Here is a 57,671-nt window from a genome sequence, read left to right as displayed (position 1 = left end):
TTGTTACTGGCCGCAAACATGGCAGCCTCCCAAACCTGGCCCTCTTGCAATTCACCATCACCCATAAGGGTATATACAGTAGATGAGTCATTGTTGATTTTTTTAGTCAAAGCTGCACCAATTGCCGCCGACAAACCCTGTCCCAAGGATCCTGATGCAATTCTGATTCCCGGCAATCCTTCCTCTGTCGCAGGATGACCTTGAAGGCGTGTATTCAGTTTTCTAAAAGTTGCCAATTCTTTGGTATCAAAATAACCACTTCTTGCGAGCACACTGTACCACACTGGAGAGATGTGACCATTAGACAAAAAGAAAAGATCTTCATTTTTGGCATCAGAATTGAAACTCTTGTCATGTTTCATGATGTGAAAGTACAGTGCGACCAAAAAGTCAGTGCACCCTAAAGAACCTCCCGGATGACCGGATTGAGCGCCATGGACCATGCGGACAATGTCACGTCGGACTTGGCTTGCGATTGATTTTAGTTTTTCTATATCTGGATATTGATCCATGGTAAAGACAATTTTTGTCGCGAAGATATAATAGAATGGAATGACATACTAGGCGATTTTAAAAGATATCTTTTAGATTATAAAGAACCGTGCTACCGTAGAAATAAAATGAGAACAAAATACACCCTAGATTAACTTTATATCGTTGATATAATCCATATTTACCAGTTCTACTGGGGACGAAAAATGAATTTATATATGAATTTGAAGGAATTGAAAAAAATATTGATTGTTGGTTTGTTAAATGTGTTCGCATTTTCATCACAGGCCATAGCCCAAAAAGATTCTGTTGCTATTTTGCAACCGGCGCAAAAGCATGTCATGGAAATTGGGCTAACCATGGATATACTTAGCCGGTACCATTATTTAAAAATTGGAATGAACGATTCATTGTCATCGGTCATATTTGATAATTTCCTAACCTCCCTGGACGACAATAAGACCTATTTCACAAAAAATGATGTTGATTATTTCTCGAAATATGAATTCCAGCTTGATGATGATCTTAAAGAGCGCAATGTTGATGTGGCCTTTCAGATTTTTAGAATGTTTCGAGAGCGGGCAAATACAAGGATAGGGTATATCCAAAAGTTGATTGATGAAGGATTTGACTTTACCCGAGAGGAGTCCTTAGATCTATCAGATGAGGAATTACCATGGGCCACCAGCGAAGCCCAAATCAATGAAAGGTGGCGAAAAATTATCAAAAGTCAGGCCCTGAGTTTGAAATTGTCAGGAAAAGACGATCCGGGAATCAAAGAAACCTTGACCAAAAGGTACAAACGATATCAAAAAGGCATCAATCAATATAATTCAGATGATGTCTTCCAGTTTTTCATGAATGCAGTGGCATCGTCCTATGACCCGCACACCAATTATTTTTCTCCTATTTCATCTGAGAACTTCAACATCAACATGAATCTGTCTTTGGAAGGGATAGGTGCACGTCTGACTCAAAGCATGGATTATACGGTGATAAATGAAGTGATTGCAGGTGGGCCAGCTTACAAGAGTAAACAATTGCATAAGGACGATAAAATCATTGGGGTTGCCCAGGGCGATGAGGATTACGTGGATGTGATTGGGTGGAGACTTCAAGATGTTGTTCAACTAATCAGAGGTCCGAAAGGAAGCACGGTAAGGCTTCAATACCTTAAAAATGGAGATGAGGGTATGGTGAATGAGGTTGTACTCATTCGCGAAAAAATAAACCTTGAAGATGAGTCTGCAAAGGCCGAAATGATACCCATATCAAAAGGTAATGAAGTGTATAACTTAGGAGTCATTACAATTCCCGGTTTCTACATGAATTTTGAAGATGCAAGAAATGGAGTACCTGATTATAGAAGTGTTTCGCGTGATGTAAAAAAACTTGTTGAAGAATTGCAGGAACAAAATGTTGATGGAATAATGATTGACTTAAGGTATAATGGTGGAGGAGCGCTTCCGGAGGCAATCAACTTAACGGGTCTCTTTATTGACCAGGGGCCTGTAGTTCAAGTAAAGCATAGTAATGGTGAGATTGACGTCCAAAAGAATAAAAATTCTGGGGTCGTATATGATGGACCTTTGGCTGTATTGGTCAATAGATTTTCCGCATCGGCCTCGGAGATTTTTAGTGCCGCTATTCAAGATTATAACCGTGGAATCATCATAGGAGAAACAACTTTCGGTAAAGGCACCGTGCAGCAAATGGCAGGCTTTAACAGGTATTACCCTAATTATCCTGAAAAGATGGGAAATTTGAAGTTTACACTTTCAAAATACTATAGGGTATCCGGTAGTAGCACTCAAAATATTGGCGTAACTCCGGACATAGAGTTTCCTTCGGCTTTTGATGCGGCAGAGTTCGGAGAGAGCTCAAGACCCAATTCATTGAAATGGGATCAGATTATTTCTTCGTATTACCAACCAACAAATACCATTTCACAGGAAATTATTGAGAACCTTGAATCTCTTTACAAGGAAGATCTCAAGACCGACGTGGATCTGAAAAATCTCGTAGATGATATTGAGAAAATGAGACAGAATCAGAAGCGTAATGAGCTGTCTCTGAATCTGGATGAAAGAAAGGCTGAGCAAGAAAAAAATGAGGAAGAAAATGATTTACAGAAGAAGCTTTCTGAATCAGCAGGTAAAATCTATCAGGAATACTCAACGTCTGAAGAAGATCAGAAAAAACTCCGGGAAGACCCGTATTTGAAAGAAGGACTGAGATTATTGGCCGAACTTGTAAAGTAGTTCTAATAATCCTGAAAGATGAGTACGACTTCAGTTTGGATTGGTGTGGCGGTTTTGATGAGTTTGCTGCTATTATATAACTTATTTTTCATCTTGTTTTATGAAAAGCTTCTTTTCCAGGGAGATGCACTTGAAGCGGATTATTCCTTTGATTTCAAATTTCAATTCGAAGAGTTAATGTTAAAACCCGAGTCAGAGGTGACCCTGCATGGACTGCTCTTGAAAAGTGACTCATCTAAGGGATTGATTCTTTATTTTCATGGTAACAGGGGTAATTTAAGCCGCTGGGGGTTGATTGCTGATGACCTGCGCCAATATGATTACGACGTACTCATAATGGATTATAGGGGATATGGGAAGAGCACCGGCCTGCGGAGTGAATCAAATCTCTATGAAGATGCTCAATTTGTTTACGACTACGCCGCTCAGGAGCTCTCTTACGATAACATTGTAATTCATGGACGGTCTTTGGGGACAGCAGTAGCTACACATTTAGCTACTCAAAGACCGGTTACCCATTTGATTCTAGAGACACCTATGACGCGAATTCGTGAGGTCATTCCAACGTTAGAACTTCTATTAGTATACAAACCTTGGCTTCAATATGAATTCAATTCAATCGATAGAATTGATGAAATTGAGTGCCCAATCACCATCTTGCACGGTACCGATGATTCTGTGGTTCCCTATAAAATGGGACGATCGCTATATAAGGATATCAAACACCCTAACAAAAAAATAATTAAGATAAATCGTGGTAAGCACAATAATTTGGATACTTTTGAGATTTATCAGCAAGCTATAGGACAAATTTTGAAGTAAATGATTTGATACCTCCTGGGTGTTTGCAGTGATGAGAAATTTTTTATTATTCCTATTTGGCTGTTTGTTTTTTTGCGCAACAATAAATGCACAAGATGTTACAGTTTATAATAGTCCGCATAATCTCGATAACACAATTTCCAAACTCTATTTTAGTATTGATAAAAATGGATTCGCCTATTTAAATACAACTGAGTACAAGACTAGTTCACGTGGGGTTGATGGTACTTATAAGGGCAGAATTCAGGTAATTAGCTTTGAAACAGAAGACGTAGCAAAATTGGCTGCTTGCGAGCCAACAGCCATGCTTGACATGCCATTCAAAATATTAGTATGGCAGGATGGTGATGACACTTTCATAGCTTTTACAAATGCAATTCATTTGAACCGCAGGTATATGATTAGGGGATGTGATGAATTAATCCACAACATCAATAAGTCTCTCATACGCATTGTCAACGATGCCGTTCGTACTAATTAAACCCTGAAGTAAAGCAGTTCATATCATTTTCGAAGCAATTCATTGCGCTCACAATTTTTTTTAGAAAAACAGGAGGAATTAACCTTAGGTAGTGCATTCTTAATGAAACACTCTAAATGAAACATAACTCATTACTGTTTAAAAATTTATTTTCAAGTTTATCAGATAGTAATGTTGACGATTTTGGGAATTATTCTACTACAATAATTAGACGTCCCAGGAATCAATAAGATAGCTGACAGGTAGAGAGTGTACTGTTCCGATTATTGCAACTTCATCAAACCGAGGAATCAGTATTGGCTGGAAGACAGACGGTCTTCCAGCCCACTCTCTCATCTTCTCCTGTTAATAGAATTCATTCCTATCAATCAAGTGTAATAGCAATTGCATATTTTGCTAGATCTTTATTTTTCTACCTTCTCCGAACTAAAAAGTGTTGATTTTTTGTTAACCAATAAATAAAACTAGGTTGATGTGAAACGACAAGAAATTAATAATCATGCCTTTTTGCGACTGTAATTAGATATGTCTAAAGAGCTTTTTTGCTGATTTAAAAATGAATTGTCAAGGGTGTGCATCAACAAATGAAACCGACATGTGTGGTACTCTACTCACTGAGATACGATCATGGAAGCTGGTTTCTAATAATCAACACAAAAATAAACAGATGAAAAGAAATACAATAGCATGGATTTTTCAGGTCTTGATGGGAGTACTTTATATAATAGCTAGCTCTGGAAAAATTACTTCTCAACCTGAAGTGATAGCAAGTTTTAATGATTGGGGCTATCCATATGGGTTTTACTTGATTATAGGAGGACTTGAGTTACTTGGTGGTGTTTTGCTGTTCTATCCCAAAACAGCAGGCTATGCATCTGTTATTTTGATTGCCGTCATGATTGGAGCTGCGCTTACCCATATTGTTCACAATGAAGGTTTTGTCGTATTGAAACCTGTGGCCTATATGATTGGTTTGATCGTAGTGTTTTACATTCGGTTCATTCAGGATATGCAAAACGATGATGCCGGACATTTTCCGCTTAATGATGCTGGTTGATTTTATGTAAACTGTTCTTGAAATTTCCCCAGATTCTCTGATTAATTTCATTTATTTGCCAAGTTAGAAAATAATCAATTTCAAGCGTGGCTGTTACCTATCAGGACATACTTACTAATCTTAAGAACAATCAATACGCTCCCTTCTATTTTTTGCAGGGCGAGGAGTCCTTTTTTATTGATGAGGTAGTTAAGCATATAGAAAATCATGCACTAGAGGAGAGCCTTCGCAGTTTCAATCAGGTAGTCATGTACGGTAAGGATGCCGATATTCCGACTGTACTAAATCATGCCAAGGGCTTTCCTATGATGGCGGAGCGGAAGGTAGTGATTATTAAGGAGGCTCAGGAAATTGCGGGTTTTGGTAAAGAGGAAAATGAAAAAATGCTCCTTAATTACCTGGAGAACCCACAACCATCTACAGTTCTTGTATTTTGTTATAAATACAAGACGCTGGATAAGCGGAAGAAACTGGGTAAAAGTATTGATCAGAAGGCAGTCCTAATGACTGCTACCAAATTTTATGACAATCAAATTCCTGCGTGGGTAGAATCGTTTGTCCAATCGAGAAATAGAACGATTGATCAAAAGGCCTTACAACTGATCGTAGAAAACATTGGCAATAATCTGACACGGATCGCCAATGAGGTCGATAAAATGCTGATCAATATTGGTGATGAATCCAAAATTACGGCTGAACTTGTTTATAAGAATATCGGAATAAGTAAGGAATACAACGTATTTGAATTACAGAAGGCCCTTTCATTTAAAAATGTTCTGAAGGCAAACGAAATTATTGCCTATTTCAAATCAGATCCAAGATCCAATCCGATCATTCCGATTATCGCTAATCTGTTTTCATTTTTTAATAAATTATTGCTCGTCCACCACTCGAAAGATAAGTCGGACAAGCATTTGGCATCTTTATTGGGAGTTCATCCTTTTTTTGTAAAGGAATATATGATGGCCGCTAAAAATTACCCGCTGGGTAAAGTGGTTGCCAATGTGCGGCATATTAAAATTGCGGATATGAAATCAAAGGGTATCGATTACCCAAGTCAGTCGGAAGGTGAGATTCTGAAAGAACTAATATTTAACCTGATACACTGATTTTGAGGACAATATTTAATAGTATGTACAATTCTACGTTATAGTTTAACCTGTTCCCTAAAGAATAAAATTATCTACTTTGAATTCCCAAACACCTTTTAGTATTTCTATCAGCCTTATTCTGGCATTTGCAATGGCCCTGACTTCGGTTTTTCCGCTTCAAGCACAGCAAATTCTAGACATAAGAGTGCGTTATGACCAGGCTAAGGAGCTTTATGAACGGGAGGCCTATCAGGCGGCAAGGGCTGCATTTGCCATGACGCTTAAAGCACCCTATTTGGCTGAGTCCAAATACTTTCTGGCATCCAGTGCAATTCGAGCTGGTCATGAGGATGGTGAAAAACTAATGCACGATTTTGTTGAAAATTACCCCAAGCACTTGTATGCCCAGCGAGCCTATTTGGATATTGCTAGTTTTTACTTTAGCAAGGGAGACTACAAAAGTGCACTGAAAAACTATAGTAAATCAAAGGTTTATTTGACTCTCGAATTGCTTTTTCAGAAAGGGTACTGCGAATTTCATGAGAAAAAGTATGATGAGGCACTAATTACATTTGAAAAGTTAGAAGGCAGTTTTTCTTCCTATGAGAATGATGCAGCTTATTTCAAAGGTTTTGTTTTTCATCTTAGAGAAGATTACGAAAAGTCTTATTCATTTCTCTCAGAAGCTTTTGAATCTGAGGAATATGGAATTCCGGCGATGGAATTATACGTAAGTACACTTTATCGAAATGGTAAATACCAAGAATTGATTAAGCTGGTAGATAGTGAATTGACTCCGGTAGACAACGGTGCGGTACTTAATTTTCTTGCCGATTCGCAATATGAACTAGAAAAATATAATTCTGCTTCTAAAAATTATAAAGCGCTCTTTAAGTCTTTTGGAGCGCATAGAAATGTAAGAAACTACTTTCGTGCAGGGTATAGCTATCTCAAAATTGAGAACACAGATGACGCAACTGAATATTTGAAAAAATCTGCGGTTGCCGACGATAGTGTTGGGGCCTACGCGTCTTATTACTTGGGTATGATCTATTCGGAAAACAAAAACTTACCTTTTGCCATCACATCTTTTGAAAATACTGCCAAGTATCCCACCGTACTTAGAGAAGATGCTCTTTACCACCAGGCCAGATGCATGATGGAATTGCCAGATTATCAAGGAGCAATTGAAGTGTTGAACATTTACAAGTCAGAATACGAAACTGGAAGATTTGTCGAGCCGGTCAATGAAATGCTCGGAGCAGCGTACGCCCAAACGAATGACTATGATCTGTCCATTCAATATATCGAAGACCTCGATCGTCTTACTCCGCAGTTGAAGAGAACCTACCAAAGAGTATCCTTTTTGAAAGGTGTGACACTTTTTAATGATAAGAAATTTGAATTGGCCGCCGAGCTATTTCAAAAGTCATTGATCCACGATGAGGATGCGGAGATAGAGCAGCAGACTTATTATTGGATGGGTGAAACCTTGTCACTTCTGGGACAGTTGGATGAGGCCTTGTTCTATTACCAAAATGTGAATCATTCACCGAATTCTGAAGTCTATCAGAAAGCCATTTACGGCAGAGCCTATTGCTATTTTAATTTGAAGGATTATGAAAGTGCAGTTCAATCTTTTAAGCAGTTTGAATCTGAATATACAAATGATTTAAACCAAAATTATCTGGCAGATGCTTTATTAAGAATGGGGGATTGTCATTTTGCACTCAAGCAATATCAAGCAGGAATTGATTTTTACATGAAGGCTGAAAATAAGGGAAACAAGGACAAAGGCCACATCTATTATCAAATTGGTTTACTCAGCAGGTATATGGACAAAGATGTTCAGGCCAAACAGTATTTTAATAAATTGATCAAAGAAATACCAGAATCCTCCAAGGCAGATCATGCTTATTTCCAGATGGCTCAAATAGACTTTGAGAAGGGAAATGCGGGTCAAGCGATTAAAACCTATCATGCTTTTTTGATGAAATATCCAACTAGCAGTCTGGTACCTTTTGCCTTGTTGAATCAGGCTGTGGCTTATGATAACGAAGGCAGATTTGAGTTAAGCATTTCAAATTATAAGCAAATATTAGATCGTTTTCCGCGGCATCAAACTGCCAATAGTGCTTTGCTTGGACTGCAAGATAAAAATGCTAACGGACGATTTGATGAATTTGATCAATACCTGCTAAAGTATAAGCAAGCCAATCCGAATAGCGAAGCCCTGGAAAACATAGAATTTGAGACCGCAAGGACCAACTATTATAATCAGAAGTACGATCAAACAATTGACGGCCTCGAACACTTTATTAAGACTTATCCAAAAAGCTCGTTGATACCTGAGGCACGATATTTAATAGGAGAAGCCTATTTCAGAAGAGAGCAGTTTGATATGTCGCTGGCTAACTTCCAACAGTTGATAGGCCTTACAGATTTTGCTAAGTATCCTAAGGTACTCTATAGACTAGCTTCCATTCAAAGTGAATTAGGAAACTTACCTCAAAGCAATAATTACTACTATCAGCTCGGTAAAGCCTCCAGATCCTCCAGAAATGTGATCAACATGCACAGCGGACTTATGGAAAATCATTTTACCGCAACGGTGTACGATTCTGCTATTTATTATGGCAATAGGTTATTGGATAACCCTCGAGTAGATGTACTGGTTGGGGCTCAGGCCAATTTGATCATCGGCAAGTCTGAATACGCGCTGAACAATCACGAAAAGGCATTGCAGAACTTTCTGCCTTTGGTTGGTAATTCACCGGATGAGAATGGCGCTGAAGCCTACTATTATATCAGTAAAATCTATTACGATCAGGCTAAGTATGATCGGGCCTTGGAAAGTTTGTTTGTGCTTACCAACAATTTCAAAAATTATGAAAATTGGCTTGGGGAAGCTTATTTGCTGATGGCGGATATTTACATCGAAACGAACGAGTTGTTCCAGGCGAAGGCTACGCTCAATTCATTGATCGAGCACTCTTTTTTAAATGATGTAAAAGACAAGGCTGCATCCAAGCTGGAAGAGATCGAAGATGCAATGGACTCAAACGAATAAGGAGAAAAATGAAGCATAACACTAAAATTGTCTGGGTGATTGGCACCATTTTATTTCTTAGTCAGACGGCTTGGTCCCAAGTAGATGATCAACAGGATGGAGAGGTGCAGGATGCCGAAATTGTGATTGAAAAAGAACGTAAAATCAAACTCAACAACGAACGTAAGTTGTATGAGTTTATCAAATGGAAACCGGAGAGAACCAGTGTGATATCCCCACCAAGCGAGTTCAAATGGTATATCTATGATGTAGCGAATGAACCCGTTGATTTCGAGCCTGCGCAGGCTTCAGTATCAGAAAATCTGAGGACCTATCGACATTATGGTAAGGCTGGCTTAGGTAACTACGCTTCTCCATTGCTTGATGTCAGTCTGACGGGTGCCAGCGTTGTTGATCATATGATAGGCTTGAATGTGAAGCACAGGTCTTTTGGAACCGGCGAGGTGGATGGTGAAAATAGTGGGGCTGCTGTCACCGAATTAAACATTTTTGGCGGCCTGATTCGTGAGCAATTCAGATTAGAATCAGGCTTGAATTATAGATTAGAAAAAAACTACTATTATGGCTATCCGGAAGGAACTGTTGTAGGTAACAATGATATTAAGCATCGGGCTAATTTTTTAAATTTGAACCTTGGCATTGTTGATAATTTTGACGACGACGATTGGGCCTATCGAGCCGACTTTAACTTTAGGAATTACTCGGATAATTTCAATGCCAAGGAGAACACAATCAAAGGAGAATTTGATCTGGGCTATTCTGAAATATTGTATTTGAATACTGAGGTTGTACTGTCCAAATATCAGGATGTTGGGATTGATGAATCACGGTCGTATTTTAGATTGAACCCTTACTACAGGTTGCTCATTGAAGGCCTGATACTCGATTTGGGAATCTCCGTAAGTCTTCAAAATGATGATTTTCCGGACCTTGGATCAAGTCGGTTTTTTCCTTATGCAAAAGCAAGCTATCCTTTACTTGATGGATACACCGTGTTCGCTGAGCTAGATGGCGGGTATACGTTCAATTCGCTTTATGAATTTGCAGGAGAGGTTGGAGTGTTGAATCAATCGACAACTCTGGCAAATTCTGAGCAGCTGTTCGACTTTTCCGGAGGGATTTCGGGTAATCCGACAGAACGATTGAGTCTAACAGCAAAAGTGAGTTTTCAATCCGTTCGATATTTGCCGGTTATGGTAAATAATGTATTGGATCAGTCAAGAATCGATTTGATTTATGATGTTGAAAACTCTAAAATTTTCGCCTTTATAGGTAAGGCGTTGTACGAAATTAATGCTTCGCATGAGCTATCAATGGGCGTCAATTTGTTTAGCTACTCATCCAAAGGATATGATCAGATTTATCACCGTCCAACTTCTGAGATTCTGATTTCGGGGAGTCATGAGGTATTGCCGAGACTCCAGGCGAAATGGAATTTTACTTTTATGGGTGGCCTGGTTGCCAGAGGAATACAGGTCACCGATCCAGATGTCAATCTTGAGGCAATTTCGAAGCTGGATTTGGAGCTGCACTATCAACTAAAAGAACAATGGGGTATATTTTTATCCGGTGAAAATATGATGAACCAGAATTACTCGAGATACCTGTATTACCCACAACGCGGAATTCAGATAAGGGGAGGTGCCACATTCAGGTTTTGATTTTAAGTTATTCTCTTGACTTTTTCTCTTTTTTTGCGTTTATTGTCTTATCAGCTAAAAGGGAAAGTTATGAAAAAGGGCCTATTCATTATAGTGAATTGTCTGCTTAGTATCGCACTTTTTGCTCAGGAATTCACTGACAACGGAAAAAACAACTTGCAATCTCTTTGTCCAACTGAGTCTTGTATTTATATCACATTTACATCTACAATTTATTTTCCTTTTGAAGAGGATAAAGAATGGGAGATCAGGAATATGGAGGTCGCCACTAAAAACACGGGCCATTTTTTGGCTACAGGTGACCTATACATTCATGGAATAGATACAGCTGCGGTTATCTCGATTGATCTGGTATTTATCTCCGATGATGATCAGGAAATTTATAGACATAGTATTCCGGCATTTGAGTTTTATAATGAACCCGCTGCAGCAGAACCAATAGTGGTATCAGGTCAAATGGATAAGGGTCTGGCCGTGGCCATCAGCTATGTCGACATAGACATTACAAGTAGCAAAAGATTACCTTATTATGAGATTTCCTCAGATTGCTATCATGCCTGCAAAGAGCACAAGCTCAAAGAAGCGATGAAAGCATTCAAAAAGGCTAAGTGATCATATCCTGGCTTGATAAGTATATAGATCGAAGTATCGCCCCTCTTTGGCTATTAGCTCATCGTGTGTGCCCGACTCAGCAATCTGACCTTGCTCTATCACCAATATTTGATCCGCTTGCTTAATCGTACTCAATCTGTGCGCAATCACAAAAGTGGTTCTTCCGTGCATTAGAGATTTCAGACTTTCCTGAATGAAAGATTCACTTTCCGTATCCAGATTAGATGTGGCTTCATCAAGAATCAAAATTCTTGGGTTTGCAAGCACAGCTCTTGCTATTGCGATACGTTGTCTTTGGCCACCCGAGAGCTTCACACCTCGTTCTCCGATTACCGTATCTAGGCCGTCTTCAAAGCGATCGGTAAATTCCTGAACGTGAGCGGCTTTTACAGCAGACAAGAGTTGCTCTTTCGTGGCATCAGGTCTTGGGAAAAGTATGTTTTCACGAATGGTTCCTTCAAACAAAAAATCATCCTGAAGTACAACCCCCAACTGTTTTCTGTAGCTATCCAAAGTGATAGTTGAAAGATCAACATCATCGAGTAAAATTTTCCCGGATTGCGGGCTTATGAATGAAGCCACAAGTCCAGCTATGGTCGATTTGCCAGACCCTGAGGTACCAACAAGTGCGGTAACAGATCCGGGAACGGCTTCAAAGGACACGTTGTTAATGACATGCTTTTCTTCTTGGTAAGCAAAACTTACGGATTCAAACTTTACATCTCCCTTGATTCGTTGTATGTCATGAATACGCTTGGGATTTTCAGACTCTGTCGTCATAGACATGATTTCTTCCGTTCGGTCTAGGCCCGCAAAAGCCTCCGTCATTTGGCTTCCAATATTGCTCATTTGTACGATAGGAGCGATCATAAACCCTAAATAAAGTGTGAAGGATAGGAATTCACCAAAGGTTAGATCATCATTTATAATCATGTATCCACCGATACCCATAATGCCTGCAGTAGCCAGTCCTAATAAAAAAGTCGCCGAACTTGTAACAAGAGCTGTTGATGTCAGGCTCTTTTTTACATTTTCATATAAGCGCAATGCACCAGATTCAAATGTTTTTATTTCTTGTTCCTCTGCATTGAAGCCTTTGATGACACGGATACCATTGAGAGTTTCTGTCAATCTACCGGTCACTTCTGCGTTGATTTTCCCTCTGGTTCTGAAAATTGGACGGATATAGCTAAATGCTTTTAGTGAAATGATTCCAAAGATAGAGACTGGCACCAGTACATAGATGGTCATCATAGGGCTGATTCGGATCAGTAAAACAAGCGAAAGTACAGCGGCAAGTGTGCCTCCGAATAATTGAACCAATCCTGTGCCGACTAAATTTCGTACTCCTTCGACATCGCTCATTATTCGAGACACAAGAGCTCCGCTCTTATTGTCATCAAAAAAATTAATTGGTAGTTGAATGATTTGCTTTTGGACTTTAACTCTCAGCTGAGCGATCAGGTGCTGAGCTTCGACACTGAGGAGCCGGGTAAGTGCAAAACTTGTGGCAGCTTGTACAATGATAGCGCCAACCACAACCATGAGAAGCGTTTTTAACATGTCAAAATCTTTATTTGTTATTACATCATCGATCAGGAACTGACTGGCTCCCGGCAAAACCAGCCCTGCCAAACGACTAATTATGATCAATGCCAGCCCAAGTAGAAGAAGATTTTTTCTTGGTAGCACAATTGTTTTAAAAACATGGCCTAAGGAAGCTTTTGAATTACTCATAAGATAGGATAAAAATACTCGTGTCTAATACGGCAATTTGCTGAAATAGATTAGTTTATTTTTATAAGTCATCAATAAAAATGAGCTGAGTAGACTAATTCTGAAAAACTGAAATGACAAGACCAACGTCTTTATCCTAGATTCTCACAAAATGTCGTGTTCACCTTAGAGTCAAACGGCAGAATTTTTACCACCAAGAAGAGTGATTTACAGCTAATAAGATAGTCTCCTTATTCGTCGATGACTACTGCTATCCATTTTCGGTTGGGGCTAACGGCAAGTCTAGAGGCATCAGCAAGATTAAACCAGGTCATATCAGCAACCAAATTCCAGCTCTGATCAGAACTCGGATTGAATGAGTAAATCTTCTTTTTGTCACTTAGAAAGACGGTCCCATCTGAGGCCCAGACCATATCTTCTGCGCCTTTTATGCATTCTGTTATGTAATTGACCTTATCAGTGAATGGATCATAACTATTGATATACCAAATGTCCTCGGATTCCTTATGAATAAAACTGATTGTCTTCTGATCTGGAATTTTACTTAGAGATCTACCTGGATTCATCATAATAATCTTGAATTGAGAATTTTTTGTGTTCCATTCTTGCAACGAGGGTGGTGACCCGACTACATAAGAAAATACCGTTTTACGATCAAACCAGCAGTAATACCCAATTTTTTGTTCAGAGGGTATGATTTTTGGTTCACCTCCCTTGATAGGATATTTAGCTAATACCTGACTGCCGTCCTTGGCTAATATAATTGAAGAAATATATTTACCGTCGGGCGTTGGTTTAGGTGAAAACTCACTACCCGGTGTACTTGTCAATCTTACCTTTTCTTTAGTTGTGAAGTTTTGTTTTACAATATCAGTTTGATTATCATAAGCGGAAGCGTACACTATTTCTTCGTCGTTAATGAAGGTTGGTTGATTGTCGTATCCTTCATTGTTAGAAAGATTTACAGGATTAGTTAGGTTGTATCGACCATTATCCTGTTTTAATTCAAATAAGAATATTTCAGTTGGGGACTGAGCCACTCCCACTGAAAATTTGGTCAAAAGTACTATTGCAGTTAGTACGGAGGCAATAATTCTACTCATAGATTAAAAGTACAAATATTATTTTGTTTTCAAACGCTATTTGGACTTAACTGCTAAGATTGCACCTGCTATTACCGCAAAAGCGCTAAAGAAACCAGGTATGGTAAGCGTATCTGGCGAAATCCAGCTGACTTCTAAATAGGTTAATGCGGTCATTACAAAAATTGTAATGAGTGGGTTTAATGTAATAATTATACCCACCTTGTTAGCATCGGCATATTTAAAAGCCTCTCCCAAAAAGCTATACGCCAGCAGCGTATTCAGACCTAAAAACAACATTAAAAACCACATCCCTATAGTCATTTGGAAAATACTTTGGTAATCTACCATTGGAGCCAAAGCAAATGTTGAAAATATGAAAAGAATGAAATTTATTACTCTTACTGGGTAAGACCTGACGAGCACTTTTTGGCACACGGCATAGATTACCCAGCACAATGCTGCAATGAGTATGTAGAGAGAGCCATTATTGTAAACAGCTTTGGCGCTTTCTATTGTGCCATCTAGTTGATTGAGGTAAAAAAAATAAAAGCCAACGATGGCTATGCCAATGCCTACTAATTGACGCTTAGAAATTTTTTCTTTGAAGAATACGATTCCAATTACTCCTAACAGAAGGGGGGCGGATTGAATAATGATTTGTGCATTGTTAGGTGAAGTCAGTTGAATACCGCTGATATACCCGATGTAGTTCAGGCTAAGGCCGGCAGCAGCAACAAGAGCCAGCCATGGAAATTTTCTGAGTGTCTTTATTTCATTGTTGCCTTTGATGGTCATGAACACGAGAATTAGAAAGGTAGCAATAGAAAACCTGAACCAGGAAACCGTGATAGGATCTATTTCAGCCACAGCGACTTTTAAGGCAATAGCCAAAAATCCCCATAAAACTGCAGTGAGACAAGCGAATATGAGTCCCTTTTTTTGATTGGCCGTGTGTTCCGTCATAAATGAGGTTGAGAAAGTAAGATACGATTATATCATGATTTCCATTTCGATATCACATCTTTCATAAACAGATTGATCTCCGAAATGTTGGCCAGATTTAAACCCTAATGATTTATAAAGATTGATTGCCGGAGTCAATTTTTTATTTGATTCGAGAATGACTTTTTTCCCTTGAAGAGATTTGGCTTTTTCTAAAACGGCCAGCCCTAATTTTTTTCCTATTTGCAGACCCTGACACTTTTCTGTGACCGCCATTTTTGCGAGTTCGTAAACTTCATCATCAAGTTTTATCAGGGCACAGGTGCCTACGATCTCGTCCTTATACCTGGCTAACTTGATAGCACCTCCAGGTCCTAAAATGTATTTTTCAGGATTCTCTAGCGTTTTTTTGTCCTCAGGTTCAAGTTTGAAATATTTTTCTATCCATTCGACATTCAATCGAAGAAAGTCATTTGCATATTTCGACTCGTAGTCTATGATCTCGATTTGGGCCATGAGTCGAGCTTTTCGGTGCAATTGTACTCGCTCGAACATAGGAGTTTTCTCGAAGTCATCTTCACATTGCTCTATTGCACAGAGAATATTGTGTGTATGCTTGCCTATCATTTCATTTAGCGCATTCGATATATCAGACCAAACGGATTCAATCGAGGGAAGGAGAGACGTTCCTTTTTTTGAAAGTTTGAGATTTCTTTTTCTGGCATCCTCGCTATTGGTGGTGCTTTCAATTAAACCGTGTTTTTCTAATTCTTTTACCAATTGGCTCACTGATGGGTGCTTAAGGCCAACGGCTTCGGATATTTCTGTTACCGTCATCTGTTCAGTTTGAGAAATTGCATAGTAGACCGGAAACCATTTGGGTTCGAAGTCAATTTTGTTAGCGGCATAAATTTTTCTACCTGCCTTCATTATTTCTTCACTCAGCCTTTTGAGGCGGCTGCCCAGTGCAAGTTCTCCAAGCTGTTTTAGAGTATCCATAGATGAAAGTATTTTAAAACGTAGTTAACTACGTAAATATAAAAATTAATGTATTAATCTTTAGCCTGATGAGTCAAATTATAGGTTGAGTTCGAAGTAGTCAACATTTGTATGATAGTAGTAAGCTTCAGATACGTGTTTGAAACCACATTTGACAAGGACTCTTTTGGAAGCCTTATTTTGAAGATCGGTAACGGCAACCAGTTGGTTTAACTCAAGTTTTTCTTTGGCATATTTTATTATGGCCAGCGTGATTTCGGTCGCAAACCCTTGTCCCCAATATGTTTTGTCCAGGCGATATCCGACTTCTATATGAGATGAATTTTCAAGGTGTTTCAATCCTCCCCAGCCAATAAAAGAGTCATCTGATTTTTTGAAAACTGGCATCAGACCGAAGCCATTTTTTTTGTACTCTTCTAATTTAATACTTAACCAATTCTCAGATTCCTTAACCGTCCTGGGTTGGCCGTTTGTAATATATCTCATGATTTCGGGGTCGGCATCCAACTTTCTGATTTGATCAAGTGTTAGAAAATCCGGAGTGTGTAAGTAGGTCCTTGGGGTCGTAATTAATGGAGAAAGAGTCATCAACCAAATTGATTATTTTAGCAATTAAATTAAACAACATGAAAATGAAAAACGGTATTTTGAACTCAATGTTACTTGTTATGATCACTTCTATCGCGATTTCATGTACCGCACAAGTCGCAAGTAAACTAACGCCTGAAGAATTCCTAATGCGGATAGAAAATGAAAAGGACAACTTTGTCATTTTGGACGTTAGGACAAGTGAAGAGGTGGAGCAGGGAAAGATACCAGGGGCGATGCAAATGGACTTTTATGATGATAGTTTCACGAGTCAATTGGATCAGTTGGACAAAAACACTACATACTATGTTTACTGTGCTGTGGGAGGTAGAAGTGGTAAAACCTTGTCTAGAATGGTCGAACTTGGCTTTAAGGAAGTGTTTGATTTGGAAGGAGGCATGAAGGCATGGAGGGCTGCTGGATTCAAAGTGGATTGATAGAGCCTATTTGTAAAGTAAATACTGTTGCCTTTTTGCTTTAAAGAGAGCCAAGTCTTTCTGCCAACTGATTTTGATTTCATCTTCCTTAAGCCCATTCTCGATTTGTTGTCTCAGTTTTGATGTGCCGGACAGATTGGTGAAAAAAGCATTGAAATACTCTTTTTTGTCAGGAGCCAGTTTATAATACGCGATTAGAAATGAAAGATCCAAGCCAGTCGGGGACACAGAGTCTCTTAGGTCATAACCATAGCACAATTGATTTTCGTGCTTGGGATATTTTGACGCAAACGGAATGCTCTTTGGAGTAAACTGAAAAGTCCCAAATTCTTGACTGGGGTAACCTATGATTTGAAAGGGGAAATCAGTGCCTCTACCTACACTTATATTCGTGCCTTCGAATAAACACAGAGAGGGGTAAAGTGCAATGGATAAACGGTTGGGTAGATTAGGAGATGGTTTGATGGGTAAAAGATACGGTGTGTCATATGTCCAGTTCTTTAACTTCACAACTGATATTTGCAATTGCTCCGCCTGGTTTATCCAGCCTTCACCTTTAATCATGTGGGCTAATTCGCCGATTGTCATACCATAGACGATAGGAATAGGATGGATCCCCACAAAGGATGCATGTCCTTTTTCTAAAACTGGTCCATCCGTATAATGTGCATTTGGATTGGGACGATCCAAAATTAAAAACTCAATCCCATTTTCAGCACATGCTTCCATCATATAGTGCATAGAACTGATGTAAGTATAGAACCTTGTCCCAACGTCTTGAATGTCGTAGACGACAATGTCAATACCATCAAGTTGAGCAGCAGTTGGTTTTTTATTTTCCCCATAGAGGGAAACAATTGGTAAACCGGTCTTTTCATCTTTACCATCCAGTACTTTTTCACCGTTTGCCAGATCTCCTCTAAAACCATGTTCTGGCGCAAAGATTGTTTTGACAACTATCCCACCGGCTAGAAGCGTGTCTAGCAAATGGGTTTGGTTTACCACAGAAGTGTGATTCACCAATAAAGCAACTGATTTGTCAGCGAGTTGAGGTAAAAACAGATCCAATTGCTGAGCTCCGGTGATGACGTCATTACCTTTTGGTGACTGTGCATGGCATCCGAGCTGCAATAGACAGACGATAGTTAAGCCGATGCAATCAAAGTATTTGATTATCCCAAACAATTTTGTTTTGATTTAATTATTTTACAACCTTTTTGGAGTACTCAACGAATGTAATTGTAAAATTTGAATTTTCCTTATTTCATATCTAAACGAATCACATCAGAGGCTAACTCGTCCTTTTCCTCCATTATTTCTAAACTAGCAGTAATCAGTATCAGCGTAGGACTGGCGGCGATGATTTTGGCATTTTTTATTCTTGGCGGCTTCCAACAAACCATCAAGGAGAAAATTTACAATTTCAAAGGACATTTGGAGATCACCAAGTATAACATGGGTAATTCTCTGGACGAAAAATCCATTAGTTTCAATTCTGATTTTTATCAACAGAAGGAGCATTTCGAATTTATAGATCATGTACAGGCGTTTGCCTACAAAGCCGGACTCATCAAAACCAAAGATGAAGTAGAGGGCGTGATTTTTAAAGGGGTCGACATTCATTTCGATACCTTACGCTTTCGCGCTAATATGCTGACCGGTCGATTTATCCAACATCCCGAAACCGGATATTCCAATGAGGTAGTGCTTAGTACACATATTGCGAAAAAACTGAGATTGAATCTGGGTGACCAGTTCATGATCCATTTTGTTCAAAATCCTCCTCGATTCAGACGCTTAAAACTAGTAGGGCTTTATGAAACCGGACTTGAAGAGTTTGACAAAAGTGTAATTATTGGTGACATTCGAATGATTCAGCGACTTAATGAATGGGGTGCAGAGCAGGTAGGGGGCTTTGAAGTTTTTGTGAAAAACAAAAGGAAAATCGATGAAGCTGAGAATGTACTCTTCAATGCAATAGATGCAGATCTTTATGTCGACAAGGTTAGTGACAAGTACAATCAAATATTTGATTGGCTTGGACTGTTGAATCAAAATGTAACTGTTTTCCTGGGCTTAATTCTGATCGTGGCCTGTTTCAACATGATCTCGATCCTTTTAATTTTGATTCTTGAAAGGACCTATATGATAGGCGTGCTACAAGCTTTAGGAGCAAGTAAAAGACAAGTGAAACGAATCTTTCTTTTCAAGGGTATGCTGCTCGTTTCTAAGGGCCTGGTGTACGGAAATCTGATCGGTCTACTCATCGCATTCATCCAGGATCAGTTCAAGTTGGTGCCTCTGGATGCAGCTAATTACTATATGTACTATGTGCCCATTTCCTGGGATTATGAATCCCTTGTTGGCCTTAACGCTCTAACATTTTTAGTGGTCTCATTAGCTTTGGGTATCCCAATGACCGTAGTGTCTAGAATTAAACCCATTGCGGCTATTCGGTTTAACTAGATTTAATATCAATCTACTCGATCAATTCATCGAAACTTACTATCAGTTTGCGCGACGAATCTTGAAATTCGGACGTTGATTGTTTCCATATAATAGTAAAGAAAGACATTATGCAGCAACAAAATAAATCGATATTATCCGTGATGGGAAGCTCACGAAGTGATGGCCATACGAAGCTCGTGACCGAGTATTTCTCAAACATGAATGGAGGTGAGATTCTTGATTTGAACAGTCAAAATATTAGCTACTACGACTATGAACATCAAAATAGGGATGATGACTTTTTGAATCTGATTAGGAGTTTTGTAGCTAACAATGACGTGCTTGTTTTGGTCACTCCCATCTACTGGTATACCATGAGTGCTCAAATGAAGACTTTTTTGGACAGAATTTCTGATTTATTGACCATTGAAAAGGACTTAGGCCGTCAGCTGAGAGGTAAGTCTATGGCACTAATTAGTCAGACAGAGGGTGACCACGTTAATTCTTGGTTTGCTGAGCCCTTTAGTCTTACTGCAAAATATTTAGGAATGGAGTTTAAGGGACATGCGCATGTTTCAATAGAAGAAGGACAAATAACTGAAGCGTCCGGAAAAAGATTAGAAGATCTGTTTCATTCTATCGGATAATCAGCACATTTTTGGTGCATGAATTATCAGAAGATACTCGACGAGATAGCAGTTGAAATAACTACAATGCCTCATGAAGGCACGGTAGCTGACTACATTCCGGAATTAGCTAAGGTAGACCCGGATAAGTTTGGTATTCATCTTTCTACGGTCAGGAATGAAGATTTCGCCATTGGGGATTCTGAAGACAAATTTTCAGTTCAGAGTATTTCCAAAGTTTTTAGTTTGGCCATGGCCTTTTCTATTCTTGGAGATAAACTTTGGAAAAGAGTTGGTGTAGAACCTTCGGGTAATCCGTTCAATTCGATAGTACAGCTTGAATATGAAGATGGAATTCCAAGAAATCCCTTCGTCAATGCCGGGGCTTTGGTAATTGTGGATGTATTGCTCTCTGAACTTGAAAACCCGGAAGAGGACTTGTTTGCATTTGTGAAATCACTCACGGCATCTCGGCAAATTGGCTACAACGCTGTGGTGGCTCAATCAGAAAAAGAAACTGGTTTTCTTAACGCTGCATTTGTGAACATGATGAAAGCCAAAGGGAATATCATCAATCAGACAGATGACATTTTAGACTTTTATTACAAGCAATGTTCAATAGAATTAAACTGCAGAGAGCTTGCAAGCGCTTTTTTACATTTTGGCGAAAACGCACTTTCTTATAGCCATGCCGGTTTTAGTCTAACCAAAAGCCAGGTCAAGAGACTTAATGCCTTAATGCTATCCTGTGGATTTTATGATGAATCAGGCCAATTTGCCTTTAAGGTAGGATTGGCAGGTAAGAGTGGAGTAGGGGGAGGAATAGTAGCAGTTTATCCTGAAGAATTTGCTGTGGCGGTTTGGAGCCCAAAATTAAATAAAAAGGGTAATTCAGTGCGTGGTTTTCATAGTCTCGAATTATTGACGACCAAAACTGAGTCGTCAATATTCTGACCATCTCTTTCTATAGCTAATGAGAAAAAACCTAGTGGAGGTTTATATCTTTCCTGCTCTCAGACCAAAATTAAATACAGTGCAACTGGAATGGCTTTCATCAATACAGTGAGCACGATAATTGATTTTCTGATTACTTTCATGATCTTGTTTTTAATTTTCTTGTACAAATATCAATCATTAGTTGCATAATAGTAATCCGTAGATATACCTAAATAATTTATTAGGTAATTCTCCTAAATTGCATAATTCTAATAATTCATTGTTATTTATCGTTTAGAATTGAATTTATCTAATATTGTCAACTTTGTAATCGACGTTATTTATTGAATAATTACGTGACAACAATTGTATTATTTTGCGTTTAGGTACATTTCTAATATGCAATTGTACTATGTGAGTAGTTAAGTATTTATTCTATAAAAGTACAAGTACGCTGCACTGACACAGGACACTTTTCGACCTTTGATTGTATTAGTTCGTATCGTGCAAACTGCTGACGGTCGTAGGAGGTGTTTTTTTTCTTGATTTGTTCGTAAAAAACGAATAACCTGATTAAAACCTTGATGCGAATTTTATGTTTACTCTTTTCTTTTGTACCTCTATTAGCAATTGCCCAAACTGTAAGCCTAAGCCATCCGCTATCAATCTATGATTAGCAATCTCCAACAGCGGAGACATAATTGCTACAGCAGGAAAGGACTCTTCTGTGAATATTTGTTGAATAAAAAGTAATCTCATGCGCAAATTATTATTAATTCTATTCACTTTCCTTAGCCTTGGAGGTGTTTGCCAACCTCGGAATTATCCTTGTCAATATGCCGATGCCGGTATATTATCCTCGTTGGTGGGCACCTGGAAGGTTGTAACCAAAGATCGGATCTCTCCTGGTAATTATGAAACCAATGCTGGTATTTCGGTTATTTCCAAGGGCATTCAGGGTTGTAGTATCAAGGAATCTTATCAGGGCATTTTCAAAGAAAAGAATTATGCGGTCGAAGCTATTCTACTCATGACTGATTCAATGAAGTTACAACGTGTTTACTTTGACTCTGAACATGCAAATGCAATGGTTTTCGATGGAGGGATTAATGCCGAAGGAATGGAGCTATTCTGGGTGCGTGACAAGGAAAGAAAGAAGATGCAGGTCAAATTTGAAATGATCGCTCCGGGAACAGACTCTTTTGAATGGAAGACGCATCTGACTACCGATTTTGGCGAAACCTGGCAGCTGACCCACCATTGGCAATACACCAGAGTTGCACCTTTTGAGGCGAACAATATTGAACATCGGTTGATCAAATCGGCTCTGGACAATTACCATGATGGGTTAACTACTGGAAATACAGAAAGGGTGAAAGAGGCACTGGCGGATCAGTTTATCATGTATAACGGCAATTATTCAGGAGATGCAGTCAATTGGCAAGCACACATGTTTTTAGCGGGAAAGGATCTGGAATTATGGCCTGAGATGTTCATAAAAGAAGCTGGGCCATATCAAAACGATTTTGGCATAATTTCTATCCACATCCGTGGTAAGGCAGCCGTGGTTGTCACCAGCGACACTGGAAAAAATAAGTTCAGACAATGGAACAAAGAGCAAACCACCTGGCTACTTGGTAAAAAAGAAGATCAATGGGAAATAATAGGCTACTACTTAAGGGATATCAGCAACCCTTAGAAGGCCACTCTGGCTAGAATCCAATTTTTTTCGCGATATCCCTAGGAATAGCATCTTTATGTACCGTAATACTGATTGTTTTAAGTCTCATATACGATTCACTCATATTGATATAACCGTCGTTTGAAATACGCGCTGAGTTACCTCCCCAGCTGTTTTTCACTTTATAGTATTTGTTACCCGATTGATCTTTGAGCTGTCCAATGATGTGCATCAGATGATCGTCCGTGGTGGTGAAATTTTCGAACTCATCCTGTCGATAATTTTGAGTCACAGCTAATTCCGGATAAATGGCCTTCAAAGCCGCTTCGTTATTTGTCGGATCTGCCGGGATAACTGCCAGTGCATGTTTTGCAGAAAATGTGGGTTCACTTACATCGCAATCAAACTCAACGGTATATCCATTGGACAGAGAATTATCCAATGTCTCAATCAATTCATCGAGTGGAAGATTGTAAAAACTGCCGTTACTAAAATTGTCCGGAATGTTCAGAATGAACGAAGAATAAAAGTCAGCATGACTGAAAGAGGTCAGGGAAACATAGTCATCAGGGTTGATTTTGGTCATTTTCAGAAAGGACTGAGGAGTATAGGTTGTGCCTTCATACACGAATTTTTCTGGCCTTACGCCTAAGTATACATCTAAAACGGCATTTATGGCAGGCTTCCAGTTTTTACTCAGTTTTTTTCCAGGTTTAGAGATATAAGTATCCAGCATGGACTCAAGTACGGCAGCTAACTCGGCATGATTATGATAATCAACGTTTGGCTCCAAACCTCTATAAACGTTCAATGGAACCAATCCATTGGTGCGAATTGAGTTGATCATATCGTGTGCTAATCCACCTTCACTGAACTGGGATTTGCCTTGACGCATGACATAGTTTTCAGCTTTAACCGAATAGGTGTGTCTTACAGAGTACATCTCAGAAAGGTCGATGGCCTTTCCTGTCTTTCTGATTATTTCAGATTCAATAAACGATGAGGCTGAAAAGCTCCAGCATGTTCCCGTCCTTCCCTGGCTAATTACTGGCGTGGCATCAAGGTCTATGACTGTGGTAAATTCATAGGGATCCTGTGCAACAAGCGTAGAGGAAATAACTAGTAGAAAAAAAGCTATTGAGCGGCGCATACTGATTTGGTTTAATGTTTTACGCTGATTGAAAATCGAAGATATATAATCTTGTAAAAAAGAATGGACGATAGGCCTCTAAGTTTGATGAACGGCAAATTACATCTTAGTTTTAGGATATTTTAGCCAAGGAAATCGAACTTTCCCATGTCATGATAACAGGCAGGTTGAAGTCAGAAGCTGTCATCTCCTCAATACCGTAAATCTTATAAATAATGTTGTCTAGCTCTAAAGGAGTGGAGTTGAGATAATTTATATAGAAACCGAACTCGTTTTGATTAGTTTGGAAAGCGAATGGCTAAGAGCGAACAAGTTTATTTATTACTATCTGTACAGACCCCGGCATGCCTTTATTAATTGTAGTTTTTGGAATAGCGTTGCTATTCATTTTAATAGCGTTTTTTAAGCTAAACGCCTTTATTTCATTTGTCATTGTATGCCTGTTTGTAGGCCTTTTTCAGAACATGCCTTTAGAGGCCGTGGTACAGTCTATTCAGCTAGGGATAGGTAATACGCTTGGTTTTTTGGTTATGATTTTGGGGTTCGGCGCGATGTTGGGTAAGCTGGTGGCCGATAGCGGTGCAGCACAACGCATCACATCCAAACTCGTTTCCGCATTTGGAATTAAATACATCCAATGGGCCGTTGTCCTGGCCGGATTTATTGTGGGGATTCCGATGTTCTATTCAGTTGGTTTCGTCATTCTGATTCCATTGGTTTTTACGGTCGCCGCTTCCACAGGATTACCACTTATCTATGTGGGTTTACCTATGCTGGCTTCATTATCTGTCACGCATGGATTTCTTCCACCTCATCCGGCTCCTACAGCTATAGCCACCATATTCAATGCAGACATTGGCAAAACATTACTCTATGGTATTTTTATTGCAATACCGGCGATCGTAGTCGCCGGGCCACTATTTTCAAGGACGATCAAAAAAATTGAAGCCACTCCGCTTAAGGAGTTTTACAACCCCGTAGTTCTGAAAGAGGATGAAATGCCGGGGATGACTACTAGCGTACTAAGTGCTTTGCTTCCGGTTATTTTAATTGTGCTGGCAACCGTGCTCAACTACGCACTTCCAGACAATTTCCCTTTCAAGAACGTGATTGCCTTCGCAGGCAATCCGGTGATCGCCTTGCTAATCGCAGTATTGGTAGCAATATATACTTTGGGACTGGCCCGAGGTAAGAAGATGAAAGAAATTATGGATTCTTTGGCCAACTCAATTTCAAGTATCACCATGGTACTACTTATTATTGGAGGCGCTGGTGCGCTAAAGCAGATTTTGGTAGATAGTGGGGTAAGCGAATATATTGCTGAATTATTGAAGGATTCCAGTATTTCACCTTTGATATTGGCGTGGTCTATCACTACGATAATAAGAGTTTGTGTGGGATCGGCTACCGTAGCCGGACTTACTGCGGCGGGCATTGTCCTGCCTTTGGTCTCCAACTCATCCGCAAGTCCGGAATTGATGGTTCTTGCGATTGGTTCAGGCAGCCTCATGCTTTCCCATGTCAATGACGGTGGCTTCTGGATGTTCAAAGAGTACTTCAACCTATCGGTCAAAGAAACACTTTCCACCTGGACGGTGATGGAAACCACAGTGGGCGTCATGGGACTCCTTGGAGTTTTGATTTTAAATACATTTATATAAAGAAGCAATGCAAAGTTTACCATCAGAAAAAATAAAAGAACTGGGATTGGAATTTCCACCGGCACCCAAACCTGCCGGTGTATATAGACCGCTGTTGGTGGTCGATAACTTTTTGTACGTCTCTGGTCATGGGCCAGTCAACAATGACGGCTCTCTGATGCAAGGTCGGGCAGGGGATAATATAAGCTTGGAAGAAGCCAAAGTGGCAGCAAGACAAGTAGGCCTGACTGTACTATCGACTATCCAAACTCATTTTGGAGATTTGAACAAAATTAAAAGAGTAGTAAAAGTACTTGGTATGGTCAATTGTACACCGGATTTTATACAACAACCCTTTGTTATCAATGGCTTTAGTGAGTTGATGGCGGATGTCTTCGGGCCAGAGCACGGCATCGGAGTAAGAAGTGCTGTAGGCATGATGTTGCCTGACGGAATTCCAGTAGAGGTGGAGGCCATCTTTGAACTACACTAGTGTTTACAGGATATGAATAGTATCGACGAATGGTATAAAGTAAAAAACAGCGAAGACGTCATTTCACCGTCTCTACTAGTCTATCCGGACCGGGTTAAGAAAAATATTGAATTGATGGTGTCAATGGCTGGAGGAACAGCTGACTTGCGCCCTCACATTAAGACGCACAAAATAGCTGAAATTGTTGAGCTCCAAATGGGCTATGGTATCGATAAATTCAAATGCGCTACCATTGCCGAAATGGAGCTTCTGGCTAAATGTGGAGCACCGGACATTCTTTTGGCCATGCAGCCTGTGGGTATTAATGTGGTTAGATTTTTTAATTTGTTGGAGCAATACCCAAATTCATTGTTTTCAACCTTAGTAGATAACCAAGCCTCCATAAAGGAAATGGCTGATCTGGCCGAGGCTAAACAAGTGACAGTTTCCATTTGGCTGGATATCAACAATGGCATGAATAGGACTGGTGTTCGACCGGGAAATGAAGCCATAGAAATGTACAAGTCAATTGATGCTAGTCCATTTCTGAATGCCAGGGGATTACATGTATATGATGGCCATATTCATGAGTCAGACTTCGAACAGAGAAAAATAAGATGCGAGTCAGACTTTGAACCCGTACTGAAATTAAAAAGTGACCTGGAAAGCTCAGGCATCAAAGTAGAAAGGATTGTTGCCGGAGGAACACCTACCTTTCCCATTCACTTGACAAGAAAAAATGTGGAAACCAGTCCTGGTACTCCCTTGTTGTGGGACCAAGGATATGCAGAGATGTTTCCTGACCTGAATTTTCTTTCTGCCGCAGTATTATTGACCAGAGTGGTCAGCCAACCGGAAACGGGCTTGGTATGTTTTGATCTTGGGCACAAATCAGTGGCTTCGGAAATGAATTTACCAAGAGTTAAGTTTTTAGGAGGTAGTGCAGCTAGGCAAATCAGTCAGAGTGAGGAACATTTGGTAGTGGAAACCAATGAAATCGAGAAATTTAACATAGGATCGGTTCATTATGCCGTCCCATTTCATGTGTGCCCCACGGTAGCTAAGTACAAAAATGCGCGACTAGTGAATAACGGAGAAATAAATGATGCTTGGGAAGTAGCTGCCAGGGATCATGAAGATTTAGATTAAAAAAAGAGTTAAAAACATGTTTATATTCGATGCACACCTTGATCTAGCCATGAACGCTTTGGAATGGAACAGAGATCTGACCTGGACGGTAGAGGACATCAGAAAAAGCGAGATCGGGATGACTGATAAACCCGATAGAGAGAAGAATACCGTTTCCTTATACGCCATGCGAAAAGGTAATGTGGGTATTTGTGTGGCGACACAAATTGCGCGATATGTAAAAAAGGAAAGTTCTTTGCCAGGGTGGAATTCACCGCATCAGGCATGGGCGCAAACTCAGGGGCAACTGGCCTGGTATAAGGCCATGGAAGAGATTGGCCAAATGACACAAATCTCTAATCTGGAGCAACTCAATAGTCATTTAGAGCTATGGGAAAAACCTGATTCTAAAACACCAATTGGCTACATACTGAGCCTCGAGGGAGCAGATTCTATAGCCACTATTGATCATTTGGAAAGATCTTATGAACAAGGATTGCGCGCTATTGGACCTGCTCATTACGGTCCCGGAACCTACGCACATGGAACAGATTCTGTAGGTGGCATTGGAGCAAAGGGTAGGGAGCTACTTAAAAAAATCGAGGAACTGAATTTGATCTTGGATGCCACACACTTATGCGATATTAGTTTCTGGGAGACTATGGATGCATACAATGGACCCGTTTGGGCCAGTCACAACAATTGCAGAAAGTTTGTGGACCATAATCGACAATACTCAGATGAACAGATTACCGAATTGGTCAGCAGAGATGCAGTTATCGGAATAGCACTTGATGCATGGATGATGGTTCCTAATTGGGTAAGAGGAGAATCTACTCCTGAAAGTATGGGCGTCACCCTCAAGCAAATGATTGATAACATCGATCATATCTGTCAATTGTCTGGAGATTCACTTCACGTGGGTATTGGGACTGACCTGGATGGTGCTTTTGGAAAAGAGCAAAGCCCAAGTGATTTGGACACTATAGCAGATCTTCAAAAAGTACCTCAAATGCTAGCAGAAAGGGGCTACAGTGAAGAGGAAATCGACAATATTATGCATCAGAATTTTATAAACTTCCTTCAGCGAGTATGGAAATAGATTATGGTTTAAATGAAACTTGGCGCAGATCTCTATGAAAAAGAGTCGTCTCATATTGCTGTACCTTCTTGCTGGTTGTAGTACCTCACACGGGAAATGGGCAAATGAGCCCATAAATCTTGTGCGATCCAATACCTGGTATATCGCTGGGCCGGTCTTAGAAGACGAGCATGAGATCAATGAAGTCAGAAAGAGGGATGGCGTCATTCGGGTTACAGCTAATGATGCGCCAGTTGGAGAAATAGAGCTAAATGTTATGATTACTGAATCTAATTCGAACGACGGGCCACCAACTCAATTGTCTGACAAATCTACATTTGTTGAGATCACATATAGATCATCTCACCACATTAAACTTCAGGCTCGCCAGGGTGACACTAAGGGTGTTGGTTGCCTACATGGAGGATCACATCCCAGAGTAGATTTACCAGCGTCAACTCATGATTTTAAAACGCTAAGAATACCTTGGCTGGCATTCAAACAGGATGGTAAGCCTGACGGTCAGCTTTTGAACATAGACAATCTCTGTAAATTCAATTTTGTGAATTATAATCCTATTCCAGGGGCCAGCCTGGAAATTCTCTCAGTGAAAATAGAAAACTTTAATTAGTAAAAGGCTCAATAATGAAACACATGAATAATTATATAAACAATAACACTATGGTTAATCTCATAAACAAACTTTTCGCTTTTTTGTTGATCTTGACTGCTGTTGCCTGCAGTCCTTCGGCTAAACAGGACGAAGGATCGACTGAAAAATACAAGGTGCCAGTCTATGCTTGGTTAGGTGGTCCCGGAGAATCTTCGGACGAAGAGATCAAAGCAAATTTTCTAGATCTAAAGGCAAAAGGAATTGATGTACTGATGTATAACGGGGGACAAGATCCCGATACCTATAAACGAGTTGGGAAAATCGCCAAGGCGGCAGGACTAGGTTTTCACACCTGGATACCAACGATGGTCCAAAGCCTCCGGGATGAGCTCAAGCCAGAATGGTATGCGGTCAACGGAAAAGGAGAATCTGCCTATGACAAACCGGCCTATGTTCCTCACTATCATTTCCTTTGCCCGAGTCGTCCTGGGGTACAAGATTTTCTAACTGATATGTATGGTAAGATTGCGGATTTGGAAGAAGTAGATGCCATTCATTTGGATTATATCCGCTTTCCAGATGTGATATTGGCAAGAGGTCTTTGGGAAAAGTATGGCTTGGTCATGGACAAAGAATATCCAGCTTATGATTACTGTTACTGCGACAAATGTACGGCTGACTTTAAATCACAATCTGGTATTGACATTATGTCTGTGGAGGATCCCACTCAAGTAGCCGAATGGAAACAATTTCGTTACGATTTGATCACCAATATCGTAAGTCAACTGACCGAAGTGGCCCATAGTCGGGGTAAGCAAATCAATGGGGCGGTATTTCCGGGCCCTAATTCTGTAGCTAAGAAAATTGTGCGTCAAGAATGGGATAAGTGGTCAATGGATGCTTATTTCCCCATGAACTACAATGATTTTTATCTACAAGATACCACCTGGATAGGTGCGGTGACTAAAGAAGCTGTGACCGCTCTTGAAAATAAGAAACCAGTAATCAGTGGATTGTTTATTTGCCCTGACCCAGCCAAAAAGACCGGTGAGCCAGACCCTGAAAATCATGGATTACTACCGGAAGAACTCGAAGGTGCTATTCGTGCTTCTATGCAAAATGGTGCAGCCGGTATATGCTTGTTCACACCAGGCCGAATGACTGAAGAGCATTGGAAAGTATTTGAAAAGGCCATCTACAAGAAATACGAATAGCCTTGAAACAATGCCCAAAAGCCGTGTAATAAGGCTTGGGCTAGGTTATGAAGAATAATATGGACAGAAGAGAATTTACCAAACAAGCGTCGAAAATAGTACTAGGAGGAAGTATGGCCTTATCAATCCCATCATGTATGCACACAGTAAATAGTAACGATCCGTTCTTTAAAATATCCCTGGCACAGTGGTCTCTACATCGAAGCCTTAGGAAAAGAACACTAACAACACTTGATTTTCCGGCTAAGGCTAAAAAAGACTTTGATATTCATGCAGTCGAGTATGTCAATCAATTCTTTTTAGACCAGGCCAGAGATCTGATATTTTTGGATGAATTAAGGCAGCGTACATCTGATTTGAATGTAGAGAATATTTTAATCATGATTGATGCCGAAGGCGAGTTGGGCCATCAGGATCAGAAAATGAGATTGCAGGCAGTCGAAAATCATTATAAGTGGGTAGAGGCGGCTCAAATATTGGGTTGTAGGGCTATACGTGTCAATGCTGGTGGAGAGGGTGATAAGGTTGAGGTGGCTAAAGCTGCTCAGGACAGTTTGTTCCAATTGTCCAACTTCGCAAAAGACTATGAAATTAATGTGATCGTGGAGAACCATGGCGGATTTTCTTCAAATGGTGACTGGCTGTCTGGAATAATAAAAAAGGTCAATCTGGATAACTGCGGAACCTTACCCGACTTTGGGAATTTCTATGAATATGATCGTTATCAGGGAGTCAAAGAAATGATGGCATTTGCCAAGGGAGTGAGTGCGAAGTCTAATTATTTTGATGATTCTGGAAACGAATCTGAAATCGACTATGTAAAGATGCTTCAAATCGTAAAAGATGCCGGATACACCGGTTACATAGGTATAGAATATGAAGGGCCGGATGATGACGAAGATAAAGGCATCCGGCTCACAAAAGCGTTATTACTCAAGGCATCGAATCAATTATCATGAAGCTTGAAAATCAAGTATTTATCATAACAGGGGCCACCAGTGGCATGGGTAAGTCAATGGCCACCCTATTTGCAAGGCAGGGTGCTAAACTGGTTTTGAGCGGAAGAGATAAGGAAAGGGGAGAAGTTTTGTTAAAAGAGCTGAAACAGAGCCATGCGGATGCCGTATTTCATGCTGGTGATATTGGAGAACCGTCCGTCAACGAGCAACTAGTGGAACTGGCTCTGAGTACGTTTGGAAAGTTGAGCGGTGTTTTAAGCAATGCTGGTGTGCTCGGGTTGGGGCGAATCACGGATATTGATATTGAAGAATGGCATCACACATTGAATACAAATTTCAATGCCTTTTTTTATATCTGTAAATATGCCATTCCCCATATTGAAAAAGAAAACGGAGTAATCATTGCCAATGCTTCCATTGCAGCATTCAAGTCTTTTCCCAATCATCCGGCCTATTGTTCATCAAAAGCTGCCCTGGTATCACTGGTGAAACAAGCTGCTCTGGATTATGGCCCCTCGGTTAGAATAAATGCCATTTGCCCGGGTCCGGTAGATACACCATTGATTTGGGATTCGGCCCAGGCATTTGAAAATCCTGATCAGGTGGTTGAAAGCGTGAAGGAAGCCACTCTACTAAAGCGGTTGGGTACTCCTGAGGATATTGCCAAATTGGCTTTATTTCTGGCATCGGAGGATGCCTCTTGGATGACGGGTTCAGCAGTGACTATTGACGGCGGAATCATGGCCACCAGTTAACGATCAATAATTAAATATGAAACTAAAAGTACTAGTAGTGGGCTGTGGTAATATGGGAACTTCTCATGCCCGTGCGTATCACCAAATAGATAATTTCGAAATAGTGGGATTGGTCAGTCGAAGCGCAGAAAGCAGAGAGCGTCTCTCAAAAGAACTTGGCGGTGTCCCAATGTTTAGTGATTTTGAGCATGCCTTGTTAAAAACAGAACCCGATGTAGTGTCCATCAATACTTACCCGGACACCCACGCGGCTTATGTTAGAGCAAGTCTGGAAGCCGGAGCGCATGTCTTTGTGGAAAAACCATTGGCAACGACCGTCGCTGAAGCAGAAGATTTGGCAAGGCTAGTCAAAATGCGAGATAAGAAATTAGTTATTGGTTACATATTGCGTGTTCATCCGGCATGGACAAAATTTGTGGATGTAGCTCAAACACTGGGAAAGCCACTGGTCATGCGAATGAACTTAAATCAGCAGAGCTTTGGTGAACAATGGTATACACACAAACAATTGATGAATACGGTATCGCCAATCGTAGATTGCGGAGTGCACTATGTGGACATCATGTGTTTGATGACCCAATCAAAGCCGGTCTCTGTCAGTGCCATTGGGGCCCGGCTATCCAATGAAATCCCATCAGATATGTATAATTATGGTCAGTTGCAGGTTCGATTTGAAGATGGGTCAATCGGTTGGTATGAAGCAGGCTGGGGGCCAATGATGAGTGAAACCGCTTTTTTTGTAAAAGACGTCATAGGACCAAAAGGATCTGTTTCAATTACTGATGAAGCCAAAGGAGAATCGCAAGATATCGAAGGCCATACTAAAACAGGCAGTTTAAAGCTGCATCATAGCCAATTAGATGCAGCTGGTAACTTTGCACACCAAGATGAATTTCTCAGCACTGAAGATGAACCCGATCATGATGGGCTATGTCTCCTGGAACAAAAATTCCTATTGAAGGCTATAGTAGAAAATTTGGATCTTACAGTTCATGTGAATGACGCAGTTAATAGCATGAAAATAGTGCTTGCGGCAGATGAGGCATTCAGAGAAGGCAAAACTGTTGAGTTATAAGATTTCCCAGATCTGGGCAAGATCAAAGTCTATGCTAGCTTATGCATGTATTCATCAATAAACTCTTGCTTTCTTTTTAGTCTGTACTGCATCACCCAACGTGGGTGCGGCACGGGTACAATTTGTTCAAAAAAATGATGCTGGTCGTTTATTTTTTGGAGGAATTTAAGGTTTTGGCCTTGCCCGATACTAAATGCCACCGATGTGTCAATTGAAAAAGTGAGCTGTTCTTTGATCCAGACGATCATATCTTTTTCAAAGATCTTTTGCCAATTCGGCAGGTCGTAATAATTGAGATTTTTACCATTCATTACAAATCCCAATGGCGACATTCCCGTGATATAGAATTTGGAATAAAATTGTTCGGCTCCTCCGTAAGCTGCGATCATTTCATATATAAATCTAGAGCTAAGTTCTGCTCTTTTATGGAAGGGGTTCTGAATGTCACAAACTTGCTCAAGCAGAAGCGGATCGGTAAAGGGTACTCCAGTTATGCCACCGCCAAACCTTCCAGGGTTGATGCCAAATAGCATTCTCCTGGGGTGGTTATCAGCATAATACTTCTTGTAGAACTGTGAGGTGCTTTGCCAGCCATCAGCAGTCTGATATGGGTTCAATGTTTCTACCTCTTTTGGGAGTTTGGATGGAGGGGCTAAGGATTTATAAAAGTCCAGAATTCGATCAGATACAAGCATACTTAACCTTGGGTTTTGAATCTTGACCTAATTCCTTCTATTCAATTCATCACGCAATTGAGCCGCTTTTTCATAGTCCTCTTCTGCTAGTGCTTTGTCCAGCAAGCGATTGAGTTCTTCTACGGAGTGTTTTTTTATTCCCTTTCCTTTAGGTTCTTCTTTGGATTCTTCATCAGAAGTTGACAAGGTATCAAGTTCTTCTTCAAATTCATCCGTCACCACAATGCCTGCTTCTTCCATAACAGCCGGATTGGTGTAAATATCAGCGTTAAAGCGAATGCCAATGGCTATTGCATCGGATGGTCTGGCGTCTATCTCTACTTTTTTGCCATTGGTATCGATGCATACAATTTTGGCAAAGAAAACACCCTCTTTCAAATCAGAGATGATAATCTCTTTGATGTCTATTTCGAAATGTCCGGCAAAAGACTTGAACAAATCATGGGTCATGGGCCGGTTAGGCGTAATCTTTTCGATTTCAATGGCAATGGCTTGCGCCTCAAACATGCCAATGATAATAGGCAGTCTTCTACCACCTTCCGATTCGCCTAACACAAGCGCAAATGAGCCCGATTGTGCATGGCTGGAGGATAATCCTATAATGTCTAGTTTTATTTTCTCCAACTGTCTGTTAATTATTTAGTGCCTTGATGGCTTCTGTTAATTTTGGAACCACCTCAAATGCATCACCCACTATGCCATAGTCCGCTGCTTTGAAAAACGGTGCTTCGGCATCTTTGTTAATGACGACAATATATTTAGAGGAGTTTACTCCGGCCAAATGTTGTATAGCACCAGAGATGCCTACGGCGATATACAAGGACGGGGCCACTTTGATCCCAGTTTGTCCCACGTGCTCGTGATGAGGTCTCCAGTCCATGTCAGAAACAGGTTTACTACATCCGGTTGCAGCGCCCAGAGTCTTGGCCAAATCCTCGATCATTCCCCAGTTTTCAGGACCTTTTAGGCCTCTTCCTCCCGAAACGACTAGATCAGCTTCTGGTAATAAAATGTCTCCTGTTGCCTTTTCTTGTGAAGTCACGTTTACTTTGAAATCTGCATCGTCAGCATTGACTGCAAATGCCTCTACAGAAGCATCAGCACCATCTTCCTTGATAATAGCTGCGTTCTTCTTGATTCCTATAATTCTCTTACCCTCTGTTAGACTGACGTTGGCAAAAGCTTTTCCAGTATAAATGCTTCGTTTTACTGTGAATCCATTGGATGTATCCGGTAACTCAGTCACATTGGTTGCGAGTGAGGCTCCGATTTTGATGGCCAGTCTCGCTGCGACAGGATCGCCCAACGATGATTTAGCCAAAATGACGGTTTCAGCACCTGTGCTTTCTACTGCAGAGGCAATAGCTGAGGCGTAGGCCTGAATGTTTCCTTGTTTGTATTTGTCATCGGTGACGTGTAGTACCTTTGCGGCACCTGCTTTACCTGCTTTTGCCAATGCGGATGCATCAGCTTCCCCGAAAGCGATAGCGGCAACATCACCTCCGATACCGGCTGCGTAGCTTACAGCTTCTAATGACGATTTTTTTATTTCGCCTTCTGATATTTCTATAAATACTAATATGGACATCTTTTATTTTTTGGGTCGAAATCAAAGTTTCGAAAGGTTAATAATTAGAGAACTTTGGCCTCGTTTTTCAATAAATCAACTAATTCAGATACGTTATCCGCATCAATCATTTTCACCGCACCCTTAGCTGGAGGCAATTCATAGGTGCTCAACTGAGTTCTAACTGAATCGTCTGCAGGTTCTACTACATTCAAAGGTTTCGTTCTGGCGGTCATAATACCTCTCATATTTGGAATCTTCCATTCCGCAATTGGTTCCTGGCAACCCAAGACTAAGGGTAAGTCAGCTTCTAAGTATTCCTTACCACCTTCTATTTCTCTGGTCATTTTGGCTGTACTTCCTTCGATATCTAAGGTCATCACTGGCGACAACGAAGGGATGCCAAGTATTTCTCCAACCATGCTGTGTACTACACCACTGTTGAAGTCGATAGATTCTCTGCCCATCAGGATCAAGTCATAGCCACCTTCTTTAGCAGCGTTCGCGATTTGGTTGGCCACAAAAAAAGAATCTTTAGGAAATGAGTTGATACGAATCGCATCATCAGCGCCAATAGCGAGGGCCTTTCTCAGGGTGGGTTCAGTTTCGGCTTCTCCTACGTTTAAGACAGTTATGCTTCCGCTAGTTTGCTCTTTAAGCTCTACAGCTCTGGCTAAAGCATAATCGTCATAGGGTCCAATGATATATTGAACGCCCGTTTGATCAAACTTGGTATCACCATCTGTAAAGGCAATTTTGGAAGTCGTGTCTGGAACGTGCGTAATACAAACAAGAATCTTCATGTGCTTATTAATTAATGTTGCTATTTAATCTATTAAATTTTGAGCCCAATTGCGAATTTTAGATGTACTTAAATCCATTGCTCAAACGAGCCACGAATATAGCAAAATCACTGTCAACTTCATGGGAGAGGCCAAAGATTAATTTAGGAAATGAAAAGAACCTAAAAAATCAGGTGAATGTCGGCGGCATTTACAAACAACCTTGGTTTTGTTAGGTAATTAGCTTCCATGTCACCCTCTTATATCTTAGATAATCCGGCCTATATTGTAGCCTATGCTCCTACTCGTGGTTGCCACGAATGAACAGGTCATCACCACAGCTATTTGCTAGCTTCTATATTACTTAATGGTCTTTTTTATCGAACCGCACTTCAACATCTTGTCTCCGAAGTAGGGGTTCAAAATTTCCTTACCGCTGGTAAACCAAGAAGCTCCTGTATTGTCCAGTGCCATTGGGCAGAAACATTTGTTGATTTCGCCGGATACTACGGCACCCTCAAAGACACTTTCCATTGAATTGTTAAGTTCGGAAAAAACTGCTCTTGCGGCTTCTATTTCTCCTGCATTCAAGATGCCATCTGCGAAGCTGGCTTGCTGCATGGTACTCTCATCAGCTTTTAATGCTTCACTAAGTTCTGCGGCAAATGTTTTGGCTGTTTCAAAGTCCGTTGCAACTAAGGCGTCACGTAGTTTTTCATAGGCGCCATAAATGGTCTGTATGCCTTTGCTTTTGAATTTCACACCATCGGTTGCCTTGCTGTCGGCTGCGTCAGTTGAAGCTTCCATCGTGTTTTCCTGGGATTCCGTATTAGTCGACTGGTTGGAGGTGCATCCTGCTGCAACAATAGTAAACGATATAAGTATAAGCTGTATGTATTTCATTTCTGATTGGATTTTAATAGGTGTTCTTACCGGCTATAAAATTAGTCAATCTGGATTCTTATTAATAAAAGGAAATAAATAATTTGCAGGGTTTAAGAATGGAAGATCATAGATGTTTGGATTATTTAAAAAGAAGAAGAAAGAGAAACAAGCGCCACAGCTACTGGATATAGATGGAGAGTTGCTTGTAGAAGGTGATAAAGTACAGGCGCTGCGATATGAACTTGGCGAATGCCTATTGACTCTTGATGGAGTGCATTATCACTATGAATCTGTAGCCACTGGTAAGAAAGTGAGTTATGCCAAAATGATAGATGCATCCACCGAAAACCAGAAGGTGAAGAAGATTTTATGATCAGACTCAATCATTTATGGTTGTATAGTGTGATAAACCGTTATCTCCTATTCCACTAAGGCGAGAAATGGCTTAAATTTAACCTATGAAAATAAAACCTGACAAAGCTCAGGCTTTGATTCAGCAGATAGAGGACATTCTGAGTAAACTGTCAAAAGCTGAATTGGAGTCAATACACCGGATCGAACAGGCACACCCTGCTTTTCAGGAAAGTGTGCGGAATTTAATTCACTATCGTACGCTAAGAACTTTGGACATTACAGGTTTACAAAAGAAACTTGGTAGCCTTGGACTTTCTCGAATTGCCAGAGCAGAGGCTCACGTTTTTGCGAGTCTACAAAATTGCAGACATATTTTGACGGCGCTGATTGGAGATTCAACTTCAGAGTTGGCCAACAGACACACGTCCATAAAAAAAGGGGAGAAGCTACTGAAAAGTCACACTAAAAAGCTCCTCGGTTATCGATCAAAAGGTAGACGAGTGAGGATTATGGTTACTCTGCCGAGCGAAGCAGCTTACAACTATGACTTGGTTCACGGATTGATAGATTCAGGCATGAATACGGCCAGGATCAATTGTGCGCATGACGGCCCTGCCGAATGGAAGAAAATGATTGAAAACATTGCGCTTGCCAAAAACAAACTGAACAAAAATTGCAAGATATCTATGGATCTGGCTGGCCCTAAAATCAGAACAGGAGCCATCGAATCAGGTCCACAGGTACGTCGATTCCGACCCACCCGCAACGAATTTGGACAAGTGACCGAGCCGACAACTATCCTACTGGTCGAGGAACTTTATTTTGGTCGCACCAATGAGTTGGCAGTAGATAAGACCTGGCTCAAAAGCCTAAAAGTTAAAGATCAAATTACTTTTACGGATTCCAGAGACAAGCAAAGGGTCTTCACGGTGAAAGAAGCTCTCGAAGACCAAGTAATAGCTACCTGCCTTGACACTTGCTACATCCAAATGGGAACTGTTCTTAAAGCACCTGGCTCTAACTCTTGTGAGGTTGGGGAATTACCAGCGCTGGAACAAGCACTTTTGTTGAAAACGGGTGATAAGTTGAGAATCGTGAAAGAACAAATTCCTGGAAAACCGATTCAATACGATGACAATGGGAATCCAAAAAGTGAAGCGTTTGTGTCCTGCACTTCTCAAGAGATCTTTGATTTTGTGAAAGCCGGAGAAAAAATATTATTTGATGATGGGAAAATAGCCGGAGTCGTAAAAAATGTGAGCGATAATGAACTGAGAGTAGAAATTACCCATGCAAAGGCTAACGGTGCCAATCTCAAAGCAGATAAGGGCATCAATCTTCCTGAGACGAATTTAAAGCTGTCAGGCTTGACAAAAAAAGACAGGGAAGACCTGAAATTCATTGCTGAATACGGTGATGTGGTCAATTTTTCTTTTGTCAATTCAGTAGAAGACGTCAGAGAGTTGCATGAGGAATTGGAGAAGCTCGATGCCAAGGACAAACTCGGTATTATTCTCAAGATAGAAACACAGAGTGCTTACAATAATCTGACCGATATCCTGATAGAAGGAATGAAAAGCTACCCGCTGGGTGTCATGATTGCACGAGGTGATTTGGCTATAGAGTCCGGTTGGGAGAATATGGCTAGAATTCAGCAAGAGGTTCTTTCGCTTTGCAATGCTGCCCATGTCCCGGATGTATGGGCAACCCAGGTGTTGGAAACTCTCGCCAAGAAGGGGATACCTTCAAGATCTGAAATCACAGATGCAGCTTCTGCCCTCAATGCCGAATGTGTGATGTTGAACAAGGGGCCATATATTGAGAAAGCCGTTGGATTACTAGATTACATCTTAAAGAGCCTGAATCAATACAGAGATAAAAACGTAAAAATGTCCCCCATCATGGAGGAAGCTAATACTTCACCGGAAAAGGTTATTGACCCGAATTAACACGTTTCCATCGGAACTCAGAACTGTGATTTTAAGTAGCGTAATAATTGGGCATAAATCGACGCAATCATTTCATTTGCCTTGGCGAAATAAATAATCCAGCATTGATAAAAAAACCATTTTCCGTGCCGAAATCAATGTCACCTATACTGTCAGAAATAAGTTGATGCCTTCTGTTGATACTCATCCCGGAAAAAAGAAATAAGGAAATTGGATCTTTTACTCTGTAAGTAAATTTTGGCCCAAAATTCATCCTTGAAAATCTGATCACATCAATGGGATTCGATGCTGTGGTGTCCAGGTTAAACTGACTACCCCTAATGCTAAACCTAAGCCCGTATTCTAAATTATTTTGTTTATTCGATAACAAAGCCTCGATTTTATATGGAACGGTGGCATTCAATTTGAAATTATTCTTTTTGTAACGAAAATCAGCTATCGGAATAATGATCGGTTCTCCAAATCGCGTGGTGTAGGCTAGACCTGCACTCCAGGAAAAGGCCTGACTTACCTGTTTCCCAACCATCAGATTACTCAATAAAAGAAAATCATCTTTGGATAAAGAGCCTTTCAAATTAGAGGAGATTGCAGGTGTGATAGTCGCTACCAGTCGCCATTTTTCGCCCAGACGCTGGATAGCGGTCAATGAATAACCTATATAATGTAATCGGCCTTCAGCTGAAGATAATTGGGTATTGGTGGCTTTTGGATGTACGAGGCCATAGCTCAACGCATTAATCAGGATTGTTTTTTTATCATTGAAGACAACGGGAACTTTTAAGGTAGCCTGTAGTTCTCGATAGATGATTTCCTGGCCGGCTGTAGCTTCCTTGATTTTTGATTCAGGGTAGTAAGCATACCCTATCTCAAAAAGCTTCAGATCCTGTGCTTGTACAAAATTGAAACATGCCAGTAGAGAATGTATCAGTAGCGTTTGTTTCATATTTATTGGTTTTGAGATTTGATAAAGATACAACATCTGACAGGGATAGGAAAAGGCCATTCAAATGACTGATAATTATAAAATAAAAGCCCGCAGATTAGGATAACTACCTTTTTTAGAGAAGCTTTAGTAAATTGTGTAGAGGCAATTTATTTTTGGTTGCAAATACACTCCTGAGAACTGCATTAATAGCTTAACTTAAATATGAACCACCAGAAAGTCCTTCTCCTCCTGTTACTGGCCTGCACGTCAGCTTTTTCATATGCACAGAAAAACACTATCAGCCTAGGCGTAGTCACCGACTGTCCGGGTACGGCCTCGACAAGTTTCCTTCTGGATGAAATCATGAAGGAAGCGAAAACGTTACTCAAATCTGACTATCGTTTGGTCTTAGAACCAGAAAATATCATTCACTCCGATTGTAACGTAGAGAAAGCCAAAGAAAACCTTGATCGTCTCCTTGCAGATTCAAAAATTGACATGGTTTTGGGTCTGGATGCTTTGAGTTCTCATGTGATGGCCAGCAATGGTCCTTATCGAAAGCCAGTCATTGCCACTACGGTAATAAATGCCCAGGTTCAAAAAATACCAATAACCATCGAAGGGCGATCAGGGGTGAAAAATCTGACCTATTTGGAACTGCCCTATTCCCCGATTCGAGATATAGAGGTGTTTTCTACGATGATTGGCTTTGAAAAACTGGCTCTACTGATAGATGAGGAAGCCGGTGGAATTCCTGAAATCAGAAGTTTTCTTGAAAAAAGCCTTAACGAGCTGGGAATAACCTACGAATTTGTTCTAATGGAGGATTCCGCTCCAGCTGTAATAACCAAATTGGGCAACAACTTCGATGCGGTTTACCTCTTTCCTTCGGACCGCCTGGGTATTGATCAGTACCAGCAATTAATCAACGCAGTGAATGAAAAAGGACTACTTTCATTTTCGCTTTTAGGACGGCCGGATGTAAACAAAGGAGTCCTGGCCGGAGCGGCTCCCAGTTCTAATATTAAGCTGATCGCCAGAAGAATGGCCTTGAATATTCAGCGAATTGCCAATGGAGAAAAAGCGGGAAATATGAATGTCAAACTTCCTTACAAAGAGGAGTTGGTTATAAATATGGCTACGGCACGGCAAGTTGATTTCAGCCCTAGTTGGGAGACAATGGCTGAGGCAGTACTCATCAATGAATTGCAAGACGACATTGATCGAAAAATAAATATCTTCAGTGCCATCTCAGAAGGGATTGGGCAAAATCTTAATATTCGAATAGCTGAAAATGAGGTGGAAATATCAACGGAAGACGTCAACATAGCCAAGGCCAATTTGTTGCCCGAAGTGACGGCTTCTGCGAGCCACACCGTTGTTGATGACCACTTGGCCACCATATCGAACGGTCAGAGTCCCGAACATAAAGGTGCAGCGGGTATTCAGTTGAGCCAGGTGATTTACTCCGAGCAGGTGACCGCCAATAAACAAATACAGGAATTATTACTAAAGGCTACGGAATCTGCGTTGGAAGTACAGTCTTTGGACATTGTGTTGGACGTTTCCACCGCTTATCTTAATCTGATGCAGGCCAAAACAGCAGAAAATATCCAAAAGCAAAATTTGGATGTCACACGAAAAAACCTGGAATTGGCCAGGATTAGTTCTTCACTTGGGCAGTCCGGGCCTTCGGATTTGTACAGGTGGCAAGGAGAGATAGCCAATGCTAAATCCAACCTGCTTAATGCCACTGCACAACGCAAACAGGCAGAGATGGCCCTCAATCAAATTCTCTACCGGCCGATTAGCGAAGCATTTTTGACTGAAGAAATTGATATCACCGACAGCAGATTACTGGTGAATAATCAGGCCATTGGCAAGTATGTAAACAACCCGAGGGATTTCTACAAGTACGCTGACTTTATGGTGGGCCGAGCAAAGGCGAATGTGCCTGACCTTAAGCAACTCGATTACAATGTCAGAGCACAAGAGCGTTCTGTGCTACTAAATAGAAGAAACAGATACATACCCAACTTGACCGTAGGTGGAGGCTACAACTATGAATTATACAGAAATGGTGCCGGCACAGAATTTCCTACAGGCTTTGGAGTACCTAATGATTGGAACTGGAACTTACAGGTCGGAGCAGCTATCCCTATCTTCCAGGGAGGTAGCCGAACGGCAAAAGTTCAGCAATCAAGGGTCCAGTTGAGCCAATTGAGTACGCAGAGACTCAATACCGAACGTCTGATAGAGCAACAAGTCCGTTCTGAGTTGGAAAACATTCGGGCATCCTATCGAAATATGACGCTGACCAAAGATGCTGAAGAGGCAGCGGTCAAAAATTTCGGATTGATACAGGATAGCTATTCTAAGGGCGTAGTGACGATCACACAATTACTGGATGCGCAAAATGCGGCCATTTCATCTCAACTGAATAGTGCCAATGCGATCTATATATTTTTGAGCGACTTGCTGAATATGGAACGAGCTACAGGAGCTTACTACATGCTCATGACCAACGAGCAGAAGACAGATTATGTCAATCAACTGGAGTCCTTTTTTAATCGATAATAACTTTCAAACCAAATAAGATGCATAGGAAAATTCAAACCACACTGTACCTGCTTATGGGCCTGATCATGATAGCCTGTGGTGGAAAAGAGCAAAAAAAGAAAGAGATCATCAGACCCGTGATGTTCCAAAAGGTGGTGCCCGGAGGTGGTGTCCAGAGCAGAACATTTGCCGGTACAGCCAAGTCCGGTACAGAAACAAAGTTGAGTTTTAAGGTGCCGGGAAACATTCAGTCATTACCAGTAAAGGTTGGACAGGAAGTCAAAAGGAACACCCTGATTGCCACCCTGGATGATTCTGACTTTCAGCTCGAATATGAACAAGCCGATGCCTCCGTGAAAAATGCCGATGCACAGGAGAAACAGGCCAAATCTGCGTACGAAAGAGTCAGGTCCTTATATGAAAACGGCAATACTTCGTTGAGCGAGTTTGAGTCTGCGAAAGCCGCCTATGAGTCAGCGAAAGCCAATGAAAGTTCGGCTAAAAAATCCCGGAAACTGGCCAGAGCCCAGCTGGGTTACACTAAACTGTACGCTCCGGTGAGAGGTAAAATTGCTACCGTAGATGCCGAAGTAAATGAAAATGTAAGCTCAGGTCAACAGATTGTCATGTTGAGTTCAGAGGGTGATCTGGAGGTGAATATGGGAATTCCTGAATCATTCATATCCAATGTCAATGTGCAAGACGTGGTAGAAGTAGTTTTTTCGTCTATTGAGGACCAAGCTTTCAAAGGAGTAGTCTCAGAAGTGTCTTTTTCAATTAACACGCAGACCTCCACCTACCCGGTAGTTATCAAAATAGAAGGAGATACAAAATCTGTACGTCCGGGTATGGCAGCATCGGCCACCTTTCAAATGAGTAATGCAAATGGGGCCTCATCAGATCTGTTGATTGTACCTGGACAGGCTGTAGGTGAAGATGAGGAAGGAAAGTTTGTATTTGCCCTAGAGGCCAAGGATGAGTATTACCTGGCAAAAAGAAGAACGGTGAGTATTGGTCAACTGACCACTAGTGGATTTGAAATACTAGAAGGTCTTGAGGAGGGTGAACTTGTGGCGACCGCAGGCCTCCAAACACTGCTTGACGGCGACAAAGTCAGGCTTTTTGAAAACTAATCCAAACTTCTCACCCCAATCCATTCGACTATGAATCTGACACAATTTGCGATAGAAAGAAACCGCATTACGCTTACCATACTGACAGTTATCGTGGTGATGGGTCTTGTGCTGTATCAAAGCTTATCCCGAGACAGCATGCCTCCCTATACCGTTCGTGTAGCAACTGTCGTTTCGGAGTTTCCAGGAGCTAGCCCGGAGCGTGTGGAACAACTGGTCAGCGATAAGATTGAAAAAGTAGCCCAGGAACTCCCTGAGCTCAAAGAAGTCAACAGTACTTCCAGAACGGGTATTTCTATTGTTTCCGTTACGCTAAAAGATGAAGTACGACCAGAAAATTTGCAGTCGGTATGGGATCGGCTTCGAAGAAAACTAGATGGATTGAAAGGCCTGCCGGAAGGAGTAAATCCCTCGTTGGAAGATGATGGGGTCGGAGACGTATATGGCATCATTGTCGGGTTGACCAGCGATGGTTTCTCCTATGCGCAAATGAAAGAGTATGCAGACGACCTGAAAGATGACCTGATCGCATTGGAGGACGCAGCCAAGGTAGAAATAGGCGGTGTTCAGGAAGAACGAGTGTTCGTAGAATTTGACAACACACGACTAAAAGAATACGGCCTTACTGCGGGGAAACTTCAGAGCATCATCGGTTCTATCAATATCCTCAGCTCCGGAGGCAAAATCAATCTACAGGACGAACGTATTATCCTGGAGCCTACAGGAAACTACAACTCAGTTGATGACATCAAAAAAACACTAATACCTGTAGGCGATGGTTCCCAGCTGGTTTACCTGGAAGACATTGCCTCTGTGGTTAAAGGGTATATAGATCCCACTAAACAGAAAGTAAGAGTAAGTGGCAGGGATGCTATTGCCTTGCATATCAACCTCAAGGAAGGAGCAAACATCATCAAGCTGGGAGAGGAGGTAGACGTAGTCTTAGAACAGTGGAAGGGAACCCTTCCCGTAGGACTTGAATTGAGCCGATTGTCTTCCATGGACAGCTATATTGATTTCAAAATCAGCGACTTTATCACAAACTTGATGCAGGCCATTGGGATTGTCCTGGCTGTAATGTTGCTATTCCTCGGATTACGTACGGGCTCCATTATTGCTAGTCTGATACCCATAGTGACGATTATGACACTCATGCTCATGGGTATGATGAATATCGGACTGAATCAGGTGACCTTGGCCGCTTTGATCATGGCCCTTGGCATGATGGTGGATAATGCCATCGTGGTGGCTGAAACTATTATGGTGAAAATGGAAAGAGGAATTGAAGCCAAAAAAGCAGCTATAGATTCATGCTCAGAGTTGTTTACTCCGTTGCTGATTTCTACACTTACTACTTCAGCCGCCTTTCTGTCATTTTATCTGGCTGAGTCTACCATGGGAGACATTGTAGGGCCCATATTCGTGGTCATATCTTTGGCGCTGCTTTCTTCCTGGTTGATTGCATTGACCGTAGTCACTCTATTCTGTTATTTATTTTTGAAAATAGAAAAGAAAGGTGAGAAAAAACCTGGTTTGGTGGATCGTATCATCAATGCCCTGAAGGTTTATTATAAAGATTTAATTCTTGTTGCCCTTGCCAACAAAGGACTGGTGATGGCCATGATCGTAGTACTGTTTTTTGCTTCCCTTTTTGGTTTCACCAAAATAGCTTTCGTATTCTTCCCGGACAGTGATAGAAACATGATCACGGTGGATATCAATCTGCCTTTAGGTACCAAGATAGAAAGAACCACCGATGTGGTACGGGGTATAGAGCGTTTTATCATGGATTCACTATTGGTGGATGATCAAAGAACCATCGGCATCAGCAGCTGGTCGTCTTACATTGGCGAAGGCCCGGAATCATATGACCTTGGCTATTCGCCGGATGAGGCCAACTCCAGCTATGCACATATGCTTGTCAATACTTCCAGTGCGGTATACAACAATCAGGTAATCAACGAGCTCGACGCCTATTGCTTCAATAATTTTCCCAGCGCTGACATCAAAGTAGGGCCGTTAGGAGCGGGCGGCGGCGGTGTGCCTATTGAGATCAAGGTATCTGGCAACGATCCGGATGAATTGGCAGGTATTGCTAAAAGAGTCAAGAAGAAACTTTCGGAGATTACGGGTACAAAAAATGTAAAGGACGATTGGGGACCAAAAAGTAAGAAGTTGGTGATCGATATTGATCAGAGCAGAGCACAAGCAGCGGGAATTTCCAGTCAGGATATTGCTACTTCTTTGAGAACTGTTTTGGATGGATTTAAGACTGGTGAGTATCGGGAAGACGATAAATCAATTCCAGTGATTATGCGGAGCGATGCCGGACAACAGCAGTCACTGGAAACGTTGGAAACGCTGAATATATATGCTCAAAATTCAGGTAAGAGCGTTCCGCTTTTGCAAGTGGCCAAAATCATTCCGCAATGGCAATACTCTAAAATCAAGAGGCTGGATCTCAAACGGACAGTAAATATCTCTTGTGAGTTGCGTGATGACGGAAACGCATCAGCCATTACTGCTGAGATTACACCCTGGCTAAATGAAGACAGGCAGAATTGGCCATCAAATTATAGCTATCAATTTGGAGGAGACGCAAAGAATACAGCGGATAACATGGGCGCCGTTGTCGCTTATTTGCCACTTTCCGGATTTATCATTGTCATGCTATTGATCATTCAATTCAACTCCATAAGAAAAATGGTGATGGTTGCCTCTACCATCCCGCTGGGTGTAATCGGTGTGGTGATAGGATTGCTGACATTTCAGGAACCCTTCGGCTTCATGCCGTTTCTTGGGGTTATTTCTCTTTGTGGTATAGTGATCAATAATGCAATTGTTTTAATCGACCGTATTGAGATTGAACAAAATGAGCTAAAAAGAGAGGTACAGGATTCGGTAATAGCTGCATGTCTACAACGTTTCCGACCCATATTGTTGGCTACTTTTACGACCGTCTTAGGTCTTGTTCCTCTCTATCTGAGTGGAGGCGAAATGTGGGAAGGCATGGCGGTCTCTATCATGATTGGACTTTTATTCGGAACCGTTATTACCCTGCTTTTTATACCGTCATTTTATAGCATTTTATTTAAGGTAAATTATAAGGGATATGAGTTCAATCAAGACCTTTTGAACGATTAATAATTAGTCTGTTTTGACTAGATGATGTACAATCTGAAAAAAAGTAAATACGTCAAGAGTATCATTCGTCATTTTTTGATTTGGACTCCCGCTTTTGTTTTCTGGACCGTCATGCGCCAGTTTGGCCACGAGATCGTACAAGATGATTTTACCGAGCTCACTTTTTTTCAGCAAATCAGGGTGCATGTGGCGCTTGGTGTGGTGGCCGGTATATTATTTGGTTCGCTTGAATACTTTTATGATAAAAATATTCTGAAGCGGGTGGCTTTTGGTAAGGCCGTACTCATCGGTTCTGTTAGCTATTTGATTGCCATTATTATTCTCATATCTATGGGAATGAGGATTTTTGCAAAAATATTGCAGGTAGAACTTAACTGGGAAATCTATCATGAATTTATGTTTTCCAAGGAAATGATATTGCTCGTTTTCTATTGCTTTCTGGTTGGTTTTTTTATTGATTTCTTCAAGCAGATCGATAAGAAATTCGGTCCCGGCAATCTATGGCGAATGCTGAAAGGAGAATTTTATGACCCTAAGGAAGATGAGCGTATTTTTATGTTTCTGGACCTCAAATCTTCTACGACCCTCGCCGAAAAACTCGGACATATCAAATACAGCAGACTTTTGCAGGATTGCTTTCAGGATTTGAGTATTGTTGAAAAATATGAGGCCGAGATTTATCAGTATGTGGGAGATGAAGCCGTACTGACGTGGAAAAAAGAAGAGGGATTGGCGAATGCCAATTGCCTTCGGGCCTTTTTTGATTTCAGAGATTTATTGTCGGATCGATCCGAATACTACCTGCAGGAATATGGAGTGGTTCCCGAATTCAAGGCAGGGCTGAATATGGGTAAGATCATTGTGGCAGAAGTAGGGGAGATCAAGCGAGAGATTGCCTATCACGGAGATGCCATTAACACGGCTGCTCGAATACAGGACCAATGCAATGAACTGGGGCAAAACATGTTAATATCCGAAAGCCTCCAGGAGCGATTGGAGTTGAACGCGGATTTTTCTAGCAGCCACGTAGGAGATATTCTTTTGAAAGGCAAGAGTATCAAAGTCAATATTTTCAGCATAGAAGCCGCCTGATGCATTCTTTCAAAAAAATATATCCACATAGATTTGAAATTTTCCTGATTAGTCAGGCAGTGATCTTGTTTGGGTCTTTGCTGGTTCCCTCAACCTGGTTTGAAGATTTTATGTTACCAATACTTTTTCAGATCAATCTGCTGGCGGGAATCTTATTGATTTCAAAAAAAAAGAAATTGATGTGGTTTTTTGTGGTATTACTGGCTCTCACGGCTGTCATCTTTGGTATATCACAAAAGGGAGTAGATGAGCGGGTATTTGGTTTATCCAGGATGGTGATCTACTTTTTGTTTTATGCGGTCGTGAGTTTTGAAATCATAAAACAGGTTTGGAGAGCAAAAGAGGTTAGTGAAAATGTAATTCTAGGGTTGATAAGTGGGTATGTGTCGCTAGGTTTTATTGGTTTTTTTATCTGCCTGAGTATTGAACTAACTCATCCAAATTCCTTTCAGGGCTTACATCTGCAAAGTGCAGATACGACCATACTGCTCACTGACCGGTTAATTTACTTCAGTTATATTACCATGCTTACGATAGGATATGGAGATATTATACCCGTGACCACTTTGGCCCAAAAGGCCACGATACTTATTGGACTTGTTGGGCAGTTTTACCTGGTTATACTCACGGCAACAATCGTGGGCAAGTACATCAATCAGAAACTTCAGGATAAGACTAAGGACTGATTTTCAGCAGTAAATGAGCTGATTCGGCCGCCTTAAACTGATATTTATCATTATTTACGCTGGTTTTCCTCACCAAAACTTTCCTCATAGGTGAGTTACTTTATGATCGAACATCAATCACTACGATCATGAAAAATAATTATTCAGATTTCATCATTCAGTGGCAGGAGGGAGCAGAAGTATGGTCATTGCTTTTTTTGTTTATTGCCTTTTCTATCTTTCTATTTTATGTCATTGGCCTTTTGATAGGAAAAAACAGAACCAAGGTGTATGAATATGTAAGTTCACACGAAATTCCGGCCTTTCTGAATGTAATGATATTTGCTTCTATTAGCCTGGCTTTATATGTAAACAGCTTGTTCATTGGTGAATACAAAACAGTGAATAATTTCGAACTGATTGTGCAGTCTGTGGGGTCCTTGGTGATAGGGGTGATGGTTTGGTATATTACCAGGGTCATCATCAGAATCTACTACCCATATATTTTGGCCAAACACCTGGCACATATCCGATTTAAAAAGATGAAGGCGACATGGAATGGAAACGAGATGAAATTGCTCAATGAGGATGAAGAAGACTTGCATCTGACCGAAGAACAAATAGAACATGAGCAAATCTTCGCTTTCGATTATGATGTCTGGATTGATGAGGAGACTGGAAAGAAGGTTGTTGAAAAATACGATGTTCATCACACCAGTTTATTATGTGACAAGTGTAGATTCAGGACTTTGCATGAGTTGAAAGAAGAGATCATTGTAAAACCGACAATAACCGGCGAGGGTAAACTCTTAAAGCACTACAGATGTGATAATTGCGGAAATAAGGAGAGTATTGAGAAGCACATTGCACCATTGAGCGATGACTAATTGAGTAGTCTTTCAGCTAAAGAGGGATGTATATTGTTCATTCATTTATCATACCAAGAAAGTAATTGTACGCCAATCCAGTAAGAATAGCAAAACCAAAGCTCAGCAATGTACCGATAAGTATATATTCGGTGAGCTTGCGATCCTTGGCCTTTGAGAGATCGCCGAAGCGAAAGACAGACTTGGCAGCCAACAGAAAACCTATGGCCTGCCACTGGTTCATTATGATAAACCCAAAGACGAAGAGGCGCTCTAGTATTCCGATGTATTTTCCCGCTTCTTCCAACGAAGCACTATTGGGATCTTCTTCCAGTTCCCATTTAGTTATAATCACTTTCATAAAAATGGAAGAGACTACAGTTGTTGTAAGCAACGAAATGATCAGCAAGAGGGATTGATCAGATAGTGCTGCTGAAAGGTTGAAGGTGTACGAAGTGTACCACTGTACGACCAGGGCTATGACTAGCAGATGGGCAAATTGATCGACAAAGAAAAGAAACCGTTTGTTTTTATGGGTTTGTAAATTGAGTTTGATGACGTCAATGACATAGTGAGAGATGATAAGTGTTAAAAAACCTTTCCAATAAACCAGGTCAAATTGAAGTAAAAAAGCAAGTGCAAAAGCATGTATGACTATATGCCATAGCAGATAAACAGACTTGTGTTTTTTATCTTCTTTGTCTTTTACCCAAGAACCGGGCTGGATGAGAAAATCGCCGATGATATGGGCGAGTAGGAGTTGTAGGGTCAAGTGGGTCATTGGTTGGTGACTAGTTTACGATATTTTTTTTCCAGGCGCATGATGTCTTCAAAGCCGGCACGGTTCAGGCTTTCGCTTACGGTACTTTGGCTTTTGTTTAGGTTTTTAGCGAGCTGTACTTGTGTCCAGTTGGGGTGCTCTATGACTGTTTTTATGTAGTGGGCGGCATTGGTCTGCCAACCATTCATAGTAAGCAGGGCCAGGTCAATGGACAAATTGAGTTGCTCATCTATTTCTGGCCATGGAGAGCGCAAACTCAATGTTTTTTTCTTATTGAGTTTATTGAAAGCATGTCCGGAATTGACGAAAGCCTCTCCGTTTGATTCGGTGATTTTCATCATGCTGTAGTCCTTTTTTCCAATACCAATGGCCATGCGTACATCAAGTCCTTTGAATTGCCTGATGCTTGCCTTCAGATGAATAACGATTTTTAGTGCTTCTTCAGGAGGCGCCTCCAGCTGAAAGCTGTCTCCTCGATAGATCTCCCAAGCCTCAGGTTCTTTACCATATTGATCGAGCACGGATTTCAGGGTAGGCATCCAATCAGTATGGTCTGCCCGTCTTGAGTTGATGATATCTCCCGTAATGATACTTGTCATGTTTTATGAAAGTTTGGAATCGAGTAAAAACCCGATAACAGCAAATATCGGTTAAAAACCCTATAATAACAAATATCGAGTAAAAGCCCGATTAGATACCCTTTTTTCGAACTATTGCCTGGTTAATACGAACAGGTAGTGCGCAGAAGTGGTGATATTTTGTATGATCAAGTTTGCAATGTATGCCGCATATTTATTTGAATGGCGAATGTGGATAATTATCCAAAGATAATTTTGGCCAACTCAAATTCTGTGATTAACATCGTGCCAGCATTTTTATGAGCATGATTAATTAGGATCGTCGGGTACGATCAATTAAAGTAAAAAGTGGATGTCATATTCATTTTTGCTCAAACCAACCTCTTAACCTGAGAAACTGAATGTTCAGTTTCATGCGACCTGTTAGTCAGTTGCATTCATTTGTTTTCAATAGATTTTGGATGGTATTTTCCATGCTGATCTTTTTGAAACCTCAGGGTATTTGCAACGCTACGGTCGGAACAAAGAACGGTTTATACACTATAAGTTAAGAGAAAAAATGCTGCAATCCGCACCAAAATTAGTCATGACCTTGGCGACGTACGCCGTCTTCCTTTTCGCCCTATATCCTGGAAATAGTTTGCCAGAACAACTTCTGCAAGAGTTATCCCAGGGACTCTTTAATTTGAAAATGTAGGCTTTCAGAAACGAAATGATTGAACGCTGTAGACAATTTTGCTTTATTGGTATTAATATATCGAATAGTTGGGTTAGATCATTTTCAAAAGTCAAATAAATAAAATAACGAAGCACAAAACTTACAAACAATGTATACGAAGCACTTACTCTCCGCCTTACTTATCTTTCCATTTTCACTTTGGGCCACAGGCTCTGGTTCCGACTGGACAGCCACCTCTGCGCTACAATTCCAGCAGCAGAGCGATACGCAAGTCACTGTGGGGGACAATGTCATTAGTTTTACTACCAGCTCCACGGAGCGGATGACCCTGGACGCCAATGGGAATGTGGGGATTGGGACGACCACGCCTGCTAATCGACTAGAAGTTTTTGGAAGCTCATTCAATCGAGTTTCCGCTATCGTTGACACCAATGTTCAAAACGGTTTTCAAATCAAAAGAACAGGAGCCTCATTCAGCACAGATTGGGAAATATATAATCCCACGTCAAGTACAGACCTTAGATTTTATAATACAGGAGATAGACTAACGATCAAATCAGACGGCACTGTTGGCATCGGCACTACTACACCAGTAACTAATTCAAAACTAGATGTGATTGGTGGGATCGCTGTTGGCGGACAAAGGGTTTTGGATAGTGATGCAAACAACATTATGGTTGGTGATTTAGCAATTGGAGATGGATCAAGAGGATTGATGCTACGGGCAGGAGACCAGGATAGGTTATACATCAAAGAAGACGGCAATGTCGGCATCGGCACTACCTCACCCTTTTCAGGAACAGGTAATCTAGGTGTTCATGTGAATCGCGGAATTCAATCTTCATTGCTCCTTGGTGATCCAAAGTCAGGTCATGGGGGCATAGTTCAAACCTCTGACGGTAAACATAGGGTCTTTATAGGCGCAAACTTATATGATGACCACACCGGTAGTTGGAGCTCATTTCAGTCTGGGAAAGGTAGTGCTGGTATTAGCTTGCACGCAGACGAAGGGGGATGGGGTACAGAAATAGATTTTATTACCTCGCAGTCCGACGGACATTATAATACGAGGATGGCCATAATTGGAAACGGCAACGTCGGCATTGGTACGACCACACCCTCACACAAACTACATGTGGTAGGCAACGTGCATGCATCAAGCTTTTCTGCGGAGCCGTCTTTCGTTTGGCCCGACTATGTCTTCGAAGACGGTTATGAACTGAATGAGTTAGAACAAGTGGAAAAGTACATCGAAAAAAACCACCACCTACCGGAAATTCCGAGCGCTGCCGAGGTAAAAGAAAACGGCGTGGACATCGTATCCATGCAAGCCAAACTCCTGCAAAAGATCGAAGAGCTGACGCTGTATGTGATCGAGCAGAATAAGCAGATTGAAGACTTGCAGCAGCAAAACCTTCAGATGAATAAAAAAATTCAAACCCTAGTCAAGTAATAAACTCCTGATGATGAAAAGTATATATTCAAAATATTTACTCCTATCGCTAATCGGAGTAAGCAGCCTCTGTGTTGATAGTGTGGCGCAGGGAGGCGAATCTTCGGCAGATTTCAATCCCGGAGAGATCAACATTATGCCACCATCGCCTACAGCAGGCGCTTTAGGCCAGTATGGACTGACCCCAGTGTCGCTTTCTACAGGGACACCCAACATCAGTGTGCCCTTGCACCAGATCAGCTACCGTGGCATCAACGTGCCGCTGTCGCTGTCTTATAGCTCTAACGGACTTAAAGTAGACGAAGTAGCCTCCTGGGTAGGCCAGGGCTGGTCACTCAATGCAGGCGGTGTGATTACTCGTGTGATCAAGGATGAAGCCGATGAAGAACGAGGAGGAAGGCCTATACCCGAAATTATCGACATCGAGGACCCACAGACCCTGGTCTTTATAGATGAAGCGCAGGGAGATGGAATTGATACGGAGTTGGATCTATTCATGTTCAATTTCAATGGCAACAGCGGCAAATTTGTAATCGATGAACACAGGGTGCCATTGATCATGCCCGCTCAGAAACTTGATATAAGCTATACTGAGAATAGCACAGTAGGGTTTGCAGATTATTTTATCAAAACACCTGATGGCATCGAGTATGTATTCAGTGATTATGAAGTGTCAAAGACCTTTAATGAGGGTTGTGGTAAGGACTATCAATTTTTTAAAACCACAGCCTGGTATCTTTCAAAAATCATACATCCAAATGGGGCAGAAGTTCTGTTTAACTATGAGCCCGTTGTTACCAACAATTACACCAGTGTAGACCAAACCTATCAGGAAAGGGGCTATCAGGATTTTATCGACTGCCTTGAGGGAGGAGGAGCTTCAACTTGTGGTTCGGTTAGTAAAAACTCTACCTGTGTGAGAAGATCCTGGGTAAACGGTGTCAAACTCAATTCCATTGTATATGGAAATGATAGTACGGTGTTTACTACTTCGAATCGCACGGATATAATCCAGGGTAAGAAACTGGATGAAATCAAGACTTATGTCAATGGTAACCTCGTTAAAAAATGGACGCTGGATCACGAAGTTGTCACAGCTAGTCTGTTACCAAGCGGACATGGAGGAACAGAAGTAACCAAGCGGTTGTATTTGAACGGATTCAAAGAATGGGATCAAAACAGCAGTGAAAGCAAGGATTACGTTTTCGAGTACATTGACAAAAGTAATTTACCAGCCAGATTGTCTTTTGCACAGGATCACTGGGGCTATTACAATGGAAAAAATAATTCTCATCTGGTTCCGGATGTTTCGGGACCTAGATTTACAGGAATAGGAGGTAGCCGGGAGCCGGATAGTAATTATGCTCAAAAGGGCATGCTAAGTAAGATTACCTATCCGACGGGGGGATTTAGCGAGTTTGACTACGAACCGAATGGCTACTGGACAGATAGCTACATAGTGGATGAATTTGATAGTTACGAGTTGTCGCATTTTAGCGATGAAGAAGTGATTTCCACTTTTGCGCGAGATACGCTACTGATTGACTATCAGTATGAACCAGACATGCTTATTTTCAATGCCGCCGTCCGACCCAGTCACGCCGGATTTGGGTTTGTGAACTGCAGAGCTACCATAAAAATCTATCCATTGAATGATCCGGATAACGCTGTTGCTAAAAGAGAACATACTTTCATATTTGATTCGCTTGGCCAGATGGAGTATAAGATTTTCAATCAGGGACCTGAGGATCCATTCGTTTTGTATCCGGGTGCTTATGCTGTAGAAATATCCTCCCGTGAATTTATCGAAGCATCCATTCGATTCGACTATAAGTCAGGCGAAATAAAAACAGCCAAAAATGTTGAGCTCGGAGGAATGCGAATAAAAAAAGAAACGATCTCAGATGGGATACATACTCCACAGGTGAAATCTTATTATTACGCCCCTTTTGAAGACTTGAATAGTTCTTCCATTTCGATACCTCAGACACCAGTCTATTTCAAAGGCGTCACAACCGTTGCTAAAGCGGGAGGATGTCCGATGTTTGGAGAGTGTCTGAATTACTTCTTGTACTCGAATAGTCAGACCAACCTCTTTCCAATCAGTGGTAGTCACATTTATTACAATAAAGTGCTGGTTGCCGACGGTGAAAATTTCGCTAATGGCTTTACCGAGCACGATTTCATCATCACACGCGATGCCAATCCCAAGATCATTTTGGGAGACGATATTACATCGGCCACCTATTCCAATATTGGCTGGAACAACGGTTTGGAGTCTAAGGTGACACAAAGAGATGCCTCAGGTAAAATAATATACCTGAAAGAGAATGAATGGCTGATTGATTCCACCTACACGCGAAATCAAACCGGGTTGGTCATACAAAAGAAGAATGAAGATTATTGGAATCAGGAGGTTGTTGTGACCTGTGACGAATCAAATATTGATTTATGTTTCGCGCGTGAATCATGCATAACTCAGCACTCGCACTTTTGGCACTATAAATTTAGTGAGGGGCAGTATGTATGCAGGGCTTCAGGTCACCATAATACCATCGTTGGCGAAACCTGCCACCCTTGCAAAAACAAAAACGTAGGCGACACGGTCATTCAATTGAAGGCAATTGACCACCTCAATGTAGTAGAATACCAGAATTACTCTTACCGAAAATTCCTGGGCTCTACGCTCGAAACCACGATCAATCCTGATGGAACCCAGATAAAAAAATATTCGAGCTACAAGTATGACGATCCGGATCACATGCAGTTGACCGCCATGGAAAGTTTGACTTCCAGGGAGGACACTTTGAAGACTTACTACTATTATCCATCAGACTATGGCCTGGCTGAATTAAAGCATTTGGACACGACCATGTTTATGCCGGCTCTTCCGGTCCGTGTGGATCAGTATCGTGCTGACCAACAAACCAGTTCCACCATTGTAAAGTATGATACACTGGGACAACCGTTAGAGGTCTATAAAAAAATAGATCACAGTCAGAATGATATTCAGTCTTCCAATGTTCACATACCTGCTTCAGGATATACCAAAGAAGTTTCGTTGACCTACGACTCGGCCTTGCATGTGGTCAGAGGTCGATCACCGCGAAGTGGTGTAGGAGAGGCGTATGTTTGGAATGATGAAGGAACATTGGTCATCGGTAGTGCCATTCATGCACAGACGGACAATTTCTATTATACCAGTTTTGAAGAATACACCAACGTATCAAAAATAGGTTCGGGATCAAGGTTAGGCTCTTATTTCTTATCAGACCATGGATTTAGTCCTTCAGATACAACCAACTTGGTCATGACCTATTGGTATTATGAAAACCTGGAATGGAAATTTAGCGGTGAACTGGATTTTGCCAACAAAATCCATGATGTCAACTACATCGACGAATTACGGGTTTATCCAAAAGGCGCACAAGTCACGACCTATTTTTATGATGACTATGACCGGCTCACACATGTTACCGATCCCAAGAACCGAACGACTAGCTATAGTTACGACGATTTTGGTCGCCTGGAGTTTGTGAAGGACAACGAAGGTCATGTGCTCAGTGCACAGGAATATCACTACAAGAATCCTATCTCCAACCAATAATCCTCAGCACATGAAAAGCAATAGAATCATACAAGCAATAAAAACAGGGTTATTGGCCATCGCATACGTATTGATGCTCAGTACCCTGACTTTGGCCCAGAACGGCAATGGAAACGGCAATAATGGCAACGGCAATGGAAACAACACCAACACCGAAGAACCAGTAGAAGAAGCCCCAATTGAAGAAGTGGCTCCGATAGAAGCCGCAGCCTTTGCAGCTCCCGGCGGCGGTGGAGGAAATCCTCCAGTGACCGACCCCATGGGCTCGATCACAGAATCCGGTGGCCCTTGTGGTAACAAAACCCTGACCCGGACGGACAGCCCACCAGCTGGCATTGTTTGGTATTGGCAGGAATCAGCGAGTGGGACCAGCGTGACCTATAGTGGCACGACTTATACCGCTACTAGCACGCGTACCTACTATATCAAAGCCTATAGACCCTCTGATCAGCAATGGAGTAATGGCTACGTCTCTAAGGCGGTGACCATTGTGGACTATCCTGCCGCACCGGCCACACCTAGCGTAAGCAATGGTTGTACAGGCTCTGTCATAACACGTAGCAGTTCTGGGAGCAATACCTGGTATTGGCAGACCAGTAGTACAGGGACTGATGACACCAATAGTGACCTTACTTACAATACGACAGGCTCCGGAACCATGTACCTGAGGGCCAGAAACAGCACCGGTTGTTGGTCTTTGGCATCAGCAAGTCGTACCTATGCAGAGTTGGCCAAGCCTGCCACACCGGGGAGTATCAGTGAAACCAACAATTGTGGCAATACCGTACTGACCAGACCTACGCCGCCGCCTACTCAGACCTATTATTGGCAAACTAGTAATGGT

50 protein-coding genes (1 of these 50 running past the window's edge) are annotated in these 57,671 nt (G+C 41.2%); 33 read left to right on the top strand and 17 right to left on the bottom strand.

Translation table 11 applies throughout. The features are described from left to right. Positions 1-512: the 5' portion of a transketolase gene (locus ABJD64_RS05120; RefSeq protein WP_348179543.1), read on the bottom strand. It extends 340 nt beyond the left edge of the window; 512 of the gene's 852 nt are visible here — the first part of the coding sequence; it begins with the start codon at positions 510-512; the stop codon falls past the left edge of the window. Between the two features lie 198 nt (positions 513-710). Between ABJD64_RS05120 and ABJD64_RS05115 the strand changes: the two genes are divergently transcribed. From ABJD64_RS05115 to ABJD64_RS05080, 8 genes are all read left to right on the top strand, one after another. Beyond that, positions 711-2,753 carry a carboxy terminal-processing peptidase gene (locus ABJD64_RS05115; protein WP_348179542.1) on the top strand — a complete coding sequence of 681 codons (2,043 nt, stop codon included), beginning with the start codon at positions 711-713 and terminating at the stop codon, positions 2,751-2,753. An 18-nt stretch (positions 2,754-2,771) separates the two neighbouring features. Beyond that, on the top strand, positions 2,772-3,575 hold the full coding sequence (locus ABJD64_RS05110; protein ID WP_348179541.1) for an alpha/beta fold hydrolase: 804 nt from the start codon (positions 2,772-2,774) through the stop codon (positions 3,573-3,575). Positions 3,576-3,606: 31 nt separating this feature from the next. Then, the gene (locus tag ABJD64_RS05105) at positions 3,607-4,056 is read left to right on the top strand and encodes a DUF302 domain-containing protein (RefSeq protein WP_348179540.1); all 450 of its coding nucleotides are present in this window, start codon (positions 3,607-3,609) and stop codon (positions 4,054-4,056) included. A gap of 667 nt (positions 4,057-4,723) precedes the next feature. Further along, a complete protein-coding gene (locus ABJD64_RS05100; protein WP_348179539.1) occupies positions 4,724-5,113 on the top strand; it encodes a DoxX family protein in 390 nt (129 codons plus the stop codon). Between the two features lie 86 nt (positions 5,114-5,199). Then, a complete protein-coding gene (gene holA, locus ABJD64_RS05095; RefSeq protein WP_348179538.1) occupies positions 5,200-6,222 on the top strand; it encodes a DNA polymerase III subunit delta in 1,023 nt (340 codons plus the stop codon). A gap of 79 nt (positions 6,223-6,301) precedes the next feature. Next, a complete protein-coding gene (locus ABJD64_RS05090) occupies positions 6,302-9,274 on the top strand; it encodes a tetratricopeptide repeat protein (protein WP_348179537.1) in 2,973 nt (990 codons plus the stop codon). 8 nt (positions 9,275-9,282) lie between these two features. Then, a complete protein-coding gene (locus tag ABJD64_RS05085; protein ID WP_348179536.1) occupies positions 9,283-10,935 on the top strand; it encodes a hypothetical protein in 1,653 nt (550 codons plus the stop codon). Positions 10,936-11,004: 69 nt separating this feature from the next. Continuing rightward, positions 11,005-11,547, top strand: coding sequence for a hypothetical protein (locus ABJD64_RS05080; RefSeq protein WP_348179535.1), 543 nt, complete (start codon positions 11,005-11,007; stop codon positions 11,545-11,547). On the opposite strand, the gene ABJD64_RS05075 is transcribed toward ABJD64_RS05080, so the two are convergent. From ABJD64_RS05075 to ABJD64_RS05055, 5 genes are all read right to left on the bottom strand, one after another. Further along, positions 11,548-13,284: an ABC transporter ATP-binding protein gene (locus ABJD64_RS05075; protein WP_348179534.1), complete on the bottom strand. Its 1,737-nt coding sequence runs from the start codon at positions 13,282-13,284 to the stop codon at positions 11,548-11,550. Between the two features lie 230 nt (positions 13,285-13,514). Continuing rightward, positions 13,515-14,387: a hypothetical protein gene (locus ABJD64_RS05070; RefSeq protein ID WP_348179533.1), complete on the bottom strand. Its 873-nt coding sequence runs from the start codon at positions 14,385-14,387 to the stop codon at positions 13,515-13,517. A gap of 36 nt (positions 14,388-14,423) precedes the next feature. Then, complete coding sequence (locus ABJD64_RS05065) at positions 14,424-15,332, bottom strand: DMT family transporter (RefSeq protein ID WP_348179532.1); 909 nt, start codon at positions 15,330-15,332, stop codon at positions 14,424-14,426. A 27-nt stretch (positions 15,333-15,359) separates the two neighbouring features. Continuing rightward, a complete protein-coding gene (locus ABJD64_RS05060) occupies positions 15,360-16,310 on the bottom strand; it encodes a GNAT family N-acetyltransferase (RefSeq protein ID WP_348179531.1) in 951 nt (316 codons plus the stop codon). Positions 16,311-16,388: 78 nt separating this feature from the next. Continuing rightward, positions 16,389-16,898, bottom strand: a complete 510-nt coding sequence (locus ABJD64_RS05055) for a GNAT family N-acetyltransferase (RefSeq protein WP_348179530.1) — start codon at positions 16,896-16,898, stop codon at positions 16,389-16,391. 44 nt (positions 16,899-16,942) lie between these two features. Here ABJD64_RS05055 and ABJD64_RS05050 point away from each other — a divergent pair, with 44 nt between their 5' ends. Continuing rightward, positions 16,943-17,335 carry a rhodanese-like domain-containing protein gene (locus ABJD64_RS05050; protein WP_348179529.1) on the top strand — a complete coding sequence of 131 codons (393 nt, stop codon included), beginning with the start codon at positions 16,943-16,945 and terminating at the stop codon, positions 17,333-17,335. A 6-nt stretch (positions 17,336-17,341) separates the two neighbouring features. Here the strand turns inward: ABJD64_RS05050 and ABJD64_RS05045 are convergent, their stop codons facing one another. Further along, positions 17,342-18,520: a DUF1343 domain-containing protein gene (locus tag ABJD64_RS05045; protein ID WP_348179528.1), complete on the bottom strand. Its 1,179-nt coding sequence runs from the start codon at positions 18,518-18,520 to the stop codon at positions 17,342-17,344. Between the two features lie 63 nt (positions 18,521-18,583). Between ABJD64_RS05045 and ABJD64_RS05040 the strand changes: the two genes are divergently transcribed. The 3 genes from ABJD64_RS05040 (at position 18,584) to ABJD64_RS05030 (ending at position 21,363) form a co-directional block, all read left to right on the top strand. After that, positions 18,584-19,801, top strand: a complete 1,218-nt coding sequence (locus ABJD64_RS05040) for an FtsX-like permease family protein (RefSeq protein ID WP_348179527.1) — start codon at positions 18,584-18,586, stop codon at positions 19,799-19,801. A gap of 110 nt (positions 19,802-19,911) precedes the next feature. Continuing rightward, on the top strand, positions 19,912-20,430 hold the full coding sequence (locus tag ABJD64_RS05035; protein WP_348179526.1) for an NAD(P)H-dependent oxidoreductase: 519 nt from the start codon (positions 19,912-19,914) through the stop codon (positions 20,428-20,430). An 18-nt stretch (positions 20,431-20,448) separates the two neighbouring features. Beyond that, positions 20,449-21,363, top strand: coding sequence for a glutaminase (locus tag ABJD64_RS05030; RefSeq protein ID WP_348179525.1), 915 nt, complete (start codon positions 20,449-20,451; stop codon positions 21,361-21,363). 555 nt (positions 21,364-21,918) lie between these two features. Here the strand turns inward: ABJD64_RS05030 and ABJD64_RS05025 are convergent. After that, entirely contained in the window at positions 21,919-22,104 is a 186-nt protein-coding gene (locus ABJD64_RS05025; RefSeq protein ID WP_348179524.1) for a hypothetical protein, read from the bottom strand. On the opposite strand from ABJD64_RS05025, the gene ABJD64_RS05020 reads away from it, so the two are divergent. Continuing rightward, the gene (locus ABJD64_RS05020) at positions 22,103-23,044 is read left to right on the top strand and encodes a nuclear transport factor 2 family protein (RefSeq protein ID WP_348179523.1); all 942 of its coding nucleotides are present in this window, start codon (positions 22,103-22,105) and stop codon (positions 23,042-23,044) included. The two genes, ABJD64_RS05025 and ABJD64_RS05020, sit on opposite strands and share 2 nt — an antisense overlap. A gap of 13 nt (positions 23,045-23,057) precedes the next feature. Here ABJD64_RS05020 and ABJD64_RS05015 read toward each other — a convergent pair whose 3' ends face one another. Next, positions 23,058-24,176: a C1 family peptidase gene (locus tag ABJD64_RS05015; RefSeq protein WP_348179522.1), complete on the bottom strand. Its 1,119-nt coding sequence runs from the start codon at positions 24,174-24,176 to the stop codon at positions 23,058-23,060. Positions 24,177-24,520: 344 nt separating this feature from the next. On the opposite strand from ABJD64_RS05015, the gene ABJD64_RS05010 reads away from it, so the two are divergent. Genes ABJD64_RS05010 through ABJD64_RS04970 form a run of 9 tightly spaced genes read left to right on the top strand, consistent with a single transcriptional unit; the run spans position 24,521 to position 33,113 of the window. Then, positions 24,521-25,837, top strand: a complete 1,317-nt coding sequence (locus ABJD64_RS05010; RefSeq protein WP_348179521.1) for a gluconate:H+ symporter — start codon at positions 24,521-24,523, stop codon at positions 25,835-25,837. A 7-nt stretch (positions 25,838-25,844) separates the two neighbouring features. Further along, positions 25,845-26,309, top strand: a complete 465-nt coding sequence (locus ABJD64_RS05005) for a RidA family protein (protein WP_348179520.1) — start codon at positions 25,845-25,847, stop codon at positions 26,307-26,309. 12 nt (positions 26,310-26,321) lie between these two features. After that, positions 26,322-27,437, top strand: coding sequence for a D-TA family PLP-dependent enzyme (locus ABJD64_RS05000; RefSeq protein WP_348179519.1), 1,116 nt, complete (start codon positions 26,322-26,324; stop codon positions 27,435-27,437). 16 nt (positions 27,438-27,453) lie between these two features. After that, a complete protein-coding gene (locus ABJD64_RS04995; protein ID WP_348179518.1) occupies positions 27,454-28,518 on the top strand; it encodes a membrane dipeptidase in 1,065 nt (354 codons plus the stop codon). A gap of 34 nt (positions 28,519-28,552) precedes the next feature. Beyond that, the gene (locus tag ABJD64_RS04990) at positions 28,553-29,128 is read left to right on the top strand and encodes a hypothetical protein (protein WP_348179517.1); all 576 of its coding nucleotides are present in this window, start codon (positions 28,553-28,555) and stop codon (positions 29,126-29,128) included. Positions 29,129-29,178: 50 nt separating this feature from the next. Beyond that, complete coding sequence (locus tag ABJD64_RS04985) at positions 29,179-30,324, top strand: hypothetical protein (RefSeq protein ID WP_348179516.1); 1,146 nt, start codon at positions 29,179-29,181, stop codon at positions 30,322-30,324. 59 nt (positions 30,325-30,383) lie between these two features. Further along, complete coding sequence (locus ABJD64_RS04980; protein ID WP_348179515.1) at positions 30,384-31,283, top strand: sugar phosphate isomerase/epimerase family protein; 900 nt, start codon at positions 30,384-30,386, stop codon at positions 31,281-31,283. Further along, positions 31,280-32,038: an SDR family oxidoreductase gene (locus ABJD64_RS04975; RefSeq protein ID WP_348179514.1), complete on the top strand. Its 759-nt coding sequence runs from the start codon at positions 31,280-31,282 to the stop codon at positions 32,036-32,038. The genes ABJD64_RS04980 and ABJD64_RS04975 overlap by 4 nt, the downstream gene beginning before the upstream one ends. Before the next feature lie 16 nt (positions 32,039-32,054). Then, the gene (locus tag ABJD64_RS04970; RefSeq protein ID WP_348179513.1) at positions 32,055-33,113 is read left to right on the top strand and encodes a Gfo/Idh/MocA family oxidoreductase; all 1,059 of its coding nucleotides are present in this window, start codon (positions 32,055-32,057) and stop codon (positions 33,111-33,113) included. 29 nt (positions 33,114-33,142) lie between these two features. Here ABJD64_RS04970 and ABJD64_RS04965 read toward each other — a convergent pair whose 3' ends face one another. The 5 genes from ABJD64_RS04965 to ABJD64_RS04945 form a co-directional block, all read right to left on the bottom strand. Then, positions 33,143-33,808: a uracil-DNA glycosylase family protein gene (locus tag ABJD64_RS04965; protein WP_348179512.1), complete on the bottom strand. Its 666-nt coding sequence runs from the start codon at positions 33,806-33,808 to the stop codon at positions 33,143-33,145. Between the two features lie 27 nt (positions 33,809-33,835). After that, complete coding sequence (locus ABJD64_RS04960) at positions 33,836-34,432, bottom strand: bifunctional nuclease family protein (protein WP_348179511.1); 597 nt, start codon at positions 34,430-34,432, stop codon at positions 33,836-33,838. Positions 34,433-34,439: 7 nt separating this feature from the next. Beyond that, a complete protein-coding gene (locus ABJD64_RS04955) occupies positions 34,440-35,396 on the bottom strand; it encodes an electron transfer flavoprotein subunit alpha/FixB family protein (RefSeq protein WP_348179510.1) in 957 nt (318 codons plus the stop codon). 44 nt (positions 35,397-35,440) lie between these two features. After that, positions 35,441-36,178: an electron transfer flavoprotein subunit beta/FixA family protein gene (locus ABJD64_RS04950; RefSeq protein ID WP_348179509.1), complete on the bottom strand. Its 738-nt coding sequence runs from the start codon at positions 36,176-36,178 to the stop codon at positions 35,441-35,443. Positions 36,179-36,517: 339 nt separating this feature from the next. Next, positions 36,518-37,060, bottom strand: coding sequence for a DUF3347 domain-containing protein (locus ABJD64_RS04945; RefSeq protein ID WP_348179508.1), 543 nt, complete (start codon positions 37,058-37,060; stop codon positions 36,518-36,520). 112 nt (positions 37,061-37,172) lie between these two features. On the opposite strand from ABJD64_RS04945, the gene ABJD64_RS04940 reads away from it, so the two are divergent. After that, entirely contained in the window at positions 37,173-37,415 is a 243-nt protein-coding gene (locus ABJD64_RS04940; RefSeq protein ID WP_348179507.1) for a hypothetical protein, read from the top strand. 85 nt (positions 37,416-37,500) lie between these two features. After that, complete coding sequence (locus ABJD64_RS04935) at positions 37,501-39,345, top strand: pyruvate kinase (protein ID WP_348179506.1); 1,845 nt, start codon at positions 37,501-37,503, stop codon at positions 39,343-39,345. 67 nt (positions 39,346-39,412) lie between these two features. On the opposite strand, the gene ABJD64_RS04930 is transcribed toward ABJD64_RS04935, so the two are convergent. Then, positions 39,413-40,288, bottom strand: coding sequence for a DUF6268 family outer membrane beta-barrel protein (locus ABJD64_RS04930; protein WP_348179505.1), 876 nt, complete (start codon positions 40,286-40,288; stop codon positions 39,413-39,415). A gap of 204 nt (positions 40,289-40,492) precedes the next feature. On the opposite strand from ABJD64_RS04930, the gene ABJD64_RS04925 reads away from it, so the two are divergent. From ABJD64_RS04925 to ABJD64_RS04900, 6 genes are all read left to right on the top strand, one after another. Continuing rightward, positions 40,493-42,847 (top strand): TolC family protein, encoded by a 2,355-nt coding sequence (locus ABJD64_RS04925; RefSeq protein ID WP_348179504.1) that lies wholly within the window; start codon positions 40,493-40,495, stop codon positions 42,845-42,847. Positions 42,848-42,867: 20 nt separating this feature from the next. Beyond that, a complete protein-coding gene (locus ABJD64_RS04920; protein WP_348179503.1) occupies positions 42,868-43,962 on the top strand; it encodes an efflux RND transporter periplasmic adaptor subunit in 1,095 nt (364 codons plus the stop codon). Positions 43,963-43,992: 30 nt separating this feature from the next. Then, a complete protein-coding gene (locus tag ABJD64_RS04915) occupies positions 43,993-47,106 on the top strand; it encodes an efflux RND transporter permease subunit (protein WP_348179502.1) in 3,114 nt (1,037 codons plus the stop codon). Positions 47,107-47,127: 21 nt separating this feature from the next. Then, on the top strand, positions 47,128-48,198 hold the full coding sequence (locus ABJD64_RS04910; protein WP_348179501.1) for an adenylate/guanylate cyclase domain-containing protein: 1,071 nt from the start codon (positions 47,128-47,130) through the stop codon (positions 48,196-48,198). Further along, positions 48,198-48,884: an ion channel gene (locus ABJD64_RS04905; protein WP_348179500.1), complete on the top strand. Its 687-nt coding sequence runs from the start codon at positions 48,198-48,200 to the stop codon at positions 48,882-48,884. The genes ABJD64_RS04910 and ABJD64_RS04905 overlap by 1 nt, the downstream gene beginning before the upstream one ends. 128 nt (positions 48,885-49,012) lie before the next feature. After that, positions 49,013-49,750: a hypothetical protein gene (locus ABJD64_RS04900; RefSeq protein WP_348179499.1), complete on the top strand. Its 738-nt coding sequence runs from the start codon at positions 49,013-49,015 to the stop codon at positions 49,748-49,750. A gap of 37 nt (positions 49,751-49,787) precedes the next feature. Here ABJD64_RS04900 and ABJD64_RS04895 read toward each other — a convergent pair whose 3' ends face one another. Both ABJD64_RS04895 and ABJD64_RS04890 read right to left on the bottom strand, forming a co-directional pair. Next, complete coding sequence (locus ABJD64_RS04895) at positions 49,788-50,510, bottom strand: DUF3307 domain-containing protein (protein ID WP_348179498.1); 723 nt, start codon at positions 50,508-50,510, stop codon at positions 49,788-49,790. Next, entirely contained in the window at positions 50,507-51,109 is a 603-nt protein-coding gene (locus ABJD64_RS04890) for a transcriptional regulator (RefSeq protein WP_348179497.1), read from the bottom strand. Before ABJD64_RS04890 ends, ABJD64_RS04895 begins: the two co-directional genes overlap by 4 nt. A gap of 806 nt (positions 51,110-51,915) precedes the next feature. On the opposite strand from ABJD64_RS04890, the gene ABJD64_RS04885 reads away from it, so the two are divergent. The 3 genes from ABJD64_RS04885 to ABJD64_RS04875 all read left to right on the top strand — a co-directional run. Further along, complete coding sequence (locus ABJD64_RS04885) at positions 51,916-53,220, top strand: hypothetical protein (RefSeq protein WP_348179496.1); 1,305 nt, start codon at positions 51,916-51,918, stop codon at positions 53,218-53,220. Positions 53,221-53,230: 10 nt separating this feature from the next. Then, positions 53,231-56,827, top strand: coding sequence for an RHS repeat domain-containing protein (locus tag ABJD64_RS04880; protein WP_348179495.1), 3,597 nt, complete (start codon positions 53,231-53,233; stop codon positions 56,825-56,827). A 10-nt stretch (positions 56,828-56,837) separates the two neighbouring features. Beyond that, positions 56,838-57,671: hypothetical protein (locus ABJD64_RS04875; RefSeq protein ID WP_348179494.1), on the top strand; the 834-nt coding region annotated here is incomplete at its 3' end.

Origin of the sequence: Reichenbachiella sp., assembly GCF_039944555.1 — a bacterium.
In the GTDB taxonomy this organism is placed as follows: Bacteria; Bacteroidota; Bacteroidia; order Cytophagales; family Cyclobacteriaceae; genus Reichenbachiella.
Note: the sequence above shows the minus strand (reverse complement) of the source record. Positions and strands in the feature narration are given on the sequence as shown.

Excerpts from the sequence above, each read along its gene's own strand:
- ABJD64_RS05010 (WP_348179521.1), top strand. The coding sequence starts at position 24,521 with ATGCCTTTATTAATTGTAGTTTTTGGAATAGCGTTGCTATTCATTTTA.
- ABJD64_RS05080 (WP_348179535.1), top strand. The coding sequence starts at position 11,005 with ATGAAAAAGGGCCTATTCATTATAGTGAATTGTCTGCTTAGTATCGCA.
- ABJD64_RS04985 (WP_348179516.1), top strand. The coding sequence starts at position 29,179 with ATGGTTAATCTCATAAACAAACTTTTCGCTTTTTTGTTGATCTTGACT.
- ABJD64_RS04920 (WP_348179503.1), top strand. The coding sequence starts at position 42,868 with ATGCATAGGAAAATTCAAACCACACTGTACCTGCTTATGGGCCTGATC.
- ABJD64_RS05055 (WP_348179530.1), bottom strand. The coding sequence starts at position 16,898 with ATGACTCTTTCTCCATTAATTACGACCCCAAGGACCTACTTACACACT.
- ABJD64_RS04895 (WP_348179498.1), bottom strand. The coding sequence starts at position 50,510 with ATGACCCACTTGACCCTACAACTCCTACTCGCCCATATCATCGGCGAT.
- ABJD64_RS04965 (WP_348179512.1), bottom strand. The coding sequence starts at position 33,808 with ATGCTTGTATCTGATCGAATTCTGGACTTTTATAAATCCTTAGCCCCT.
- ABJD64_RS04910 (WP_348179501.1), top strand. The coding sequence starts at position 47,128 with ATGATGTACAATCTGAAAAAAAGTAAATACGTCAAGAGTATCATTCGT.
- ABJD64_RS05070 (WP_348179533.1), bottom strand. The coding sequence starts at position 14,387 with ATGAGTAGAATTATTGCCTCCGTACTAACTGCAATAGTACTTTTGACC.
- ABJD64_RS05030 (WP_348179525.1), top strand. The coding sequence starts at position 20,449 with ATGAATTATCAGAAGATACTCGACGAGATAGCAGTTGAAATAACTACA.
- ABJD64_RS05025 (WP_348179524.1), bottom strand. The coding sequence starts at position 22,104 with ATGAGATTACTTTTTATTCAACAAATATTCACAGAAGAGTCCTTTCCT.
- ABJD64_RS04970 (WP_348179513.1), top strand. The coding sequence starts at position 32,055 with ATGAAACTAAAAGTACTAGTAGTGGGCTGTGGTAATATGGGAACTTCT.
- ABJD64_RS05020 (WP_348179523.1), top strand. The coding sequence starts at position 22,103 with ATGCGCAAATTATTATTAATTCTATTCACTTTCCTTAGCCTTGGAGGT.
- ABJD64_RS04930 (WP_348179505.1), bottom strand. The coding sequence starts at position 40,288 with ATGAAACAAACGCTACTGATACATTCTCTACTGGCATGTTTCAATTTT.
- ABJD64_RS04980 (WP_348179515.1), top strand. The coding sequence starts at position 30,384 with ATGGACAGAAGAGAATTTACCAAACAAGCGTCGAAAATAGTACTAGGA.
- ABJD64_RS05075 (WP_348179534.1), bottom strand. The coding sequence starts at position 13,284 with ATGAGTAATTCAAAAGCTTCCTTAGGCCATGTTTTTAAAACAATTGTG.
- ABJD64_RS04900 (WP_348179499.1), top strand. The coding sequence starts at position 49,013 with ATGAAAAATAATTATTCAGATTTCATCATTCAGTGGCAGGAGGGAGCA.
- ABJD64_RS05085 (WP_348179536.1), top strand. The coding sequence starts at position 9,283 with ATGAAGCATAACACTAAAATTGTCTGGGTGATTGGCACCATTTTATTT.
- ABJD64_RS04975 (WP_348179514.1), top strand. The coding sequence starts at position 31,280 with ATGAAGCTTGAAAATCAAGTATTTATCATAACAGGGGCCACCAGTGGC.
- ABJD64_RS05000 (WP_348179519.1), top strand. The coding sequence starts at position 26,322 with ATGAATAGTATCGACGAATGGTATAAAGTAAAAAACAGCGAAGACGTC.
- ABJD64_RS04915 (WP_348179502.1), top strand. The coding sequence starts at position 43,993 with ATGAATCTGACACAATTTGCGATAGAAAGAAACCGCATTACGCTTACC.
- ABJD64_RS05035 (WP_348179526.1), top strand. The coding sequence starts at position 19,912 with ATGCAGCAACAAAATAAATCGATATTATCCGTGATGGGAAGCTCACGA.
- ABJD64_RS04950 (WP_348179509.1), bottom strand. The coding sequence starts at position 36,178 with ATGAAGATTCTTGTTTGTATTACGCACGTTCCAGACACGACTTCCAAA.
- ABJD64_RS05100 (WP_348179539.1), top strand. The coding sequence starts at position 4,724 with ATGAAAAGAAATACAATAGCATGGATTTTTCAGGTCTTGATGGGAGTA.
- ABJD64_RS04925 (WP_348179504.1), top strand. The coding sequence starts at position 40,493 with ATGAACCACCAGAAAGTCCTTCTCCTCCTGTTACTGGCCTGCACGTCA.
- ABJD64_RS04905 (WP_348179500.1), top strand. The coding sequence starts at position 48,198 with ATGCATTCTTTCAAAAAAATATATCCACATAGATTTGAAATTTTCCTG.
- ABJD64_RS05060 (WP_348179531.1), bottom strand. The coding sequence starts at position 16,310 with ATGGATACTCTAAAACAGCTTGGAGAACTTGCACTGGGCAGCCGCCTC.
- ABJD64_RS05110 (WP_348179541.1), top strand. The coding sequence starts at position 2,772 with ATGAGTACGACTTCAGTTTGGATTGGTGTGGCGGTTTTGATGAGTTTG.
- ABJD64_RS04935 (WP_348179506.1), top strand. The coding sequence starts at position 37,501 with ATGAAAATAAAACCTGACAAAGCTCAGGCTTTGATTCAGCAGATAGAG.
- ABJD64_RS05005 (WP_348179520.1), top strand. The coding sequence starts at position 25,845 with ATGCAAAGTTTACCATCAGAAAAAATAAAAGAACTGGGATTGGAATTT.
- ABJD64_RS05115 (WP_348179542.1), top strand. The coding sequence starts at position 711 with ATGAATTTGAAGGAATTGAAAAAAATATTGATTGTTGGTTTGTTAAAT.
- ABJD64_RS04990 (WP_348179517.1), top strand. The coding sequence starts at position 28,553 with ATGAAAAAGAGTCGTCTCATATTGCTGTACCTTCTTGCTGGTTGTAGT.
- ABJD64_RS05015 (WP_348179522.1), bottom strand. The coding sequence starts at position 24,176 with ATGCGCCGCTCAATAGCTTTTTTTCTACTAGTTATTTCCTCTACGCTT.
- ABJD64_RS04955 (WP_348179510.1), bottom strand. The coding sequence starts at position 35,396 with ATGTCCATATTAGTATTTATAGAAATATCAGAAGGCGAAATAAAAAAA.
- ABJD64_RS05105 (WP_348179540.1), top strand. The coding sequence starts at position 3,607 with ATGAGAAATTTTTTATTATTCCTATTTGGCTGTTTGTTTTTTTGCGCA.
- ABJD64_RS05050 (WP_348179529.1), top strand. The coding sequence starts at position 16,943 with ATGAAAAACGGTATTTTGAACTCAATGTTACTTGTTATGATCACTTCT.
- ABJD64_RS04940 (WP_348179507.1), top strand. The coding sequence starts at position 37,173 with ATGTTTGGATTATTTAAAAAGAAGAAGAAAGAGAAACAAGCGCCACAG.
- ABJD64_RS04995 (WP_348179518.1), top strand. The coding sequence starts at position 27,454 with ATGTTTATATTCGATGCACACCTTGATCTAGCCATGAACGCTTTGGAA.
- ABJD64_RS04880 (WP_348179495.1), top strand. The coding sequence starts at position 53,231 with ATGATGAAAAGTATATATTCAAAATATTTACTCCTATCGCTAATCGGA.
- ABJD64_RS04885 (WP_348179496.1), top strand. The coding sequence starts at position 51,916 with ATGTATACGAAGCACTTACTCTCCGCCTTACTTATCTTTCCATTTTCA.
- ABJD64_RS04945 (WP_348179508.1), bottom strand. The coding sequence starts at position 37,060 with ATGAAATACATACAGCTTATACTTATATCGTTTACTATTGTTGCAGCA.
- ABJD64_RS05065 (WP_348179532.1), bottom strand. The coding sequence starts at position 15,332 with ATGACGGAACACACGGCCAATCAAAAAAAGGGACTCATATTCGCTTGT.
- ABJD64_RS04890 (WP_348179497.1), bottom strand. The coding sequence starts at position 51,109 with ATGACAAGTATCATTACGGGAGATATCATCAACTCAAGACGGGCAGAC.